The organism is Ruegeria sp. ABF4_144 (genome assembly GCF_056160045.1).
Genome location: NZ_JBSWWK010000001.1, coordinates 812,869 through 867,855, shown reverse-complemented (window position 1 = coordinate 867,855; position 54,987 = coordinate 812,869). Strand labels below are relative to the sequence as shown.

At 57.7% G+C, this 54,987-nt stretch carries 58 protein-coding genes and 2 tRNA genes (2 of these 60 cut by a window edge); 26 read left to right on the top strand and 34 right to left on the bottom strand.

The window, feature by feature from the left end; all coding sequences use genetic code 11:
• A protein-coding gene (locus tag ACXAGD_RS04495; protein WP_475208756.1) for a cupin domain-containing protein crosses the window boundary here: on the bottom strand, window positions 1-384 show its 5' portion. The gene continues 714 nt to the left of window position 1, outside the view; only the first 384 of its 1,098 coding nucleotides appear in the window; the start codon lies at window positions 382-384; the stop codon falls past the left edge of the window.
• On the bottom strand, window positions 353-1,051 hold the full coding sequence (locus ACXAGD_RS04490) for a hypothetical protein (protein ID WP_475208755.1): 699 nt from the start codon (window positions 1,049-1,051) through the stop codon (window positions 353-355). The genes ACXAGD_RS04495 and ACXAGD_RS04490 overlap by 32 nt, the downstream gene beginning before the upstream one ends.
• A 180-nt stretch (window positions 1,052-1,231) precedes the next feature.
• On the opposite strand from ACXAGD_RS04490, the gene ACXAGD_RS04485 reads away from it, so the two are divergent.
• From ACXAGD_RS04485 to ACXAGD_RS04475, 3 genes are all read left to right on the top strand, one after another.
• Window positions 1,232-3,505 (top strand): NADP-dependent malic enzyme, encoded by a 2,274-nt coding sequence (locus tag ACXAGD_RS04485; RefSeq protein WP_475208753.1) that lies wholly within the window; start codon window positions 1,232-1,234, stop codon window positions 3,503-3,505.
• A gap of 272 nt (window positions 3,506-3,777) precedes the next feature.
• Window positions 3,778-5,667 carry a propionate-CoA ligase PrpE gene (gene prpE / locus ACXAGD_RS04480; protein ID WP_475208752.1) on the top strand — a complete coding sequence of 630 codons (1,890 nt, stop codon included), beginning with the start codon at window positions 3,778-3,780 and terminating at the stop codon, window positions 5,665-5,667.
• A gap of 94 nt (window positions 5,668-5,761) precedes the next feature.
• On the top strand, window positions 5,762-7,201 hold the full coding sequence (locus ACXAGD_RS04475; protein WP_475208750.1) for an amidase family protein: 1,440 nt from the start codon (window positions 5,762-5,764) through the stop codon (window positions 7,199-7,201).
• 255 nt (window positions 7,202-7,456) lie between these two features.
• On the opposite strand, the gene ACXAGD_RS04470 is transcribed toward ACXAGD_RS04475, so the two are convergent.
• Window positions 7,457-8,218 carry an NAD kinase gene (locus ACXAGD_RS04470; RefSeq protein WP_475208749.1) on the bottom strand — a complete coding sequence of 254 codons (762 nt, stop codon included), beginning with the start codon at window positions 8,216-8,218 and terminating at the stop codon, window positions 7,457-7,459.
• Between the two features lie 167 nt (window positions 8,219-8,385).
• On the opposite strand from ACXAGD_RS04470, the gene glyA reads away from it, so the two are divergent.
• Window positions 8,386-9,681 carry a serine hydroxymethyltransferase gene (glyA, locus tag ACXAGD_RS04465; protein ID WP_475208748.1) on the top strand — a complete coding sequence of 432 codons (1,296 nt, stop codon included), beginning with the start codon at window positions 8,386-8,388 and terminating at the stop codon, window positions 9,679-9,681.
• 61 nt (window positions 9,682-9,742) lie between these two features.
• Here the strand turns inward: glyA and ACXAGD_RS04460 are convergent, their stop codons facing one another.
• Complete coding sequence (locus ACXAGD_RS04460) at window positions 9,743-10,117, bottom strand: hypothetical protein (protein WP_475208746.1); 375 nt, start codon at window positions 10,115-10,117, stop codon at window positions 9,743-9,745.
• Between the two features lie 49 nt (window positions 10,118-10,166).
• On the opposite strand from ACXAGD_RS04460, the gene ACXAGD_RS04455 reads away from it, so the two are divergent.
• On the top strand, window positions 10,167-10,967 hold the full coding sequence (locus ACXAGD_RS04455) for an alpha/beta fold hydrolase (RefSeq protein WP_475208745.1): 801 nt from the start codon (window positions 10,167-10,169) through the stop codon (window positions 10,965-10,967).
• A 4-nt stretch (window positions 10,968-10,971) separates the two neighbouring features.
• Here the strand turns inward: ACXAGD_RS04455 and ACXAGD_RS04450 are convergent, their stop codons facing one another.
• The 5 genes from ACXAGD_RS04450 to ACXAGD_RS04430 form a co-directional block, all read right to left on the bottom strand.
• Window positions 10,972-11,346, bottom strand: coding sequence for a rhodanese-like domain-containing protein (locus ACXAGD_RS04450; RefSeq protein ID WP_475208743.1), 375 nt, complete (start codon window positions 11,344-11,346; stop codon window positions 10,972-10,974).
• Window positions 11,347-11,425: 79 nt separating this feature from the next.
• A complete protein-coding gene (locus ACXAGD_RS04445) occupies window positions 11,426-12,778 on the bottom strand; it encodes an HlyD family type I secretion periplasmic adaptor subunit (RefSeq protein ID WP_475208742.1) in 1,353 nt (450 codons plus the stop codon).
• Between the two features lie 11 nt (window positions 12,779-12,789).
• Window positions 12,790-15,024 (bottom strand): type I secretion system permease/ATPase, encoded by a 2,235-nt coding sequence (locus tag ACXAGD_RS04440; protein WP_475208741.1) that lies wholly within the window; start codon window positions 15,022-15,024, stop codon window positions 12,790-12,792.
• Between the two features lie 37 nt (window positions 15,025-15,061).
• Window positions 15,062-16,834, bottom strand: coding sequence for a type I secretion protein (locus ACXAGD_RS04435; RefSeq protein ID WP_475208740.1), 1,773 nt, complete (start codon window positions 16,832-16,834; stop codon window positions 15,062-15,064).
• A gap of 297 nt (window positions 16,835-17,131) precedes the next feature.
• Window positions 17,132-19,486, bottom strand: coding sequence for a hypothetical protein (locus tag ACXAGD_RS04430; protein ID WP_475208739.1), 2,355 nt, complete (start codon window positions 19,484-19,486; stop codon window positions 17,132-17,134).
• 603 nt (window positions 19,487-20,089) lie between these two features.
• Here ACXAGD_RS04430 and ACXAGD_RS04425 point away from each other — a divergent pair.
• On the top strand, window positions 20,090-20,857 hold the full coding sequence (locus ACXAGD_RS04425; RefSeq protein ID WP_475208738.1) for a helix-turn-helix transcriptional regulator: 768 nt from the start codon (window positions 20,090-20,092) through the stop codon (window positions 20,855-20,857).
• Window positions 20,850-21,347: a hypothetical protein gene (locus ACXAGD_RS04420; RefSeq protein WP_475208736.1), complete on the top strand. Its 498-nt coding sequence runs from the start codon at window positions 20,850-20,852 to the stop codon at window positions 21,345-21,347. The genes ACXAGD_RS04425 and ACXAGD_RS04420 overlap by 8 nt, the downstream gene beginning before the upstream one ends.
• 9 nt (window positions 21,348-21,356) lie before the next feature.
• Here ACXAGD_RS04420 and ACXAGD_RS04415 read toward each other — a convergent pair.
• Window positions 21,357-21,441: transfer RNA gene (locus ACXAGD_RS04415), tRNA-Leu, on the bottom strand.
• A 355-nt stretch (window positions 21,442-21,796) separates the two neighbouring features.
• Window positions 21,797-21,872 (bottom strand) — tRNA-Thr (locus tag ACXAGD_RS04410).
• A 183-nt stretch (window positions 21,873-22,055) separates the two neighbouring features.
• On the opposite strand from ACXAGD_RS04410, the gene ACXAGD_RS04405 reads away from it, so the two are divergent.
• Window positions 22,056-22,931, top strand: coding sequence for a hypothetical protein (locus tag ACXAGD_RS04405; RefSeq protein ID WP_475208735.1), 876 nt, complete (start codon window positions 22,056-22,058; stop codon window positions 22,929-22,931).
• Between the two features lie 196 nt (window positions 22,932-23,127).
• Here the strand turns inward: ACXAGD_RS04405 and ACXAGD_RS04400 are convergent, their stop codons facing one another.
• On the bottom strand, window positions 23,128-23,397 hold the full coding sequence (locus ACXAGD_RS04400; RefSeq protein WP_170445087.1) for a DUF2312 domain-containing protein: 270 nt from the start codon (window positions 23,395-23,397) through the stop codon (window positions 23,128-23,130).
• Between the two features lie 162 nt (window positions 23,398-23,559).
• Between ACXAGD_RS04400 and ACXAGD_RS04395 the strand changes: the two genes are divergently transcribed.
• Window positions 23,560-23,778, top strand: a complete 219-nt coding sequence (locus ACXAGD_RS04395) for a hypothetical protein (RefSeq protein ID WP_170445090.1) — start codon at window positions 23,560-23,562, stop codon at window positions 23,776-23,778.
• A gap of 9 nt (window positions 23,779-23,787) precedes the next feature.
• Here the strand turns inward: ACXAGD_RS04395 and ACXAGD_RS04390 are convergent, their stop codons facing one another.
• Window positions 23,788-24,009, bottom strand: a complete 222-nt coding sequence (locus ACXAGD_RS04390; RefSeq protein ID WP_475208734.1) for a hypothetical protein — start codon at window positions 24,007-24,009, stop codon at window positions 23,788-23,790.
• Between the two features lie 237 nt (window positions 24,010-24,246).
• Here ACXAGD_RS04390 and ACXAGD_RS04385 point away from each other — a divergent pair, with 237 nt between their 5' ends.
• From ACXAGD_RS04385 to ACXAGD_RS04370, 4 genes are read left to right on the top strand one after another with little or no spacing between them, the layout of a single operon-like run.
• A complete protein-coding gene (locus ACXAGD_RS04385; protein ID WP_475208733.1) occupies window positions 24,247-25,110 on the top strand; it encodes an MBL fold metallo-hydrolase in 864 nt (287 codons plus the stop codon).
• A gap of 33 nt (window positions 25,111-25,143) precedes the next feature.
• A complete protein-coding gene (locus ACXAGD_RS04380) occupies window positions 25,144-25,566 on the top strand; it encodes a YeeE/YedE family protein (RefSeq protein WP_475208732.1) in 423 nt (140 codons plus the stop codon).
• Entirely contained in the window at window positions 25,566-25,997 is a 432-nt protein-coding gene (locus ACXAGD_RS04375; RefSeq protein ID WP_475208731.1) for a DUF6691 family protein, read from the top strand. Before ACXAGD_RS04380 ends, ACXAGD_RS04375 begins: the two co-directional genes overlap by 1 nt.
• A gap of 9 nt (window positions 25,998-26,006) precedes the next feature.
• Window positions 26,007-26,435 carry a protein tyrosine phosphatase family protein gene (locus ACXAGD_RS04370; protein ID WP_475208729.1) on the top strand — a complete coding sequence of 143 codons (429 nt, stop codon included), beginning with the start codon at window positions 26,007-26,009 and terminating at the stop codon, window positions 26,433-26,435.
• A gap of 1 nt (window position 26,436) precedes the next feature.
• On the opposite strand, the gene ACXAGD_RS04365 is transcribed toward ACXAGD_RS04370, so the two are convergent.
• From ACXAGD_RS04365 to ACXAGD_RS04345, 5 genes are all read right to left on the bottom strand, one after another.
• Window positions 26,437-27,537, bottom strand: coding sequence for a FliM/FliN family flagellar motor C-terminal domain-containing protein (locus tag ACXAGD_RS04365; protein ID WP_475208728.1), 1,101 nt, complete (start codon window positions 27,535-27,537; stop codon window positions 26,437-26,439).
• A gap of 78 nt (window positions 27,538-27,615) precedes the next feature.
• Window positions 27,616-30,294, bottom strand: coding sequence for an ATP-binding protein (locus ACXAGD_RS04360; RefSeq protein WP_475208727.1), 2,679 nt, complete (start codon window positions 30,292-30,294; stop codon window positions 27,616-27,618).
• Window positions 30,282-30,596: a hypothetical protein gene (locus tag ACXAGD_RS04355; protein WP_475208726.1), complete on the bottom strand. Its 315-nt coding sequence runs from the start codon at window positions 30,594-30,596 to the stop codon at window positions 30,282-30,284. The genes ACXAGD_RS04360 and ACXAGD_RS04355 overlap by 13 nt, the downstream gene beginning before the upstream one ends.
• Window positions 30,593-30,973, bottom strand: a complete 381-nt coding sequence (locus ACXAGD_RS04350) for a response regulator transcription factor (protein WP_475208725.1) — start codon at window positions 30,971-30,973, stop codon at window positions 30,593-30,595. Before ACXAGD_RS04350 ends, ACXAGD_RS04355 begins: the two co-directional genes overlap by 4 nt.
• A gap of 78 nt (window positions 30,974-31,051) precedes the next feature.
• Window positions 31,052-32,347 (bottom strand): short-chain fatty acyl-CoA regulator family protein, encoded by a 1,296-nt coding sequence (locus tag ACXAGD_RS04345; protein WP_475208723.1) that lies wholly within the window; start codon window positions 32,345-32,347, stop codon window positions 31,052-31,054.
• Window positions 32,348-32,551: 204 nt separating this feature from the next.
• Between ACXAGD_RS04345 and ACXAGD_RS04340 the strand changes: the two genes are divergently transcribed.
• The 4 genes from ACXAGD_RS04340 to aat all read left to right on the top strand — a co-directional run bounded on the left by ACXAGD_RS04340 (window position 32,552) and on the right by aat (window position 35,777).
• Window positions 32,552-33,088 carry a helix-turn-helix transcriptional regulator gene (locus ACXAGD_RS04340; RefSeq protein WP_475208722.1) on the top strand — a complete coding sequence of 179 codons (537 nt, stop codon included), beginning with the start codon at window positions 32,552-32,554 and terminating at the stop codon, window positions 33,086-33,088.
• Window positions 33,089-33,239: 151 nt separating this feature from the next.
• Window positions 33,240-33,737 carry an acetyl-CoA carboxylase biotin carboxyl carrier protein gene (accB, locus tag ACXAGD_RS04335; protein ID WP_475208721.1) on the top strand — a complete coding sequence of 166 codons (498 nt, stop codon included), beginning with the start codon at window positions 33,240-33,242 and terminating at the stop codon, window positions 33,735-33,737.
• 9 nt (window positions 33,738-33,746) lie between these two features.
• Window positions 33,747-35,096 carry an acetyl-CoA carboxylase biotin carboxylase subunit gene (gene accC, locus ACXAGD_RS04330; protein ID WP_475208718.1) on the top strand — a complete coding sequence of 450 codons (1,350 nt, stop codon included), beginning with the start codon at window positions 33,747-33,749 and terminating at the stop codon, window positions 35,094-35,096.
• 48 nt (window positions 35,097-35,144) lie between these two features.
• Window positions 35,145-35,777, top strand: coding sequence for a leucyl/phenylalanyl-tRNA--protein transferase (aat, locus tag ACXAGD_RS04325; RefSeq protein ID WP_475208716.1), 633 nt, complete (start codon window positions 35,145-35,147; stop codon window positions 35,775-35,777).
• On the opposite strand, the gene ACXAGD_RS04320 is transcribed toward aat, so the two are convergent.
• From ACXAGD_RS04320 to ACXAGD_RS04295, 6 genes are all read right to left on the bottom strand, one after another.
• On the bottom strand, window positions 35,732-36,100 hold the full coding sequence (locus ACXAGD_RS04320) for a DUF2155 domain-containing protein (protein ID WP_475208715.1): 369 nt from the start codon (window positions 36,098-36,100) through the stop codon (window positions 35,732-35,734). The two genes, aat and ACXAGD_RS04320, sit on opposite strands and share 46 nt — an antisense overlap.
• Complete coding sequence (mlaD, locus tag ACXAGD_RS04315; protein WP_475208713.1) at window positions 36,097-36,549, bottom strand: outer membrane lipid asymmetry maintenance protein MlaD; 453 nt, start codon at window positions 36,547-36,549, stop codon at window positions 36,097-36,099. The genes ACXAGD_RS04320 and mlaD overlap by 4 nt, the downstream gene beginning before the upstream one ends.
• 12 nt (window positions 36,550-36,561) lie before the next feature.
• Complete coding sequence (locus ACXAGD_RS04310; RefSeq protein WP_475208712.1) at window positions 36,562-36,945, bottom strand: NADH:ubiquinone oxidoreductase subunit NDUFA12; 384 nt, start codon at window positions 36,943-36,945, stop codon at window positions 36,562-36,564.
• Between the two features lie 79 nt (window positions 36,946-37,024).
• Complete coding sequence (locus tag ACXAGD_RS04305) at window positions 37,025-37,387, bottom strand: RidA family protein (RefSeq protein ID WP_475208711.1); 363 nt, start codon at window positions 37,385-37,387, stop codon at window positions 37,025-37,027.
• A gap of 64 nt (window positions 37,388-37,451) precedes the next feature.
• Window positions 37,452-38,717: an ATP-dependent Clp protease ATP-binding subunit ClpX gene (clpX, locus tag ACXAGD_RS04300; protein ID WP_170332602.1), complete on the bottom strand. Its 1,266-nt coding sequence runs from the start codon at window positions 38,715-38,717 to the stop codon at window positions 37,452-37,454.
• Between the two features lie 131 nt (window positions 38,718-38,848).
• Window positions 38,849-39,481 carry an ATP-dependent Clp protease proteolytic subunit gene (locus tag ACXAGD_RS04295; RefSeq protein WP_170384786.1) on the bottom strand — a complete coding sequence of 211 codons (633 nt, stop codon included), beginning with the start codon at window positions 39,479-39,481 and terminating at the stop codon, window positions 38,849-38,851.
• 308 nt (window positions 39,482-39,789) lie between these two features.
• Here ACXAGD_RS04295 and ACXAGD_RS04290 point away from each other — a divergent pair, with 308 nt between their 5' ends.
• Window positions 39,790-40,131 carry an ArsR/SmtB family transcription factor gene (locus tag ACXAGD_RS04290; RefSeq protein WP_475208710.1) on the top strand — a complete coding sequence of 114 codons (342 nt, stop codon included), beginning with the start codon at window positions 39,790-39,792 and terminating at the stop codon, window positions 40,129-40,131.
• Between the two features lie 122 nt (window positions 40,132-40,253).
• Window positions 40,254-40,391, top strand: coding sequence for an entericidin A/B family lipoprotein (locus tag ACXAGD_RS04285; RefSeq protein ID WP_475208709.1), 138 nt, complete (start codon window positions 40,254-40,256; stop codon window positions 40,389-40,391).
• Window positions 40,392-41,497: 1,106 nt separating this feature from the next.
• Here the strand turns inward: ACXAGD_RS04285 and ACXAGD_RS04280 are convergent.
• The 3 genes from ACXAGD_RS04280 to ACXAGD_RS04270 all read right to left on the bottom strand — a co-directional run bounded on the left by ACXAGD_RS04280 (window position 41,498) and on the right by ACXAGD_RS04270 (window position 42,894).
• Complete coding sequence (locus ACXAGD_RS04280) at window positions 41,498-41,944, bottom strand: hypothetical protein (protein ID WP_475208707.1); 447 nt, start codon at window positions 41,942-41,944, stop codon at window positions 41,498-41,500.
• Between the two features lie 169 nt (window positions 41,945-42,113).
• Complete coding sequence (locus ACXAGD_RS04275; protein WP_475208705.1) at window positions 42,114-42,599, bottom strand: hypothetical protein; 486 nt, start codon at window positions 42,597-42,599, stop codon at window positions 42,114-42,116.
• A 115-nt stretch (window positions 42,600-42,714) separates the two neighbouring features.
• On the bottom strand, window positions 42,715-42,894 hold the full coding sequence (locus ACXAGD_RS04270) for a CTP synthetase (RefSeq protein WP_475208704.1): 180 nt from the start codon (window positions 42,892-42,894) through the stop codon (window positions 42,715-42,717).
• 178 nt (window positions 42,895-43,072) lie between these two features.
• Here ACXAGD_RS04270 and ACXAGD_RS04265 point away from each other — a divergent pair, with 178 nt between their 5' ends.
• Window positions 43,073-44,368 (top strand): tetratricopeptide repeat protein, encoded by a 1,296-nt coding sequence (locus ACXAGD_RS04265; RefSeq protein WP_475208703.1) that lies wholly within the window; start codon window positions 43,073-43,075, stop codon window positions 44,366-44,368.
• A 52-nt stretch (window positions 44,369-44,420) separates the two neighbouring features.
• On the opposite strand, the gene lepA is transcribed toward ACXAGD_RS04265, so the two are convergent.
• A complete protein-coding gene (gene lepA / locus ACXAGD_RS04260) occupies window positions 44,421-46,220 on the bottom strand; it encodes a translation elongation factor 4 (RefSeq protein WP_475208702.1) in 1,800 nt (599 codons plus the stop codon).
• Window positions 46,221-46,382: 162 nt separating this feature from the next.
• Here lepA and ACXAGD_RS04255 point away from each other — a divergent pair, with 162 nt between their 5' ends.
• The 3 genes from ACXAGD_RS04255 to ACXAGD_RS04245 all read left to right on the top strand — a co-directional run bounded on the left by ACXAGD_RS04255 (window position 46,383) and on the right by ACXAGD_RS04245 (window position 48,804).
• Window positions 46,383-47,489, top strand: a complete 1,107-nt coding sequence (locus ACXAGD_RS04255) for a Hint domain-containing protein (protein WP_475208701.1) — start codon at window positions 46,383-46,385, stop codon at window positions 47,487-47,489.
• Window positions 47,486-47,797, top strand: a complete 312-nt coding sequence (locus tag ACXAGD_RS04250) for a hypothetical protein (protein ID WP_475208700.1) — start codon at window positions 47,486-47,488, stop codon at window positions 47,795-47,797. The genes ACXAGD_RS04255 and ACXAGD_RS04250 overlap by 4 nt, the downstream gene beginning before the upstream one ends.
• Before the next feature lie 65 nt (window positions 47,798-47,862).
• Window positions 47,863-48,804, top strand: a complete 942-nt coding sequence (locus tag ACXAGD_RS04245) for a LysR family transcriptional regulator (RefSeq protein WP_475208698.1) — start codon at window positions 47,863-47,865, stop codon at window positions 48,802-48,804.
• Here the strand turns inward: ACXAGD_RS04245 and ACXAGD_RS04240 are convergent.
• Entirely contained in the window at window positions 48,801-49,244 is a 444-nt protein-coding gene (locus tag ACXAGD_RS04240; RefSeq protein ID WP_475208697.1) for a low molecular weight protein-tyrosine-phosphatase, read from the bottom strand. The two genes, ACXAGD_RS04245 and ACXAGD_RS04240, sit on opposite strands and share 4 nt — an antisense overlap.
• Before the next feature lie 27 nt (window positions 49,245-49,271).
• On the opposite strand from ACXAGD_RS04240, the gene ACXAGD_RS04235 reads away from it, so the two are divergent.
• Both ACXAGD_RS04235 and ACXAGD_RS04230 read left to right on the top strand, forming a co-directional pair.
• Window positions 49,272-49,967: an NAD-dependent deacylase gene (locus tag ACXAGD_RS04235; protein WP_475208696.1), complete on the top strand. Its 696-nt coding sequence runs from the start codon at window positions 49,272-49,274 to the stop codon at window positions 49,965-49,967.
• 69 nt (window positions 49,968-50,036) lie between these two features.
• The gene (locus ACXAGD_RS04230; protein ID WP_475208695.1) at window positions 50,037-50,645 is read left to right on the top strand and encodes an HdeD family acid-resistance protein; all 609 of its coding nucleotides are present in this window, start codon (window positions 50,037-50,039) and stop codon (window positions 50,643-50,645) included.
• Between the two features lie 88 nt (window positions 50,646-50,733).
• Here the strand turns inward: ACXAGD_RS04230 and ACXAGD_RS04225 are convergent, their stop codons facing one another.
• The 5 genes from ACXAGD_RS04225 to meaB all read right to left on the bottom strand — a co-directional run bounded on the left by ACXAGD_RS04225 (window position 50,734) and on the right by meaB (window position 54,688).
• A complete protein-coding gene (locus tag ACXAGD_RS04225) occupies window positions 50,734-51,207 on the bottom strand; it encodes a copper chaperone PCu(A)C (RefSeq protein ID WP_475208694.1) in 474 nt (157 codons plus the stop codon).
• 44 nt (window positions 51,208-51,251) lie between these two features.
• Window positions 51,252-51,602, bottom strand: coding sequence for a hypothetical protein (locus ACXAGD_RS04220; RefSeq protein WP_475208692.1), 351 nt, complete (start codon window positions 51,600-51,602; stop codon window positions 51,252-51,254).
• Between the two features lie 404 nt (window positions 51,603-52,006).
• Window positions 52,007-52,294, bottom strand: coding sequence for a 50S ribosomal protein L28 (gene rpmB, locus ACXAGD_RS04215; protein ID WP_085794823.1), 288 nt, complete (start codon window positions 52,292-52,294; stop codon window positions 52,007-52,009).
• Between the two features lie 119 nt (window positions 52,295-52,413).
• Window positions 52,414-53,598 (bottom strand): Hint domain-containing protein, encoded by a 1,185-nt coding sequence (locus ACXAGD_RS04210; protein WP_475208691.1) that lies wholly within the window; start codon window positions 53,596-53,598, stop codon window positions 52,414-52,416.
• A gap of 112 nt (window positions 53,599-53,710) precedes the next feature.
• Entirely contained in the window at window positions 53,711-54,688 is a 978-nt protein-coding gene (gene meaB / locus ACXAGD_RS04205; protein WP_475208689.1) for a methylmalonyl Co-A mutase-associated GTPase MeaB, read from the bottom strand.
• A 129-nt stretch (window positions 54,689-54,817) separates the two neighbouring features.
• Here meaB and hrpB point away from each other — a divergent pair, with 129 nt between their 5' ends.
• Window positions 54,818-54,987 carry the start of an ATP-dependent helicase HrpB gene (hrpB, locus tag ACXAGD_RS04200; RefSeq protein ID WP_475212488.1) on the top strand. The gene runs 2,284 nt beyond the window's last position, so the window shows 170 of its 2,454 coding nt (coding positions 1-170); its start codon is at window positions 54,818-54,820; the stop codon falls past the right edge of the window.

Genomic DNA, 54,987 nt, shown 5'->3' with positions numbered 1-54,987 from the left:
CCCGGCCCGGCCGATAATCCATGGCGCCTGATCCTTGAGCCTGCGCACCACGAAGGAATGCACTGTTTCCGGCATGATCAGAGGCGGATTCAATTCATCAATCTCAACCCGGGTACCATTCGGCGCGACTAGACTGCGCTGACCACCCGCGAATTCATCCGGGCTTTCGATCAGGATGCGTAATGTTCCGGGCGGTTCGGGCGCATCCTTTTCGATCCGCAGGCGCAATCCGTGGCCCGAGAAAACGGCGACACGTGGATCGTCGGCGGGATAGATCATATCCATCCGCATCCCAAGAACCTTGGTGTAAAACGGGATGTCGTCGCGCAATTCCTGCGTAGGCAGGCGAATTTCAGCTTGGGTCTGGGCGGGCAGTTTGCTCATTGGTGATCTCATCGGCCTTGGCTTTCGGCCATCCGATCAGAACAGCGGCCAAAATGCCAATCGAAAAGAACATCTCAAGCGTTTCTTCCAACACGAACAGGCGGGTCGCCATGGCGGTCGTCATCTCGGCATCGATGGCGCTGCTGATCTCTTCCAACCCCTGAGCGATGACAGCACACATACCGGCCAGAAAGAACACCAAAAGAAACGGCGCCCGTACCTTCAGCGCGCGCCAGGCGTTTGGAATCCCGTTCCAGACAAGACCGCCCAGCACGATCACTGCCAGCACCACGCGCACCAGCGTCATATCCAGCAGAACATCCAGACCGTGCAAAACAAAAAAAGGCACGCTGTCCACGGCATAGATGTCAGCCTCAAGCTCTCGCTCCGCCAACAACAGCAGAACCACGCCAATATACAATCGGCTGATCCCGCGATACCGATAAAGCGCCACCAAGCCAGCAACCAGCAATGCCGCAGCCGAGCCGGTTTCGATCAAACCGCCTTCCTGATTGAATACCGCCGCCTGCATCGGCCAGAGCGAAATGGCGCACAGGATCACTATGCCCACAACAATAGACACGCGAAACGCAACACGGTCGGTGCCGAAATTGCGCGCGCCTAACCACAGGTGCGTACCTGCCTCAAAGTCTTCTTTGTAGCTCATGCCGGTCTGCTCGATGTAGAAAGGAGTGAGTTTGAAGGTCGGGGGAACTTAAATATTTTGTGACGAAAATCAACCGCAACAGCAAATCAGCGGCATGTTACCTCCTAAGTGACGCGGCGTAGCCAAGCCGGAAGAATTAGTTTAAGGCTAAATCAAATTTCAGAAGGGAGCTGAATTTCGATGTCGGATACACCCAGTTTGCGGCAGGCCGCGCTTGAATATCATGCCCATCCGAAACCCGGGAAACTGGAGATCAAGGCGACCAAACCGATGGCAAACGGCCGCGATCTTGCCCGCGCCTATTCGCCCGGCGTGGCCGAAGCCAGCCTCGAAATCAAGGCAGATCCATCCAACGCCGAGCTCTACACCGCGCGCGGCAACCTGGTGGCGGTTGTTTCCAATGGGACGGCGGTTTTGGGGCTGGGCAACATCGGCGCACTGGCCTCGAAACCGGTGATGGAGGGTAAGGCGGTTCTATTCAAGAAGTTCGCCGGCATCGACTGTTTCGATATCGAGGTTGACCAGCCAGATCCTGAAAAGCTGGCAGATATTGTCTGCGCGTTGGAACCGACCTTTGGTGCGATCAACCTGGAAGACATCAAGGCACCTGACTGCTTTGTCGTTGAAAAGTTGTGCCGTGAACGGATGAACATTCCGGTCTTTCACGACGATCAGCACGGCACTGCTATCGTGGTTGGCGCGGCCGCAAAAAACGCGCTGCACGTTGCAGGCAAGAAGTTCGAGGATATCAAAGTCGTCTCGACCGGCGGCGGCGCGGCGGGCATTGCCTGCCTGATGATGCTGGTGAAACTGGGCGTTAAACGCGAGAATATCTGGCTGTGCGACATTCACGGGTTGGTCTACGAAGGGCGCGCCGAGGATATGAACCCGCACAAGGACCAGTTCGCGCAGAAGTCCGACCTGCGCACGTTGGATGACGTGATTGGCGATGCCGACCTGTTTCTTGGTCTCAGCGGCCCCAATGTGCTCAAACCCGAGATGGTTGCGAAAATGGCGAAGCGCCCGATCATCTTCGCGCTGGCCAACCCGACGCCCGAGATTCTGCCGCAGGCCGCACGCGAGGTCGCGCCGGATGCGATCATCGCCACAGGTCGCAGCGACTTTCCCAATCAGGTCAATAACGTGCTGTGCTTCCCCTTCATCTTCCGCGGCGCACTGGATGTGGGGGCGACCGAAATCAATGACGAGATGCAGATCGCCTGCGTCGATGGCATCGCCGAGATGGCCCGCGCTACCACCAGCGCCGAAGCCGCCGCAGCTTATAAGGGCGAGCAACTGACCTTTGGGCCGGACTACCTGATTCCGAAACCGTTTGACCCGCGCCTGGTGGGCGTTGTGTCCTCATCCGTGGCTAGAGCGGCAATGGACAGCGGCGTCGCCAAACGCCCGATCGAAGATATTGAGGCATATAAAGAGCGTCTGAATCAGACCGTGTTCAAGTCCGCCCTGCTGATGCGGCCTGTATTTGAGGCCGCGGCCGTTGCCTCGCGCCGGATCGTATTTGCCGAGGGCGAGGATGAGCGCGTACTGCGCGCCGCGCAGGCCATTCTGGAAGAGACAACCGAAACACCCATCCTGATTGGCCGCCCCGACGTTATCAGTGCCCGGTGCGAGAGGCTGGGCCTGACGGTTCGTCCTGGTGAGGATTTCCAGATTGTAAACCCGCAGGATGACCCGCGGTACTATGACTATTGGAACTCGTATCACGCACTCATGCAGCGCCGTGGTGTGACGCCCGATCTGGCCAAGGCGATCATGCGCACGAACAACACCGCGATTGCAGCCATCATGGTGCATCGGGGTGAGGCCGACAGCATGATCTGCGGCACCTTCGGCGAATACCGCTGGCATCTGAACTATGTGCAACAGGTGCTGGCCGATGGTGACCTGCGCCCACATGGCGCGCTGTCCCTGATGATCCTCGAGGATGGCCCCCTGTTCATCGCCGACACACATGTGCGGCAATTGCCGACACCCGAAGAACTGGCCGAGTCCACACTCGGCGCCGCGCGGCACGTGCGCCGGTTCGGAATCGAACCCAAGATCGCCTTCTGTTCGCAATCGCAATTCGGCAACCAGGCCGAGGGGTCGGGCAAACGGCTGCGCGCCGCGCTAGACATCCTGGATACTGAGCCGCGCGACTTTACTTATGAAGGTGAGATGAACCTCGATCTGGCGCTGGATCCGGAACTGCGTTCGCGGATTTTCCCGAACTCGCGCCTGGATGGTACAGCGAATGTTCTTATCTTCGCCCATGCCGATGCGGCCAGCGGCGTGCGCAACATTCTGAAGATGAAAGCTGACGGGCTTGAGGTCGGGCCGATCCTGATGGGAATGGGCAACAAGGCGCATATCGTAACCCCGTCCATTACGGCCCGCGGGCTGCTGAACATGGCCGCCATAGCCGGAACCCCGGTGGCGCACTACGGCTAAAACCCGCAACTGCTGCTTAGGTGCCAGCGCGGCACCTGAGCAGATTCCAAGTTTCAGTGATTCTTTGCATGCTTAACTTTGCAAGTTTGCAAAAACTATCACCTCATGCATTCAACTTTGCCGCCTTAAACCGCTTTGCAAAACTTTGCAGACGAATCTGACGTGTTCTGCAAATCTTTTGCGATAAAGTGACGCCCCGTTATGTCCCTCGCTTGTGCGCAGCCCCCCGCCGCCCTTACACACGTGGCAAGGGATTTAAGGAGGAGACCAACGTGGCTTATCAGGACGTTTACGAAAGCTGGAAATCCGATCCAGAGGCATTCTGGATGGAGGCCGCAAAAGGGATCGATTGGGTTCAACCTCCGACCAAAGCACTGTTTGACGACAACGCCCCACTTTACGAATGGTTCTGTGACGCCAAGGTCAACACCTGCTGGAACGCCGTAGACCGCCACGTCGAGAACGGTCGCGGCGAGCAGACAGCCATCATCTATGACAGCCCGATCACCCACACCAAGCGCGAGATTTCCTATGTCGAACTGCGCAACCGTGTGGCCAATCTGGCCGGAGCACTGCGAGCCAAGGGCGTAGAAAAAGGTGACCGGGTCATCATCTATATGCCGATGATCCCCGAAGCGCTTGAAGCGATGCTGGCATGTGCCCGTCTGGGTGCCGTGCACTCGGTTGTTTTCGGTGGATTTGCCAGCAACGAACTGGCGGTTCGCATTGACGACGCAAAACCCAAGGCGATCATCGCCGCGTCCTGCGGGATGGAGCCGGGCCGCGTTGTCCACTATAAACCGCTACTGGACGGCGCCATCGATATGGCCAGCCACAAACCTGATTTCTGCGTGATCTTCCAACGTGAACAGGAAGTAGCGCAGCTGGTCGAAGGTCGCGACTTTAACTGGCACGGGTTCCAATACGGCGTCGAACCGGCAGATTGTGTGCCGGTGGATGGCAATGATCCGGCCTATATCCTCTATACTTCAGGCACCACGGGTGCGCCCAAGGGCGTCGTGCGCCCGACTGCTGGCCATCTGGTTGCGCTGAACTGGTCGATGAAGAACATTTATAACGTCGATCCCGGTGACGTGTTCTGGGCCGCGTCCGATGTCGGCTGGGTCGTGGGGCACTCGTATATCTGCTACGCGCCGCTGATCCACGGCAACACCACCATCGTCTTCGAAGGCAAGCCGGTCGGCACCCCCGACGCAGGCACCTTTTGGCGGGTGATTTCCGAACACAAGGTGAAAAGCTTCTTTACCGCCCCCACCGCCATCCGCGCCGTGAAACGCGAAGACCCCAAGGGCGAGATGCTGGCAAAATATGACCTGTCCGATCTGCGCGCGCTGTTTCTGGCTGGCGAGCGTGCAGACCCGGACACGATCGAATGGGCACAAAACGCATTGAAAGTTCCGGTAATCGACCACTGGTGGCAGACCGAAACCGGCTGGGCCATCGCAGGCAACCCGTTGGGGATCGAGGAACTGCCGATCAAGCTTGGCTCTCCGGCCAAGCCGATGCCGGGTTATGACGTCCAAATTTTGGACGAAGGCGGCCACCCGATGAAGCCGGGTGAACTGGGTGCGATTGCGGTCAAGCTGCCACTGCCTCCGGGCACCCTGCCGACGTTGTGGAACGCGGAAGATAGGTTCAAAAGCTCGTACCTAAACCACTTCCCCGGCTACTATGAAACCGGCGATGCGGGTATGATTGATGAAGAGGGATACCTTTACATCATGGCGCGCACCGATGACGTGATCAACGTCGCGGGCCACCGACTTTCTACTGGCGGAATGGAAGAGGTTCTGGCCGCCCACCCCGACGTGGCCGAATGCGCCGTGATTGGTGTGACCGATCAGCTTAAGGGTCAGATGCCCGTTGGCTTCCTGTGTCTGAACGCCGGTTGCGATCGCGACCATGGCGAGGTTGTGCAGGATGTGGTCAAGCTGGTCCGTGAAAAGATCGGCCCTGTGGCTGCCTTCAAACAGGCTGTCGTGGTGGATCGCCTGCCCAAAACCCGCTCGGGCAAAATCCTGCGTGGCACGATGGTGTCGATTGCGGACAGTCAGGAGTACAAGATGCCCGCGACCATCGATGATCCAGCCATTCTGGACGAAATCACGGTGGCGCTGAAATCCATCGGCTACGCCCAGTAAACGCCCTGCGGGCGGTTCCCGGCCGCCCGCACTGCGCCTTTCCCTTGCAACCGGGACCAAGGCCCCTACTGTCTGACCAAGACAATGAGGCCGCATGACACATTCCGACATCTGGCGACTGAGCGCCACCGACCTGACCGCCCTCACCCGCAGCGGAGACCTGAGCGCCGAAGACGCGGTGCGCGCATCCCTTGACCGAATGCACCAAGTCAACCCGGACCTGAATGCGGTGGTCGAGGATCTGAGCACCGAAGCGCTGGAACGGGCACGCGGTCTCGATCAGATCCGAGCGAAAGGAATACCAACCGGACCTTTGCACGGTGTACCGGTGACGATCAAAATCAACGTCGATCAAAAGGGCCATGCCACCTCGAACGGCGTTGTGGCTTTGAAAGACGTGATCGCACCCGATGACGCTCCGGTTGTGCGCAACCTACAGGAAGCCGGGGCAGTGGTGATAGGGCGCACCAACACACCCGAGTTCTCGTTCCGGGCCGACACCGACAACCCGCTGCACGGGCGCACGCATAATCCATGGGGGCGCCACATTTCGCCCGGCGGGTCTTCGGGCGGTGCTGGCGCCGCGGTGATGGCCGGGATCGGTGCACTAGCACATGGTAACGACATTGGCGGCAGCCTGCGTTTTCCGGCAGCAGCCAACGGTGCGGTCACAGTAAAACCCGGCCTCGGTCGCGTACCCGCTTGGAACCCCAGCCAACAGGCCGAGCGTGGTCTTCTGGCGCAATCCATGTCGGTGCAGGGGCTGATCACACGCTGCGCTGCCGATCTTCACCAGTCGATGCCCAGCCTGATCGCAGCTGACCCGCGCGACCCGTTCCACGTGCCAATGCCTTGGCGCGTTGAATCGCTGGACGAACCTTTCAAAGTCGCTTTTACCAAAGACACCTTTGGCTATGCTCTGCACCCTGAGGTCGACAAGGCGCTGGACACCGCCCGCGATGCTTTGGTCGATGCGGGCTATCAGGTCGAAGAAGTCAGCCCGCCCGATGTCTTCGACTGCGGACGTACGGGATACCGTACGCTGATGGGCGAGGTTCTGACGCTGCTGAAACGCGATATCGAGGCTGCGGGGTCTGACACCATACGCGATATCTTCGACGTCTATTTTCAGGAGTTCCCCCCCATCGTGGGCACCGATATGGTCCGGATGCTGGGCAAGCGTACCCACTACGCACGGGAATGGTCGCTGTTTATGCAGGATTATCCTCTGATCCTGTCCCCTTTCCTGCCGCAACCGTTTTTCAAACCCGACCGCGACACGGAAGGTGTCGAAGGTGTGCACGAGGTTCTGGGCTGTGCGGTTTACTCCTATGCAATGAACTTTCTGGGCCTGCCCGCGGCCAGCGTTCCAGCGCGTTTGGCCGATCTGCCGCAAGGGCCGCAACCGATCAACATTCAGATCGCCGCCCGGCGCTGGCGCGAGGATATGGCCGTGGACGCTGCAGCAGCCATCGAAGCGCGCGTCGGTCAGATGTGCCTACCGCTATGGGACAAAATGGGCGCGGCCAAATAGGCCGAGCAAACAAAATAGACCCCGGGGTTTTGTGCCCGGGGTCCTGTTGCTTAAATAAACCCGGAAATCGGTCAACGAGCGTAGCACCACCTACCCTCGCCGGCGCGAAAACTGCGCAATCATTCGACAACGCCGCTTGGTGGCCACTCACTCCCACCTAGGCGTGTTCTCCGGGCAAGTTGAGATTAACAAAAGATGAATCAAACGCCTGTGAACTGGGTCACATAAGCTGCAAAAAGCCTTTACCCCAAGGTTTCAGGTGAACTGTTCAGAGATCAGGCGCTCTTCCAGACCATGCCCCGGGTCGAACAGGATGCGGTGTTGGATGGACGGCTCTGAACGGATTTCCACCCAGTCTATATCCGCAAAAGAAACCGAATCCGCATCTGCCATGACGGGGCGCTTTTCGGCGTCCAGCACATCGAATCGGACCTTCGCGGTTTTGGGCAATAGTGCCCCGCGCCAGCGGCGGGGACGGAACGCGGCAATCGCCGTCAGGGCCAGCACATCCGACCCGATGGGCAGAATAGGTCCATGCGCCGAGTAGTTGTATGCTGTCGAACCGGCAGGCGTCGACAACAAGGCGCCGTCACAAACCAACTCAGGCATCCGCACCCGCCCGTCGACACTGATCTTCAACCGAGCCGCCTGTGGACCGGCCCGCAGCAGTGAAACTTCGTTGATGGCCAGCGCCTCATGCAGTTTACCGGATTGATCCATGGCCTGCATTGCCAGAGGGTTAATCACCTCTTCTTCGGCATCGGCCAGACGCTCCATCAGGTCTTCTTCGTGAAATTCATTCATCAGGAACCCGATGGTACCGCGATTCATGCCATAAACAGGTGTGTCCAGATGCTGCATGTTGTGCAGCGTATGCAACATGAACCCGTCCCCGCCCAGCGCGACCACCACATCCGCGTCCCGTGGGGCCGCATTGCCATACAGTTTCACAAGGCTGTCCCGCGCGGTTTGCGCCACTTTGACGTCGCTGGCGAGAAAGGCGATTCTCTTAGTCATCTTATCCGGTTTCCGGTGTTACACATTTGGTTCCGAAACAAACATACCTTTCCCCGATAGACCAGTCTTGACGCCGCAGCGGGCCAAATCGTCGCTTTAAAGCTTTTGCAGATGTGTCGTTTCCGATAGGAAATCCGCAAGATTTACCCCAGCAATCTGGAGCCCCCATGAACGCCAATCTTCGTGATACCGGTTTTTTCACCCAATCCCTTGCCGACCGTGATCCTGAGCTTTTTGGCTCGATCACATCCGAGCTGGGCCGTCAGCGCGACGAGATCGAGCTGATCGCATCCGAGAACATTGTCTCTGCCGCCGTGATGGAGGCGCAGGGCTCGGTGATGACCAACAAATACGCCGAGGGCTATCCCGGTCGTCGTTACTATGGCGGCTGCCAGTTCGTCGACATCGCCGAAAACCTCGCCATCGACCGCGCCAAGCAGCTGTTCGGCTGTGAATTCGCCAACGTGCAGCCGAACTCGGGCTCGCAGGCTAACCAGGGCGTGTTTCAGGCGCTGATCCAGCCCGGCGACACCATCCTGGGGATGAGCCTGGATGCAGGTGGTCACCTGACTCACGGCGCCGCGCCCAACCAGTCGGGCAAGTGGTTCAAGGCTGTCCAGTATGGTGTGCGCAAAGAAGACAACATGCTGGATTACGACCAGGTCGAAGCGCTGGCGAAAGAGCACCAGCCCAAGCTGATCATCGCTGGTGGTTCCGCCATCCCGCGTCAGATCGACTTTGCCCGCATGCGCGAGATCGCCGATATGGTTGGCGCCTATCTGCACGTGGACATGGCGCATTTCGCCGGTCTGGTTGCGGCGGGTGAGCACCCCTCGCCCTTCCCGCACGCCCATGTTGCGACCACCACCACGCACAAGACCCTGCGCGGCCCGCGCGGCGGCATGATCCTGACCAATGACGAGGCGATCGCCAAGAAAGTAAACTCGGCCATCTTCCCCGGCATTCAGGGCGGCCCGCTGATGCACGTCATCGCTGGTAAAGCGGTTGCGTTTGGTGAAGCTCTGCGCCCCGAGTTCAAAAGCTATATCCAGCAGGTTGTGACCAACGCGCAAGCGCTGTCGGATCAGTTGATCAAAGGCGGTCTGGACACGGTGACCCAGGGCACTGACACCCATGTGGTGCTGGTCGACCTGCGCCCCAAAGGCGTCAAAGGCAACGCGACCGAGAAGGCTCTGGGCCGAGCGCATATCACCTGCAACAAGAACGGCGTGCCGTTTGACCCGGAAAAACCGACCATCACGTCGGGCATCCGTCTGGGCTCGCCCGCCGGCACCACCCGTGGGTTTGGTGAGGTTGAATTCCGCCAGATCGCCGACTGGATCATCGAAGTGGTCGACGGTCTGGCCGCCAATGGCGAAGACGGCAACTCCGCCGTCGAAGCCAAGGTCAAAGCCGAGGTCGCAGACCTCTGCGCCAAATTCCCAATCTATCCTAACCTGTAATCAGGTTTACAATCTAAGACCTGAGCGGCGCCCAACGGGCGCCGTTCTTAATTGGGTTCGATCAGATAAACCCCTGCCATCGCAGGAAAATGATAAGCAGCGCCAACAAGGCCAGCAGATTGAACGCCAGCCCACCGAGCATCCCCAGAAACCATCCTAGTCGCCGATCGGCACGGTTGATACCGCTTAGATGGGTTTGAACCTCTTCGGACGCGCGTGCGAGTGTCGGCGCATCCAGCACCAACCGCAACTTCGGATGAGCCGCCATTTGCTCGGCATTCGCCAGCATCAACGCTTGTTTGTATATACGCCGTGGTAGCAGCCGCTTGGCCTTACGGATCGACTCTGCCAGCGTCTTGTCCTTTACGCCCAGTTTCTTGCGCAACAGTTGAACCGTTTGCGCAATTTGGCTTTGGATATCTGTGTTTTCCGACATGACGGGGCCTCCGAAGTTGTCAACTTAACCCCCACGAGCGAAGGCGACAATGGGGCTGGTTGTTTCTGATCGCGACGGGTATCACAGCCAAATGCTGAACACGATCGTACATGGCGAACCGACCGCGAACCCTCCACTGCTGATTGCACATGGGCTATATGGCTCGGCCCGGAACTGGGGTGTGATTGCCCGTCGTCTGGCGGATGAACGTCAGGTTGTGGCCGTCGACATGCGCAACCATGCCTTCAGCATGTGGACCGACCAGCACAGCTATCCCGAATTGGCCAACGATCTGGCCGAGGTGATCGAGCACTTTGGTGGCCAAGCCGACGTTGTGGGCCATTCGATGGGCGGTAAGGCCGCGATGACGCTGGCCCTGCAACATGGGTCTCTGGTACGCAAGTTGGTGGTCGCCGACATCGCGCCGGTGAACTACACGCACAGCCAGATCCAATTCATTGAAGCCATGCGCGCTGTCGATTTCTCAACGATCGAGCGGCGATCAGATGCGGCACAGCAACTGGCCGATCAGGGTGTTGAACCTGCACTTCAGAGCTTTTTCACGCAATCACTTGATATCAAGGGGAAACGCTGGCTGTTGAATCTTGATGTGCTGGCGACTGAGATGCCGAAGATCATGGGTTTCCCTGAATTGGACGGCTCATGGGACGGCCCGACCCTTTTCCTGTCGGGTGGAGAGTCCGAGTATGTCCTGCCAGAGCATCGCGACCTGATCCGCAAACTGTTTCCAGCTGCCAAGTTTGCCAAGATCCCGGGCGCTGGCCATTGGTTGCACGCCGAAAAACCGCGCGAGTTCGAAGCCGCCGTCCGGGCGTTCCTGAACGCCTGATCCTTCAGGCCGTAACCTCGCCCCCGCCATTGACCCAATCGGGCAAACCGCCGAGGTTATAGATCCGCTGATACCCCATGTCTTTCAGCAACTTGCCTGCCAACGCGGCGCGACCACCAGCTGCGCAATACAGGACAATCGGGCGGTCTTTCCGAAGTTCCGGATCATGGGATTTCAGACTTTCATCGGCGCGGAATTCCAACATGCCGCGTGGGATGTGGTGTGCACCGCTGGCCCGCCCAGTCTTCTGCAATTCGACGGCATCCCGCACATCCAGCAGCAAGCCGCCCTGCCCTATCAGTTCTTTCGACTTGCCAGTATCGATACGTTCGACCACGGCATTTGCGGCCTCCATCATGTCTTGAACGGTCAGGGGCATAGGTCATCCTCCGGTGGTTTTCACCGGAGGGTAACACGCAATTCGTGGAAGGGGCAGACCGGCCCTGAGATCAGTCTGCCTATTGTTCGCGGAAAGCGCGCGACATGCTGTCTGTCACAGGTTTCGCAATATAGGCCGCGAATGTGCGCTCTTCCGTTTGGATCATGATCTCGGCAGGCATACCCGGGGTCGGGATAAAGCCCCTCACGCGCTCGATCTCTTCCGGTTCCAGCGAGATGCGTGCCAGATAGACCTCTTGCGGTGCGCCAGTGGAATCTTCAATCACTGAGTCCGCCGACAGATAGAACACCTGGCCTTGCAACACCGGTGTCGTCCGCTGGTTCAGAGCAACCAGACGCACCGTCGCGTCCTGTCCGGTGACCACACTGTCGATCTCGGTACGCGGGATTTGCGCCTCGATGATCAGAGGAGCGTCGGCGGGCAGAATCTCGGCGATGGGTTCACCGGTTTCGATCACGCCGCCCGGCGTGTGATAGTGCAGCCGCACCACCGTACCCGTCACCGGAGCCCGCACGACCGCGCGGTCCAGAACGCTGCGAGCCTGACGGGCTTTTTCGCGGACACTTTCCAGATCAGCTTCGATCACGCCCAGCTCATCCAGCGCCGCCTCTCGGTATGCGGCCCGGGTGCGAGAGATCTGTTCTTCGTATTTCAACAGCATCTGGCTGATTTCAGCCGCTTCGGCTTGCAGCCGTGCCTGCTGGCCTTCGGCTTCGGCCTGAACCCGGCGAATAGTGTTCAGCTCACCTTTGCGCACCAGCCCTTTTTCGAAAAGCGCCTGCTTGGTTTCGAACTCTTCCTGAAGGATTTCCGACCGCCGCACCATGCTGTCCAACTGCGCCTCGAACCCGCTGGAGCGGATGCGCAGCGCTTCCATGTTTCGTTCCAGCAATGCAATATCGTTCAGCAGGGTCTTGCGGGACAGATCAAAGGTGATCTTCTGCCCGTCAAGGATGCTCATCACCTCGGTATCATCCGAAGCTTCGATCAGGTTCGTGGAAAACTCCAGCCGCTGCGCTTCGCCATATTCTGCATTCAGGCGCTCGGACATAGCTTGAAGGCGGATTTTGCGGATGAACAATTCACGTTCGTTCGCTTCGGCCGAGGTTTGGTCCAGCGTCATCATAACCTGGCCCGCTTTGACAGACTGGCCTTCGACCACCTGAATTTCCTGAATGATACCGCCTTCCAGATGCTGCACGATCTTGTTGCGACCAGTGGCAACAAAGCTGCCTTGAGCAATCACAGCGGCCGCCAGAGGCGCACGGAAAGACCAAACACCGAAGCCGCCAAAGCAGGCGACCAGCAGAACAAAGCCGATGACGATCAGACGATTGATCGAGCGGGGAACCTCTGCATACCAGACCGTTGGATCCTTGGGATCATTGTTTACGGGCACCAGTTCATTCATATCGCACCCCCTTACTTCTTCTGAATGCCGGGCGCATTGTTGCGCGGCCCGTTCAATTGTTGCAGAACCTGTTCGCGGTGGCCAAACAGCGCTACCCGGCCATCTGTCAGCAACATGATCTTGTCGACTACATTCAGCAGCGTCGGCTTTTGCGTGATCACCACCACGGTGATCTTGCTTTCTCTGGCCTGTTCGATGGCCCGCGCCAGCGCTTTGTCGCCGGCAACATCCAGGTTCGAGTTCGGCTCGTCCAGCACCACCATACGCGGATTGCCGAAGAAGGCCCGCGCCAGCGCAATGCGCTGTTTCTGGCCACCGGACAAGGGTGAGCCATCCGCCGCCACTACGGTCTCATACCCCTGAGGCAGTGTTGCGATCATGTTGTGCACATCGGCCAGAACGGCCGCGTCGTGGATCTGTTCATCCGTCGCATCCGCGCGCATCCGGCCGATATTGTCTTTGATCGTACCGGGGAACAGCTGCACATCCTGCGGCAGGTATCCGATGCTTTCGCCAAACTGACGCGGATCCCAGTTACGGATATCCATCAGATCAAGACGCACGCTGCCCGATGTGGGCAGGATCGAACCAACCAACGTTTTACCCAACGTGGTTTTACCCGCTCCAGAGTTGCCGATGATGGCCAGCGTCTCGCCCGGGTTCAGCGAGAAACTGATCCCGTTCAGAACAACGCGCTTGGTGCCGCCGGGCACGTATAGCAGGCGTTCCACGTCCAGCCGGCCTTCTGGGCGCGGCAGGCGCAGTTTTTCGAACTGCAGCGCCGAATTGGACAGCAGTTGATTGATGCGGCCATAAGCGGCGCGGGTCAGCAGGAAGCCGTTCCAGCCCTCGATTGACCCTTCGATCGGCGCAAACGCGCGACCCGCGATGATCGAAGCGGCGATAACCATGCCGCCGGTAATCTCACCCTGCAGCGCCAGAAACGCACCCCAGCCCAAAATGGTGACCTGCGTCAGCAGGCGCACCGCGCGGGAAATGGCGGCAAAAATCACATTCCGGTCCTGCGCACGGACCTGCCACGTCAGCGATTGCGCAGTGTCCCGGCCCCAGATGCGTACCGCCTCGGGGATCATTGCCAGGGCGTTGATGATCTGGCTGTTTCGCGCCATCGAGTCCAGATGCATGTTAGCCATGGACTGCGCCTTGTTGGCCTCGGCAAATGGTTTGGCCGTCATGCGCTGGTTGATGAATGCGATCGTCATCAGCAGCAGGGCCGTTACGATCACGATCATCCCAAGCTGCGGATGCACCAGAAAGATCATCAGGATAAACAATGGTGCGAAAGGCACGTCCAGGAACGAAATAAGCGTGCCAGAAACCAAAAAGCTGCGCATTTGCTGCAAATCGCCCAGCGTCTGGTATTCTCGCCCAGAACCATGCAGCGAAGCATGCGCTGCGGCACTGAGGACCGGGGCACCCAAACGAGCCGCCACCTCGACCGCCGTCCGCATCAGCATGAAACGCCGCACCGCGTCAAAGGCTGATTGGAAAATCACCGCCCCGGCGACAATGGCCGTCAGCATGATCAGCGTGTCCAGTGACCTGCTGGTCAGAACCCGGTCACTGATCTGGAACAGATAGATCGGGATCGCCAAAATCAGGATGTTCGTCGCGCAGGTCAGAACCAGCACAAAGGCCAGATTGCGATAGATTGCGCGTAACGAAGTTCGCAGTGTCTTGCGAAAATCCTCTGGCGGGGTACGTTTATGAAATGTCTGGGGTGGCCCTTTTCCATCGCCGCCACCTGAGTTGCTGCGCAGCAATGGTTCGTTCGCCTTGGCCTCGATAGTGGTGCCCATGCGATCACCGCCACTCGAGCGCGACGCGGGGGGTATACGGTCGCTCGTTTTATTGACGGGTTCGGGATCGGGGCTCTCAACGTCGGCCACCCCAGCACCGCTGCCCTGTTGGTCACTGTCTTCGACAGGCTGCGGCTGCTTGCGCCGGGGGGAAGATCCGGCGCGCAATTGCGATTCCTCATTCGCTTGTTGCTGAGTGGGTTTCGCTTTCACGGTATTTTCGGCGCTCGCATCGCTTTCGGCGACTGCCTCCCGTTTACCGTCTTGCGGATCACTGATGCGTAAATCTTCGCTGAGTCGTAATCCGGGGATTTTCTTTGGTTTCTTATCAGACTGGCCCGCGCTTGGCGGTTTAGAAGCGCTGCCGCCGTTACGATCCAATGGGCTGGCGTATCGACTCGGGCGCGACGGAAAAACAATCGACATGTCAAAACTTTCAGGTCACTCGTAACAAACAGGGTTACTACGCTAGCATAGTTTGCAGGCCGTCGTCGATGGCTGCCATTTCAGAAGAAGTAAGAGTGGACGATCCAGCCAGATTTTCGGCGTCGCCTGCTGCATCGACCTCTTCCATCAGAATTGCGATCGCTTCGTTGACCAACTCGGTGTTTTCCTCTTCTACGGAGTCGATCAGGCTTGCCTGATGCAACATCACTTCCGAGTACTCTTCCCCTTGGGCCATAACGACGGAGTCGACGCCAATCTTGTTTACACTGGCCGAGTTCAGGATGGCGTTTCCGGCACCCAGCGCGGTGACTTCCTCGCCGCCGGGCGTTTCGACATAAACGTCGTCGTCGTCCTGCAGCATTGTAATCTGTTCGATCACGTTAACCTGCAACAGATCACCCTCGATCTTGAGAACACGAACAAGTTCGGTTCCGGCGAACAGCGGATCGTTCAGCAGCGCATCTTCCAGCGCGTCGGAATCAACCTCCTGCAATTCGATTGTGCTGGCCAGATTCTGGCTCAGGGCCTCGTGGGTATCTTCACCCTCGGCCGTCAGCGACACCTGGTTCATCACCAGATTGTCTTCTGCTTCGGTCGGCGTGGCACCATGAACCACATCACTGTCCATCAACACGATGGTCTGGTTCACGACATCAATCGACACCATGTCACCACCGATGATGATCATGTCGTAGAACGTGCCAAGCTGAAGGATGTCGGTCACGTTGGTCATGATGTTCTCACCCAACGTGTACGCGGTGGATGTGGCCGCGATTTCAGTTGCTATCTGGTCGATGTCCGTGGCGTCGATAAGTTGCTGGATGAAATTCGTCACCAACAGGTCGCCGCTGATCCAGTCGATTACGACAATCGGATCCTGATCTTCAACGGTGACATTATCGTCCAGCCAATGTGCCTCCTTGGATTCGGAACTGATGTGCGAGGCCTGAACCACATGCGTTTCGCTTTGGACGCCCTCTTCACCTTCGTCGACGTCCACAACAACGGCGACCTGGCTAACGACGCTCAGGTTCACTGAGTTTCCGCCGACCACGATATTGGGCGCGTCTATCCAACCAACTGAGATCGCGACCTCATTAATGGCCAAATTGGCGCCTGCGACGACGGAATGACCGTCTTCGAACACGGAATCTTCGGACTGGTCCCACTCGGCCGGTAAGGCCTCGGCGTGTTCGTCCTCGGTTTCTTCCTCTTCTTCCGTCTGGTGGTTGGCTGGCAACAATTCCATGAAATCGGGCATTTCATCGACATGCTCACCATTCACGATGATGCCCGTGGCACCCTCGCCCAAGAACTGATGCACCGTCACACCGTCAATTTCGACGTTCACGGGGGTATAAATCTGATCCAGCAGAAGCTCGACTGCCTCGCCGGTCTGGTAGTCCAGAATATGGATCGACGGGGGGGTGATCGCGTGCAAGGAAAGCGCCAACTGCAGCGTTCCTTCACCTTGCGCCATCAGCGCCTCGACGTCGCGGAAATCGCCCTCACCAACGGTGTCGTTGTCGTTAAGGCGGATTTTCTGGAACGTATACGTAACCGCCGAGCCGACCAGTTCGAATTCAATGACCGGCTCTATAACGACGTTCAGTTGCGTCATCGCCGAAAACTGCGCGTCGGGGAAATATCCTTCTGGGGCAAATGTGGGGCCAGAGGACACGCTGGAATCTTCGATCGGTCCAGGGATCGCAGCTGGTGGGGGGACGTCGGCTTTCACGCCGGTAAATTTGTAAGGCAGCGGGCCATATTCACCCGGGTCCAATTTCAAATGTGCTTTAACCTGAATTTTTGTCGGATCTTCAAGTTCTTCAAGTTCCGCTTTCCGTCTCAGAGCAATAAATTCTTCATACTGATCACGCCACCGGGCCTGCTCGGTCGTTAACTCAAATGTTCCAACGAAATGTGCAATTTGTTCCGTAATACTGTCGAGCGACATTTTTTTTCCTTTCCCCGCCCCGGCCTAAAATTTCCGGTTTAGGTTCAGTTGGGTCGAGGCCGCCTTATGCGGCCCCGACGTTTTCTTGAAAAAGGGTTCAGAGCCCGCCTAAGCGGGCTCTGTTTCCAGTTATACGTCGGTGTCTTCGCTGGAGTAGCTGGACGACATGTTACCACCAACCATGGTCGTATCGACGTCGTTGCCAAGAACGTTGGCACCCATGACGATCGACTGGTTGAAGGCCGATGTGTCAACTACCGCAGCAGCCGATGCATGCGACTCACCGCTCACGATGCCGTCGCCACCGTTGTTGGAGCCCCAGGTTCCGCCGTTGCCACCGGCACCGCCAGCACCCGAGTTGGAACCCCATGCGTTACCGCCGTCGACAGCGCCACCAAAGGTGTTGCCAGCTTCGGCAAACCCGTGTGCGTTACCGCTGGTTCCGCCGAACGCCTGAGCAGCACCGCCGCCGCCACCGATGCCCGACTCGGACATGCCTTCAGAGTGGCCATATCCAGTCGATGTTGCATCGTTGTCCGCGCTGCCGTCACCGCCGTAGCCCGAAATCGCTTCGGACAGGCTGTCTGCGCTTCCGTCAGTGTCCGCTACCGCGAATACTTCGGAATCTCCGCCGTTACCGGCGTCGTTGTCGGCATCTACAGAACCAGTACCGGTACCGTCGGAACGCGCATCCTGATCGATTGCGCCACCGCCGCCGCCGACGCCATCTGCCGTCGCCGTACCGGTTCCGTCCGCATCAGCGCGTCCGTCGGTAGTCATGGTACCGCCGTCACCAGCGTCGGAGTCTGCATCCTGATCGTTGCGGGCTGTGCCAACAACATCACCAGCAGTCGGGGTTACCATCGGACCTGCGGCATCCTGGTTGCCAACGCCTTGTGCGTCAGAAACAGCATCTGCATCACCGCCGTTGCCGTCACCACCGTTGCCGTCACCACCGGGGCCGTCGCCCGCGATACCAGTGCCACCGCGACCTTCGCCACCGGCACCGCCACCTGCGTTCACGTTGCCACCGTCGTTGGTGTCACCACCACCGTTGCTGGCATCTGCGCCGCCCAGGTTCAGACCACCCAGACCATTCAGCTGGTGGTTCGAAGCCAGAGCACCGTCGACCTGGGCTGCGTCACCGGCTGCACCGCCGCCGCCGTTGGCGTCACCGCCATCGCCCATGGCACCGCTGCCTTCGCCGCCGTCACCATCGCCACCGTCGCCTTTGCCGCCATCGGCATCTGCGTCAGCATTCGCGAGGCTTCCAGCCAGTCCGAGACCGATGTTACCACCCGAGGCAGCATCGCCGGTTTCGTTTTCGCTTTCGGCTTCGTTCTTAGCCAGACCAATGTTGCCAGCGCCGCTGTCGCCGCCGTCTGCGCCGTAAGCCGACGCGTCATTGGCTGCCAGAGCACCGCCTTTGGCCAGCGAAACGCTATCGTTTTCGCCACCGGTCGACTGACCATCGTTGTCAGCATTCGACAGACCCAGACCCAAGCCCAGACCAAGCGAACCGGCGTCTCCGCCTTCGCCACCGTCGCCGTCAGCATCAGATGCGTCGGAAGAACCGTTGTTGTTGGCATTGGATGCGCTTGCTGCGTCACCCGAAGAACCACCGGTACCCGCACCATCGGAATCTGCCGAAGACTTACCAAAGTTCAGACCCAGAGTAGTTGCGTCACCCGAGGCACCACCGTCTCCGGCGGTCGAGTCAGCGTCAGCGTTACCAGTCTCGCCACCGTCGCCATAGGCTTTGCTGCCCATGGTGAACGACATGGCTTTGCCGCCTTCGGTTGAACCGCCGTCACCGGAGTTGCCACCGTCTGCTTGCGATCCGATACCTTCGTCAGCGTAAGCTTCACCACCGTGGGCGTCGCCGGACTGTTCGAAATAACCGTTGTCATTCGAAACGCTGGCTTCGCCCAGGTCATCGTTGTCGTTCAGCTCAGCCAACTGGCTGTTGATCGACAGCATGTCGTTGCCCTGACCGTCCAGCGAGATGTCCAGGTTCATATCGTCGCCCGGATCATAGTCGAAGTCATTGCCTACGGAGATGACGTCTTCGACAGAGCCGACGTTTTGCAGATCTACATCGATCTGATCATCGTCGCGCGGAATCCACTCGCCACCACCGAAGTCGATGTTGACTTGGTTCGAGTTGTCGTTGTCATTGTCGCCGTTTTTCTGGGCTTGCTTCTGACCTTGGTCCTGACCCTGGCCTTGATCCTGGCCTTGGCCCTGATCTTGACCCTGGCCTTGATCCTGGCCCTGACCATTCTGAACGTCGGTGCTTTGCGACTGATCCTGGCCTTGGCCCTGATCGTTGCTGTTGTTGTTGTCTTGGTCGTTGACGTTTGCATCAATTTCGACGTCAGCGTGCCGTACGTTCACCGTTGCATCAATCGGAACTTCTGCATTTTCAACATTAACTTCGCCAACTGCGATGTTGTTCGTGCCATTACGATCTTTCAAACTCATAACTATTTTCCATCTCTGAGCGCCCGACCGTCATTCATCTACAAAACGGCTACTGGCGCAGTTGAAACAAACTTTAAGCACTCAAGCGCGAAACGCGCATGATGCGGTCTTGTTCTGTGAAGTCGTCTCCCACCTCCCTTTCCCGGCTAAGCCGATGTGCGGACCGCTGAATTCAAATTCGCGTAAATGCGCGATTCGCGGACGCGTCAGGAACATCGCTTCCCAAATTGAAGCAGGATCATGGTTGCAGCAGGAGAACGGTCTGAATAGCTGCTCTAAAGCATTAGACAGCTTATCCAATTGTTATTATTTGTAATTTTGGAAAAACTATTCAGAAAGTCAGGGCGCAGGCATGAAAATAAGGCCGAATTTCGGCAAATCGGTTAAAACCATATTTTTGCTCTACTTTTACGAGAATGTTGATGGTGAACCTATACAAAAGTTCTAGACCCAATCAGCAGGACCACACGGAATGTTGATGAAAAATAGACTTTCAGGTATAGTTACTAAGCAATAGCAGTTAATTTACCGTTAATTTACGCTCCGCGTGTTGTTTACGATTTCGCCACAGATATTGGTGGCGTGGGTTTATAGGGGGAAGTAATGAGCAGTCCGTTGCAGGATAGTGTTACCCAAATAAATGTTTGTTCCGAGGACTTTTCGATCAATTTCATCGGCAAGGAACTCTTCTATTCAAATCAAACTCTACGAAGCGTTCAGGCGGAATTCGGCGTGTCCGCGCACCGCTATGAGGACGTGGCCGACCTGAAAGCAACAGGGGATCCGCGGTCGTCAGCTGGAAAGGTCGTAGTCGTTGACCAGATCATGCTGGATGATTTGCTTGCCCGCCCGAAGGCCTATAAAGAAGCAGCCGGGACAGGCTGCCTTGCTTTTGCCTACCGCAAAGAGGACGCCGCACGCGCTTTGTTCGAGACCTGGGATCGGGCTCAGTTCGGAGATATCGGCTATCTTCCCATGAACGTCGCGCCGGATGTGTGGCGCTCGATCCTTCGTCTGTTGATGCATGAAGAGCTTTATCTGCCCAGCTTCTTAGCCGACTGCGTGTCTGCGCCCCGCCCTCAGAGCAAACCCTGTCTGCTGAGTGAAACCAGCGCAGAACCGATGTCGAAGCCAAAAGAACCCCATCCGATCTACTCGCGGCTGACGCGGCGAGAAAAGCAGGTTCTTCAATTGGTCTCGAAAGGCCAAAGCAACAAGATCATCGCAGCCAACCTTGGCATCACCGAACATACGGTGAAGCTGCACATGCATAATGTGGCGGGCAAGATCGGCGTCAGTAACAGAACCGCAGCTGCGCAGTTCTATTTCGAAGTGACTGCAAACGAAACGCACGGTCAGACCGTTGACTGAGACACTCGAAACCCGCTTTGACCGTCTGATCCTTCTGGTCGGCAAATTGAACTACATGTGGACCAACACCGAGAGTCTGTTGATCCACCTGATTGCCGGCCTGAGCGGGACCAACAAGGATGTCGCAGTCATCATCTTCCTGACCCTCAACACCACGCGCGCCCGGATCGATCTGGTCGAGCGGCTTGCCAAGATGGAAGGTCGCCCTGCCGAGATTCGCGATCCGATCCTTGAACACACACAGCGCCTAAGCAAACTGTCGTTCATCCGCAACAGGTACAATCACTGCATTTATTCGTTCGATGCCGACAGCGGAAACCCCAAGACCATCCTGATGCGTATCGCTGATCGTAAGACCGACATCAAACTGGGGCGCGAAGATACCGTCGACGAAAAGGCCATTCAGGAGATTGAAGACATCGTCGCACAGCTCTCGGCCGCGAACCGCGACATCTGGCGCCTGATCTCTAAGTTGGGTTTCCCGGTCTGAAGGAGTGTTTGGTGCGGATGGCGGGGATCGAACCCGCAAGTCCTAGGACGAGGGATTTTAAGTCCCTTGCGTTTACCAGTTTCGCCACATCCGCGCGCCTCCGAGGCCAATGCGCCGGTGACGTTTGAAAACTCTTACTGCCAACCAAACGGATTGAAAAGCCGCTAAGTTGATCGTTGCAAGGGGAACTGGCCAAGTGCCGTATTTCATGCGCACGCGGTCTTCACTAACGCCCCAACCTCCAATCATAGAGAGAGCTGGAAGCCTTTCAGAACTGGTAATGTGAGCTTGATCCCTTATATCGCTGGCGCGCAATAGAATCGACTAGTGAGCTATTTTTCTGCGCGCACGCGGCGCCGCTCAGAGTCTTGAACTTTGTTTGGCTGCTCTTCACAAAAAACTAAAACCCAAACAGAGCCATCCTGCTTTCCCAACATTTGTATGAAGAGTGGTGCCCCCACACGGACTCGAACCGCGGACCTACTGATTACAAATCAGTTGCTCTACCAGCTGAGCTATAGGGGCGCTTGGTGTCGATTACTTTCTCTTGTTGTGGACTGCAAGCACATATTTTTATCTTAAGTTAGGGATTGGCAGTTTTCCTGTGCGCACATAGATAGCTCGGTGTTCAATGGCCCGTGTTTGACTGTTCCGGCCGCGGGCTGTAACCCGACAAGCGGGCTATGAAGCAAAGGACAAGAGCTGAAAATGCAGGTTGCGATCCACGCAGGCGTAGCTTTTACCGACGGAGGTCGGGTGCTGGACTCGTTGACAAAAAACGCTTCTGCCTTGGCGGCAAACGGGGTCGAGTATTTTGGTCCGCGCCGGTACAAACGCGTGTTCAAGCCCGCATTTGACAAATTCGAAGCCATGACGACTGAGGTCCCTGCCGAGCAAAAATTCAATAGTGTCTTGCCAGGGGAAGAGAGCACTCAGCGGGCAATATACTCAAGCGGCAGATTTCCAGGCGAACCGGAAACAGCACTTCGGGACGGCCAATTGTACCCTTTCGCTGGCCGCAGAATGGCCTTGTTGGAACAGGGCTTTCGCGACCACGAGGTTGAGCTGTTCATGGGGCTTAGAAACCCGGGTAGCTTCGTTCCTAAACTGCTGATGTCTCTGCCAGAGGAAGCACGCGCCGAAGCAATTCGGGACACCGATCTAAGCTGCCTGAGCTGGATTGGCATGATCGAGGACATCCGGGATCTTGCGCCCAACGTCCGGATTACCTTGTGGAGCAACGAAGACACCCCCTTTATCTGGGGTGAAATCATTCGTGCTCTGGCAGGACTGAGTGAAGATACACCTCTGGAAGACGAAAACGATCTGCTGCTGTCCTTGCTGGACGAAACCGGCCAAAATGAAGTCCGGGAACTAACAAGCCATGATGCTGCGCAAGGCAAGGCAATCCTGCACGAAAACATGGCTCGTATTTTCGACAATCACGCGCAGCCGGAAGAAATTGAAGAAGAACTGCACCTGCCAGGGTGGAGCACCGAGATCGTGGACGCGTTTTCCGAACTGTATGAACAGGATCTTGAACGGCTTGGCGGCATTCCCGGGGTGCAGGTTCTCAGACCCTGATCTCGTTTTGCGAAAACAGTTTTTTGACACCGCGATTGCGTAGCTGTCCGGTCAGGGGTGTATGCGGTCAGAAACACCCCAGCTTCAGCCTATTTGAAACCTCCCTGCCCTTGGAAGGTCGTGTGCGCCCCGGATCAACACAATCCCTGCGGGGCACACATGTATCGAACATCTTGAGTGTACAGTCAGGCGAGCCTCAGCTCATGCCCAGCGCTTCCTTGTACATCTCCAGTACGGCTTCTTCCTCGGCGATATCGTCTTTGTCGCGTTTGCGCAGAGCGATCACCTTGCGCATGACCTTGGTGTCGTAGCCGCGGGCTTTGGCCTCGGCCATCACCTCTTTTTGCTGTTCCGCCAGATCCTTCTTTTCCGCATCCAGTCGTTCGAACCGCTCGATGAACTGGCGCAGTTCACCGGCGGTTACGCGATAATTGGCAGAGGCCTGATCTTCGGTCATGTCATCCATATACGTCTCTCCCAGAGGGTGATTTCTGTTTCTGTGGCAGCGGGCAATATGCCGGATACATTGCCGCCGCCCGCGCCGCAAGCGCACAATCGCAGGCGGGCTTGTGTGCGCGGGGGTTCTCGGCTAAGCGCAGAGGAACATGACAAGCAAATGTGGGGAACCATGTTCGAATTCATCACCTGGGGCGGGGCCGCCCTGTCGCTTGCCGGGCTTGTGGGCCTGGTCTGGTGCATTGCACATGTGATGAAGGCGCGCAAATCCGGCCTCTCGGATGAAGAGCTGCGCGCCGTTGTTCAGGGTGTTCTGCCGTGGAATCTGGCGTCTTTGTTTCTGTCGGTGATTGGTTTGATGGTGGTAATCTTGGGGATTTCCTTCGGCTAACCTTCCAAACTAAACCGGCAGATTATCAAACCGCGCCTCCATGGCGTCTTCACACAAGGCTGCATCCAATCGCCGCAGACGCGACGGGACGTGCATACCCTCTTGGCGCATCCGTTCGATCACTTTTGTCAGGCTTGGCTGAAGGGCAAGCCGCGTATCCAGACATGCGCCGTTGATCTTTTTTTCTAGTTGTTCGGCTTCTGAATATAAATTGATAGACGACATTTCCATCCTCCCAAATGTCTTCATTCACTCCGATATATGTGACCATTTTAAGACTTGCTTAGATTACCGGAAAAACGGGCGGGTATTCGCCTGTCTGGTCTGCTGTTTCGGCGTTCAAAAGCGATTTGACTAAATATTACTCTTACTGAGGCTACTATGCCTTGACCAGTATCAAATTATGCATGTTGAATATTACACATTCCGTAATTAATATATGAGATGGCGAAACCGGCGGAGGGGCCTATGACACCCAATGTAAAAGCGTTCTTTGACCCCGAAACTTTTACGGTTTCCTATGTGGCGCAGGAGCCCGAAGGCCTTGCCTGCGCCGTCATCGACAGTGTTCTGGATTTCGACCACGCCTCGGGCCGAACCAGCACGCGTTCAGCGGATCACATCATTGATCACGTACGCAAAAAAAACCTGCGGGTTGAATGGATTCTTGAGAGCCACGTCCACGCCGACCACCTGTCAGCTGCCCCCTATTTACAACAGGAATTGGGCGGCAAAATCGGTATCGGTGATCAGATCGTGACCATTCAGGAAACCTTCGGAAAAATCTTCAACGAAGGCACCGAGTTTCAGCGAGATGGCAGCCAGTTCGACGCCCTGTTTCACGAAGGTGACAGCTTCCACGTTGGCCAGATGCGCGGAGACGTGCTGCACACGCCCGGGCATACGCCGGCCTGCCTGACTTATGTGATCGGCGATGCGGCCTTTGTCGGCGACACCTTGTTCATGCCGGACTTCGGCACGGCGCGTTGCGACTTTCCAGGTGGTTCATCCGCAATGCTGTACGACTCGATCCAGAAAATCCTGTCGCTGCCGGATGAGACCCGCGTTTTCGTCGGCCACGACTACAAAGCACCGGGGCGTGATGAATATGCGTGGGAGACGACGGTTGGCGAGCAGAAAGCGCTGAATATTCATATCGGTCGGGGCCGCCCGATCGAGGAATTCGTCGAGATGCGCGACGCCCGGGATGCAACGCTGGGTATGCCGCGCCTGATCCTACCGTCCCTGCAGGTCAACATGCGCGCGGGGCAAATGCCACCGGCGGATGAACATGGTGACGTGTTCCTCAAACTTCCTTTGAACAAACTCTGAATTACTGGCCGCAGCACGGCAAAGGACACAAGAATGTACACAGACTGGATTTGGGGCCTTGGCGGGGGCCTTCTGATTGGGCTCGGCGCCGCCATCTATCTTTTGGGCAACGGACGCATCATGGGGGCCAGTGGTATTCTGGGTGGACTGGTCGACAACAGTGACCGGTCGCTGGAACGGCTGAGCTTTCTGGCAGGCATGATCGGGATGCCACTGTTGCTGCGGCCCCTGCTCTCTCCTGCACCCGAGACACATCTGACCGGCAATTTCGCCGTGGTGATCATCGCTGGTCTGCTTGTGGGGGCCGGAACACGGATCGCCAAGGGGTGCACATCCGGTCACGGTGTCTGTGGGATTTCGCGTTTTTCGATGCGCGGCATCGTCGCCACCCTGATCTATATCGGTGCCGGAGTTGTTACGATCTACCTATTCCGCCATGTCTGGGGAGTGATCTGATGCGTGCACTTGTTTCGCTTTTAGCCGGGTCTTTGTTCGGCGCGGGCCTGCTGTTGTCGGGGATGACCGACACAACCAAAGTACAGGGTTGGCTGGACTTATTCGGGCATTGGGACCCGACGCTTGCCTTCGTGATGGGCGGGGCGATCCTACCAATGCTGATCGCCTGGCGCTTGACCACGCATCGACGCCCCCTGACCGGCGGCCAGTTTCCGCATCCGGTCGCGCAAGAACTGGACCGCCGCCTGATCCTTGGCTCTGTCCTGTTCGGGATGGGCTGGGCTCTGGCTGGGCTGTGCCCCGGGCCTGCCCTTGCCTCGCTCAGCTATGGCGGTGTTGGCGGAGTTGTCTTTCTGCTGGCCATGATCGCTGGGATGTACGCTGCGCCGACTCTGAGCGCGCAACTGGACAGAGTCGCAAACCCGGCCTAATCAATTGCCATGGAGATTCGCACGATTACCCCCCGCTACGCCGTCTCGCCGCAAATCACGGTCGAGGACGTTCCAGCCATTGCCGAAGCCGGCTTTGTCAAAGTGATCTGCAACCGGCCAAACGTTGAGGTTCCGGCCGTCATGCAGTCCGATGTGATCGGTGACGCGGTGCGCGCGGCGGGGCTGGAATACGAGGTTCTGGAACTGACCCACCAGACCATGACGCCCGAGAACGTAGCCCTGCAACGCGAATTGGCCGAAAGCTGCAGCGGACCGGTTCTGGCCTATTGTGCCTCCGGCACCCGTTGCTCCGTGATTTGGGCGCTAGGTCAATGCGACCGGATGAGCACCGACGACATTCTGGATGCCACCACCAAAGCGGGCTACGCACTGGAAAACCTGCGCCCGACCCTTGATCAGATTCGCGGCACCGACTGAGTCAACCAAGGCCGCCAGGGTCTGTGTCTGAGAGTTTCAGCCCAGCGAGTTGCGAAATCTCGGCAACCATCTGATCTGAATCGGTGAAATTCAGGTCAGGTCCAATGTCGCTAGTCACACCGGGATCGAACTGGACAGGCACTTGCGAGATCTCTGTTGGCAAAGGCATATCGGGCTCCGGCGTTGCGGGCGTTCGGGCCTCAAGAAATTCCTCAGCCTCGGACTGGGTCAACCCTGTCAGCGGTGCGTATTCGTTCAGGCGCACAGCGCGCATTCCGCCGCATTGTCCCAACCGGCCAATCGCAGCGCGGTTGCGGTCAATCGTCAGAACCTCGGCCCGGTCGAGCCTTGATCCTGTCAGGGGCAGAACGTCCCCTACCTTGAGTTGCGACAGAGATGCCAGAGGCAGGGACATACGGCAGATCACCGTGTTCAATTCGGCCCGCAGCACCCCTGATGCTTGCTCAAGGTTTGGGCCGATATCCTCTTGCGTGACGTCTTCGGCGTTCTCAGTGGTTCGGTCTGGTAGGATCACGGAAATCTGCCCTTGTCGCAAACCGCCGCCCAGTTCCACAGTCAGGTCAAACACCCGATACGCGTCTTCGGCCATGGCCAGCGACAAAGTACGCAGATCGGCAAGACGAGCGGAATACTCCATCCCGGACAGGCTGGATTGATCGCCCGGTGTCTCAACCAGATCAACCGCCCGCGCGAAGGCGTCTTCGACCAAAGGTGCCACCATTGCTCCGTCAGTATGCGTAAAGGCGCGGGGTGTGGGCTCATCCGCCATTACATGACCAATGGTTTGTACCTGAACAATGGCCGAAACCGCGCCCAAATCCATGCAAATGGCCGACGACATCCCGTCTTCATCGACAAATTGCATCAGCAACCAATCCTCGCCGATCTGCTCCGCCAACACGTCCGGAGTTCGGTGGGATTGCCTGGCCCCAATAACAACCATGGGCAGTTGCAACCGCTCCCCTGCAGCGCGGGCAAAGGCCAGCCGCAGCGCGCGCAGGACCGAACGCGGTTTGTCGCCCTGCTCTTCCTGCCCGACTGAAAGCTTGCGCACCAAAGCTGCGCTGACAGTTTGCGTCATGCCCCAAAACCGTTGTTGTTTGCTGTATCTGACATCCGGTCTAACCCGGTTCAGGTTACGAATACCTTTACATCAGCGTCACTGGGCTGCCTGTTGATATGCCATCGGCAGCCTGACACGGAACGCCGCCCCGTCCTGCCCTGGCAGATAAGTAATCTCTCCACCCAATCGCTGCATGATCTCGCGGCAGATCGCCAGCCCCAACCCGGCCCCACCAGCCTTGTCGACGCCCACGCGGGCAAATTTCTCGAATACCATCGAGCGGGCTTCGGGAGGAATGCCGCTGCCATTGTCTGCGAAATCAATCACCACCTGGCCACCGACATCATGGGCTGAGATCGTAAGCACCGGTTCTTCGGCATCACAGTATTTCTGTGCATTGGAAATCAGGTTGATAAAAACCTGACCCAACCGATCCAGATCAGTGTGCAGCGGAATGCGCTCTGTTGTCTTCGTACGCCGAACCGTGAGGGTCCTGTGCGAACCCGCCAGCGCGCTGGGCACGGCCCGATCCAGCACCGAGCGCAGTGTGTCGTCACCAACATTCAGATGGACCCGTCCACTTTCCAGCACGCTCAGGTCTAGAAGATCGTCCAACAACCGGGTCAGGCGCAACGCTTCGTCATGGATGATCGCGGCATAGCGCGTCTGTTCTTCACCGCTCAGCCCTTCGGTATCGCGCATGATCTCGGAAAACGCGCGGATCGAGGTCATGGGCGTGCGCAGCTCGTGACTGACCTGGCTAAGGAAGCTGTCCTTTTGTTCCGAGATTTGCGTCAGTTTGGTGTTGGCCTCACGCAACTGCCGCGCAGTTCGGGTCAACTCAGCGGATTTCACCTCCAGCTGGCTGGAATATTCCAGCAATTGCGCGGATTCGTCGGCCACAGCCAGCAGGTCTTCGACCGACACGGACGAACCGCCGACGATCTGGCCAATCATAGCGTGGGCGGTGGCGGCGCCAACAGAGCCACTCAGCTCTCGTTCCAGTCGCTCAAGAAATGCGGGGGTAGGCTCGGGCAGGCTGGAGCGTCCACCCTGCAGCTCTACCTCGGCTTGAAAGAACTCCTGCGCGGGGCCGGTGCCCAGTATCCGCTGTGTCATGATCATAAGGTCTTCGCTCTGCGCAACCGACCCGGACCAGCCGCGTGGCGCAACAGAATGATCAAAAACGTTGACGAATTGCGCCCCCTGCAGGCGTTCCAGCGGGCTGGGGAAGCTTAGCAACGAGGCGACACAGAACGCGATGGTGTTCAGGGACAGTGACCACATGACCGTGTGAACCATCGGATCCATGCCCTCGATCCCGAACAGGGCCTGCGGGCGCAGCCAACCCAGGCCGAACGGGCCGTTTTGCAAAACCGCTTGGGACATTAGCGCCCCATCCATACCCGGCAGGAGCAGGGTATAGATCCATAGCAGGAATCCCACTGTCAGCCCAACCAGGGCGCCTGTCCGGGTCGCCCCGCGCCAGAACAGGCCGCCGACCAAAGCAGGCAGAATCTGAGAGATCCCGGCAAAAGCAATCAACCCGATTGAGGCCAGCGCCGCCCCACCCCCGGATAGGCGATAGTAATAGTAGGCCAGCGCCATGATTACCGCGATCGACACCCGGCGGGCTACCAGCACCACGCTCCTAACATCGCCGGATATGGAACCGGACCCTTCCTGAGTGCTCAGCCAGATCGGCATGACCACGTGGTTTGACACCATCGTCGACAGCGCCATAGCCGTCACGATGACCATGGACGTGGCCGAAGAAAACCCGCCGATAAAGGACAGCATCGCCAGCCATTCATTGCCCTGCGACAGCGGTACGGTCAGAACGAACAGGTCGGGGTTCGAGCCTTCGGGCAACAAGTCCAGTCCAACAACGGCGATGGGAACCACAAACAGGCTCATCAACAGCAGATAGAGCGGGAAAGCCCAGGCAGCGGTTCTCAGATGCCCTTCATCCGCGTTCTCGACGACCATGACCTGAAACATTCGTGGCAGGCAGATAAAGGCTGCAGCAGACAGAAAGATGAAGGTGGTCCAGCGCCCTGCGTCCACGTTCCATTGGCCGATCTCAGACGCGTCGATGCGCTCCATCATCGGCCCGACACCGCCCGCGACGCCCCAGACCACAAACGCGCCGACCGCAAGCAGGGCAAACAGTTTGACAACCGACTCCAGCGCAATGGCGGTGACTACACCGTGGTGGCGCTCGTTAACGTCCAGATTTCGCGTACCGAACAGGATAGCAAACACGGCCAACCCCGCCGCCACCCAAAACACGCTGGAGCCTTCGCGATAGAGGCCCGTGGGGTCAGCTTCAGCAAAGATCGAAAACGACAGGGTGATGGATTGCAGTTGCAGCGCGATATAAGGGGTGCCGCCCAACACCGCCAGAATGGTCACGCAGATCGCCAGCGTATTAGATTTGCCGTACCGGGATGAGATCAGGTCGGCGATCGAGGTCACCCGCTGGCTGCGCCCGACCCGTACCAGCTTGCGCAGCCCCCACCACCAGCTGATCATGACCAGCGTTGGACCCAGATAGATCGTCACAAACTCCAGCCCCGAACGTGCGGCATTGCCAACAGCACCGTAAAACGTCCAGGCGGTGCAGTAGATCGACAGCGACAACGTGTAAACCAGTGGCGACCGCAGCCAGGCCCCCCGCCCCGCAGCAGCCATTCTGTCGGCTGCAAAGGCGACGCCAAACAACAGAACCACATAACCCAGGCAGACCAGAATCAAAATGTTCAGCGTTGCCATCGATCCGTCTCGGGTTCGGATTCCTCATGGGTACCCATGCGTCTGGCGGCAAATCCAAATACTAGGCTGGCCAAGATCATCGCTGCCCAGCACGCAAAGATGTAAAAGATCGCGGCAGACAGTGAGACGCCCTCCTGCCCTCCCTGACCATCGGGCCATAACAGCGGTATGGCCAACAGGGCCGCCCCCAGAAAAGGAAGCAGACGCGCGGCATCGGATAATCTGCGGCGACGATAGCTCTGCCGTTCAAGAAACAGCGAAGGCCGAACGCCCGAGGGCTGACGGTCTTCGTCGGAACTCATGACTGGGTGGCCTGCGCGTGCAGGTCTCGCACTGCAGTCAGCATTTCGGTATTGGAAAACGGCTTGGTCATGAAACGACTAACCCCGGCATTTTCGGCCATCTCTCGATCCCGCGACTGCCCCCGTGCGGTCAGCATCAGAACCGGCAGGCCCTGCATACTTTCGACTTCGCGCAGGTCTCGTAAAATCTCCATCCCGCTTTTACCCGGCAACATCACGTCAAGAATCACAAGATCCGGGCTTGCGCCCTGAATGACCTGCAAGGCGTCACTGCCTTCGGCATGCGTCTCGACAAGCCAACCCTCGCGCGTCAGCAGAAACCGAATGGCCTCGGCGATGTTCGGCTCATCCTCAATTAGCAGAACCTTGCGGCTCATGATTATCTGTCCTCCCCGTGACAGGTCATAAACTGAATGACCCATCTCCGCCAGCTTACGCGTTCTGTCAGGAAACTGTCAAAAACCTTCGCTCAGGATTGAGGGTTCGCGACGGGACGCGCAATCACTGCTGGGACATACCCTGCAACTGGGGCCAACCCGGGCAACTGTTTGTTCATCCTGCGCAACATCCTCGACCGAACGCACCAGCATCACCGAGCGATAAACCGGCGCGTCATCAAAAGCGGAAACGTGCTGCGGCCATGCGTAGGCATAGCAATCGAACACCGCCGCCGTCCGCCCAAGCTGTACGATGCGTTTGCGGATGGGCACCAACGGCCGGTTCAGCGCCTGAAACACGGGCCACAGAGGGCAAGCCTCACCGAAACGGGGCATGGCGAAACCGGGAACGGACTTGCTGAACAAAATACTGCCCGAGGCATCGCACACCACCAAGCCCGTCGGTCGCCCCAGATACCCGCCCGGCAAAGCAGCCAATCGCCTCAGCACCGCTGCAACATTAACCGAAAACCGCGCCGCAAGTTGCAACGGGTCCAGCGGGGCCTCGGACAGAGCGGCCTGCAGTTCGTCCAATGGCATCGCCCTGGAGTCCGCGGCATAGACTTTCAGAAATTCACGAGCCACCGTTCTCGCCGCGCTCGAATTCAGATCGCCCAGGTCAATGTCTGCATGCTCTCCGCCCTTTTCGATTTCAGGGAAATGGTGCTCGTGCGCATCGAAAAACGCTTCGACATCTTCCAACGGCACACCGCGGTGATCGCTATCAGAATCGCTTTCATCCAGATAAGCGACCAGCGACTTGGAGCTTTCGGCCAAACGCTCGGCATCCTGATGCAGGTTGGTGTGAAACCGATCCTGCCATTCTGGCTCAATGTCCTGCGTGTCTGCCAGAATTGCAGCGGTTGACCGAATCGCGGCTGCAGTCGACAGAACCTCGTGCATTGAGGCCGCCAGATGCGGATCATGTGTCAGACGGTCGGACAGCGTTTCCACTGTACGCTCCAATGTTACGACGCGGCGATGCATCTGTGCCAGCACACCCGCCCATCCGGGGAACCGTCCGGCGAATTCCTCAAGCGCATCTAATTCCGCCTGCTGACCCACCGCATCGGCGGCGGCCTCGCGCAGGGCCGAGATCAGCGTAGCCTCGATCCCTTGCGTCAGAACTGAGGGCTCCACGGCCAGCGCCGCCGCAATGTCGACCAGCAGCTTGCCGCCAATCCGGCGGCGGTTATGTTCGATAAGATTCAGATAAGATGCTGAAATCTCGACCTGACGCGCAAGTTCCGCCTGCCGCAGGCCAGCAATCTGACGCCTTTCCCGAATGCGGCTGCCTGTCAGCGTGTCGCGCATGTTCTCACCTCGTACAAAACGAAACCACCCGATTTGGTCCCAGACTATTTTCAGAAGTCTTTATGTATTTCTATTGGTTAGAGAAGAATTTTCATAGACCCTTTACAAGATTGACAGAGTTCATTCCTTCCAAGCAGGCGATGTCCGCGTAGAATTTGCGGCGGACCCCTTCTATTTCCGCTGAAATCCCGGCACGATGGCCGTATGAGCGACCCCGCCTTTGAATATGCGCCAGTCGGACTTGTTGAATTGGAGAACCGGATCATCCGGCGCTGCAATCTGCAGTTCGCCCGCACCTTTGGCGGAGAGGCCGCGGATTACCGCAATATGCCCCTGCTGCACCTGTATCCCTCTGTTGCCGACTGGGAGCGCATCGGTGCGCGCAGCCTACAGGTAATGCGCGACACTGGTTATTACACCGATGAACGCGTCATGCGGCGGCGCAACAGCGATCTGTTCTGGTGCCGCGCGCGTGGGCGGTCGCTGACCCCGGATGACCCCTTCCGCCACGGTATCTGGAGCTTTTCGGACATCTCGGAGGAGCGCCCCCTAGTCGAGCTGACCGCTCGTGAACGCGAAGTGGCGATCTTGTCCTGCCGTGGCTTATCTGCCAAGGAAATCGGGGCTGAACTGAACCTCAGCTATCGCACGATCGAGGCCTACCGTGCGCGCCTTTTGGAGAAATTCGGAGCCCGCAAACTGCCCGAACTGGTGGCAAAACTATCGGGAATGCCACTCTAGCCTCTTTCACCACCCAAATTCTTCGTTAAAACCCTCATCTGACAGGCTCAGACGCGCTTTTCATGACCGGGCGCATGGCTTATAACGCTGCGTAATCAGACCAAAGCCCGCATGGAACAGACGGGCCAAAGGGGAACCGTCGAGGACACTCATGACAGACACCAAACACGAAGCGGACGTGGCATTCATCAAGGCACTGGCCGAATTGCTGCGCGAGAACGACCTGACCGAACTGCAGGTGAAACGCGAATATGGCGAGGAAGACAGCCTGAACGTGCGCGTCAGCCGCATGACCCAGGCCGCCGCCGCTCCGGTACAAGTCGCAGTTCCGGCTGCTGCTCCTGCCGCACCGGTTGCTGCTGCGGCCCCTGCCGCCGCCGAAGCACCCGCTGCTCAGGAAGATCCTGCCAGCCACCCCGGCGCCGTGACCTCACCCATGGTCGGCACCGTTTACATGCAGCCCGAGCCGGGTGCGCCTGCGTTCATCTCGGTTGGTGCATCTGTGTCCGAAGGCGACACCCTGCTGATCGTCGAAGCGATGAAAACCATGAACCACATCCACGCGCCCAAGGCAGGCACCATCAAGCGTATTCTGGTCGGCGACGGCGACGCTGTGGAATTCGGCACCCCTCTGGTCATTGTTGAGTAAGGCGGGCCCATGTTCGACAAGATCCTGATTGCCAACCGAGGCGAGATCGCCCTGCGCGTCATCCGCGCCGCGCGCGAGATGGGGATTAAGACGGTTGCCGTCCACTCCACCGCCGACAGCGATGCGATGCATGTGCGCATGGCGGACGAATCGGTATGCATTGGCCCTCCGCCCAGCCCGCAAAGCTATCTGTCGGTACCCGCGATCATCTCGGCCTGTGAAATCACCGGCGCGCAAGCGATCCACCCGGGTTATGGCTTCCTGTCCGAGAACGCTGAATTCGTTCAGATCGTCGAGGACCATGGCATCACGTTCATTGGCCCCACCGCAGAACACATCCGCGTTATGGGCGACAAGATCACCGCCAAAGATACAATGAAGCAACTGGGTGTGCCTTGCGTTCCCGGTTCGGACGGCGGCGTGCCTGACTTGGCAACTGCCAAAAAGATCGGTGAGGAATTCGGTTACCCCGTCATCATCAAAGCCACCGCAGGTGGCGGCGGTCGCGGCATGAAAGTCGCGCAGAATGCGGGTGAGATGGAAAGCGCGTTCATGACCGCTCGGGCCGAGGGAAAAGCCGCCTTTGGCAATGACGAGGTCTATATCGAGAAGTACCTGACCACGCCGCGCCATATCGAAATTCAGGTCTTTGGCGATGGCAAGGGCAAGGCGGTCCATCTGGGTGAGCGCGACTGCTCGCTGCAGCGCCGCCACCAGAAGGTATTCGAAGAGGCCCCCGGCCCCGCGATCAGCCCGGAGGAACGCGCCGAGATCGGTAAGATCTGCGCCGATGCTGTGGCCAAGATCAACTATATCGGCGCGGGCACCATCGAGTTCCTATACGAAAACGGCGAGTTCTATTTCATCGAGATGAACACCCGACTGCAGGTGGAACACCCGGTGACCGAGGGCATCTTTGGGGTCGATCTGGTGCGCGAGCAAATCCTTGTCGCCGCTGGTGAGGACATGTCGTTCGGACAGGATGATCTGGAGATCAATGGTCACGCCATCGAGGTTCGGATCAACGCTGAAAAGCTGCCCAACTTCTCGCCCTGTCCGGGCAAAATCTCGGCCTATCATGCGCCGGGGGGGCTGGGTGTTCGGATGGATTCGGCACTCTATGATGGGTATTCGATCCCGCCCTATTACGACTCACTGATTGCCAAACTGATTGTTCAGGGCCGTGACCGGGCCGAGGCGCTGGCACGTTTGGAACGGGCTTTGGGTGAGCTGATCGTGGACGGTATCGACACCACCGTTCCACTGTTCCACGCGCTACTACAAGAACCCGATATCCACAGCGGCAACTACAACATCCACTGGTTGGAGCACTGGCTTGCGGAGCATATGGCCGATTAAACTAAACAGGCCGAAGGGTGCCTGCCCTTCGGCCTTCGGGCACTCTGCATGAGCCTTTCCCCGGAACTTCTGTTGCACGGCTATTCCATCGGCATTTTTCCGATGGCCGAACACCGTGACGCGCCTGAACTGTTCTGGGTTGATCCCAAATTCCGTGGCGTCTTTCCCCTCGACGGCTTTCACGTCTCGCGCAGCCTTACACGGCGCATCCGCAAATGCGGATTTTCGGTAACAATCAATCAGGACTTTGCGGGGGTTGTCGACGGCTGCGCTGATCGCGCGGACACGTGGATCAACGACGAGCTCCGAGACCTCTATCGTCAAATTCACCACACTGGACACGCGCACTCGCTCGAGGTGTGGGAGGACGATCAGCTGGTTGGAGGAGTCTACGGTGTTACCCTTGGCGCCGCGTTTTTTGGCGAAAGCATGTTTTCGCGCCGGACTGATGCCTCGAAAATCGCGTTGGCCTATCTGGTGGACCGCCTGCGGCAAACCGGGTTTCAGCTGTTCGACACACAGTTTTTGACCGCACATCTGGCATCACTGGGCGCGATTGAAATCCCCCGAACGCAATACCGGCGGGAACTGGAAGAGGCGATCAACGCCAGCGCGGATTTCACCGCGCCGCTGGCTCAATCAGCCGATGGGGTCATACAGCGGATCACCCAAACGTCGTAACGCGAATGATCCAGCGCGTTCAGCGCTGGTGACGTGGCGATCATCCAGCCGTCAAACAATTGATCTGATTTGCCTTTTTCCCAGATCGTCAGATAGGCAAAGGCGTCACCGGTCGGGTTCTCAGCCGGGTAACGGCAATCCCCCAGCGCCACGTCCAGACCAAATACCGCCGTGGTTTCGCCGTTCTGCATTTCCACATCGACGGTCTGGCCACTAACCTTGTCCAAACCCCGAAGGATGGCTCCGGGGCCCGACTGAACCTTTTGCTGGGCCATTGCGCCCGTGGAAGCCAGCAAAGCTACGATCAGGGCAAAACGCCTCATTCGCTGCCGTCTCCGGCCACGAATTTGACCAGCAACGAGATCAGGCTGACCGCGCCCTGCGTGTCTTCAACCTGATCGCCGGGTTCGAAATAAAACGGTGAGCCGCCCGGCATCACCTCAACGAAGTTGCCGCCCAGCAGACCTTCGGACGAAATCACGATAGCGCTGTCGTCAGGTACCAGAATGCCGTCAGCGATCGAGAATGTGGTATCGGCGCGATAGGTGTCCGGGTTCAGGGTGACGCCGGTCACAGTGCCGATCTTGACCCCCGCCAGACGCACATCTGTGCCTACACCGACGCCTTCGAGCGAGCGAAACGACGCCGCAAGCTGATATCCGGCACCACCTTGCGACAGGCCGGTAGACTGGCTTGCATAAACGCCAAAGGCAACGGCACAGGCCAGCACGGCCCCACCGACAAGAACTTCGGTAACGTTGTAACTCGACATTGCTCGCCTCGTTTATTCCGGGCTCCAGGCCTCGTAATCCGTGCGCTCGACCGGGTCGACCCGGCGCAGAGACCCCGCAGGAGTATAGGCCAATGCCGTTCCCGTCAGGTTTTCTTGATGCGGTTTTTCCCAGGACTTGTGCTGCAGCGGTTTGTCGGTCGGCGGCTCATCCCAAGTGCGGTGCAACCAACCGTGCCAGTCTGGGTCGATCCGGCTGGCCTCGGCCTCGCCATTGAAAATCACCCAGCGCTTGCTGTCGTCGGCATTGCGATAGAAGACGTTGCCCTCATTGTCCTCACCGACCTTGACGCCCTTGCGCGCGGTATAGATCTGTGTGTTCAGAGTGGCCCCGTTCCACCAGGTTACGGCCCGCAATAGACTATTCAGGATACCCATCGGTTGCCTCCGACATTTCTGTTCCCGCAGATATGGACCAAAGGATCGCCAAGGTCCAGTGCCACTAGGGCCGCACCTACTATTCCGGCAAATATGCCGTTACTTCGATCTCGATCCGGAATTTCGGATCAATCAAGCCGCACTCAATCATCGTTGTGACCGGTGGATTGTCGCCGAAGTACTCTCGCAGAATTGGCCAACAAGGTTCGAACTCGGACCGGTCCGGCAGCATATAGGTCACGCGCACGACATCGGCAAAATTGGCTCCGGCTTCGGTCAGCGCCTTGCCGATCGTTTCAAGCGCCGAGCGGCACTGCGCGGTCACATCAGCGCCTTGCCCTACCGTTCCGGCGACATGAACCCAGCCGCCTGCAACCACTGCGCGGCAATAGCCGATTTTGGCCTCAAATTCGCCGCCCGAGGAAATGCGTTTGATCGTCATAATGATCCCCAAAAAGAAAACGGCGCGGTGATCACCGCGCCGTGTTTGTTAAACCGTTTTGAGCTTAACCGGCCGAGGCCGATTCCGCCGCATCCGCGTAGATGATCAACGGTTGCTTGTCGGACGAAACCGCCTCTTCGTTGACCACAACCTCGGTCACGTTTTTCATGCCGGGCAGTTCGAACATCGTATCCAGCAGGATATCTTCGAGGATCGACCGCAGACCGCGTGCGCCGGTTTTCCGTTCGATGGCCTTCTTGGCAATCGCCTTCAACGCATCATCGGTAAAGGCCAGCTCAGCATCTTCCAGTTCGAACAGGCGCTGGTATTGTTTGACCAGAGCGTTCTTAGGCTTGGTCAGGATCGTGACCAGCGCGTCCTCATCCAGATCCTCCAGCGTTGCCAGAACTGGCAGACGGCCGACAAATTCCGGGATCAGTCCAAATTTCAGCAGGTCTTCGGGTTCCAGATCTTTGAAAATCTCACCCACGCCACGTTCGTCATTGTCCCGCACGTCTGCGCCAAAGCCCATGGCCGAACCTTTGCCGCGCTGAGCGATGATCTTGTCCAGACCCGCAAACGCACCGCCGCAGATGAACAGGATGTTCGTGGTGTCGACCTGTAGGAACTCCTGCTGCGGATGCTTGCGCCCACCTTGCGGGGGAACGCTCGCCACGGTGCCTTCCATCAGCTTCAGCAGCGCCTGCTGCACGCCCTCGCCCGACACGTCACGGGTGATCGAGGGGTTCTCAGACTTACGGGTGATCTTGTCGACCTCGTCGATATAGACGATGCCGCGCTGCGCGCGCTCAACGTTATATTCGCTGGCTTGCAGCAGTTTCAAAATGATGTTCTCGACATCCTCACCCACATAACCGGCCTCGGTCAGCGTGGTGGCGTCCGCCATGGTAAACGGCACGTCCAGAATACGCGCCAGCGTCTGCGCCAGCAGCGTCTTACCGCAACCGGTCGGGCCGATCAGCAGGATGTTGGACTTTGCCAACTCAATATCGCTGCCCGCTTTCTGAGCGTGGTTCAGGCGCTTGTAGTGGTTGTGTACGGCGACCGACAGAACACGTTTGGCGGTGGCCTGGCCGATCACGTAATCGTCTAGAACTTCGCAGATATCCTTAGGTGTTGGAACACCGTCCGAGGATTTCAGCCCGCTGGCTTTGGTCTCCTCGCGGATGATGTCCATGCACAGTTCGACGCATTCATCGCAGATGAACACGGTCGGGCCCGCGATCAACTTGCGTACCTCATGCTGGCTTTTGCCGCAGAAGCTGCAGTAGAGCGTGTTCTTGCCGTCACCGCCTGAATTCGTCGCCATGTTCTACCTTTCGGACTTCGTCCCTGCGGTCCCCCTTGGACCGCTTGCCGCCTGTTGGTGCAGCTTAGGACAGCACCGAGACGGCTACAATCTCAAAATGCGCCCCGCGCGACCCGCGCGGGGCCTCATACTCAGGCGTCGTCACCGTCCATTTTGGCGCGGTTTTCGACGATTTCGTCGATGTGACCCCAGTCTTTCGCTTCTTCCGGGCTCATGAAATTGTCACGATCCAGCGCCTTTTCAACCGCTTTTTTAGTCTGCCCGGTATGACGTACGTAAATGTCATATAGGCGATCTTTTAGTTTTTGTGTCTCGGCAGCGTGAATCATGATGTCGCTTGCCTGACCCTGATATCCGCCACTGGGCTGGTGAACCATGATGCGGCTGTTAGGCAGCGAGAACCGCATTCCTTTCTCGCCACCGGCCAGCAGAACCGACCCCATCGAGGCGGCCTGACCGATTACCAATGTCGAACATTTCGGCTTGATATACTGCATTGTGTCGTAAATCGACAAACCGCTGGTCACAACGCCGCCAGGCGAATTGATGTAGATCGAGATCTCTTTGCTGGGGTTTTCCGCCTCAAGATGCAGAAGCTGGGCAACGACCAGATGGCTCATCCCGTCATGGATCGGGCCGTTGATGAAGATGATCCGCTCTTTCAGAAGGCGCGAGAAAATGTCGTAGGCGCGTTCGCCCCGGCTGGTCTGTTCGACCACCATCGGAACGAGCGTATTCATATAGGTATCAACTGGATCGAACATTCTGAACCTGCCTGCTTTGCTATGGATCGGGACATTACCCGAATAAACGTTACCTGAGTCTTAGTGTCGCCATCGGGGGGCTGCAAGGGGGACAGATGACTTCGTGACTGTGGCCGTGCCATGTGGGTACGACCGGCTACCTTGGCGTTCAAAGAAAAGGCACTCGCTTGGAAATTCCGTGTCACATCACGTCATTTTGATTCATGCATATGGAAATACATGATCAGAATATGTACCCAAGCTTTTTACTCATGTAGAACCACCCACACCAAACTGCCCCTGTCTGAGGGCAAAAAAGGAAACAAACGATGGCCCTTCCCCAGCTTTCGCAAGATATGCCCCCCGAGTCGTTCGACAAGATGGTCGAAAATGCAACGCGCGCATCCAATTTCCTGAAGGCCATCAGCCACGAAGGTCGGCTGATGATCCTTTGCCACTTGGTGTCGGGCGAAAAATCAGTGACTGAATTGGAAGAGCTGCTGTCCGCCCGCCAAGCGGCCGTGTCCCAGCAACTGTCCCGTTTGCGTCTTGAAGGACTGGTGACGCCCCGACGCGAAGGCAAGGCGATTTATTATCGTTTGGCCGATGACCGCCCACGCCGCATGATCGAACTGGTTTACGACATGTTCTGCGGTGAGGAAAAAGGCTGATTGCTCAATACTGCCGCCGGCCTGGGCTCTTCGGCAGACAAGACCTGCACAGGCGTCAAAGCACTGGTTCCATTCAAGGAAAACTGCTACGCAACACAGGACTGACACGAATGGAGACACTGATGATCCGTGCAATTCTGATTGGGCTAGCCCTGTTCACCCTCACCGCCTGCGAAACCGCAAAAGGCGCCGGCAAAGACATCGAAAACGCTGGTGATGCGATCCAGAACGCAGCCACGGACGTTCAGGAAAACCTCTGACCTCTGGGTGAGCTAAGCTACGTAGCACGCGGCCTGCACACCCTAAGAGCTTCTGCCGAACCACCACAGTTTTCGGTTATGAGCGCGCGGACGCCGTATTACATTTCTGATATGCCAGCGGGGACTTGTGAAGACACAAGGCCCCGCCGTTTTGTCAAACAAGGGTAAAGTGGCAGCCTGTTTCAATCCGCGAATACGGCAAAGGAAAAGGCGTCAGGTGCTTAGACACGGTCTATGCATGTATCCTTGCGGACACCCCTGACGCCTCGCCGGGTCGAAACGTCCGGGGGACGTCCCGAGCCAGTTGCCCTGGACGTGTTGCACACCAAGGCTGCCGTGACGCGCCGAAAAGCGCCTCACCGCACGCGCCGACCTTCTGAGAGGCTGGCCACCTGATCCGGATGCGGCATCCCGATCACACGACCGTCCACCGGTAAGTCTCTGCACAACAAGTCAGATCCTAAAATCTGGCCTTACCGCGCCGACCCCCTGGCCTTTGCGCCCCACCCAAGTTCCGAGGAGCTGTGGTGGTGGGCTCATGGTTGCACCGAGGCCATGATCCGACAAGAAAATAGCACTGCAGCATAAAAATTAGGCGGGGATAACGTGTTGATATCCAGTGGGAGAATTTTGTGGATAACTCCGGAAGTTGCACTGCTCCGCCGACTTGAAGCAGGAAAACTCTGAATCGGGCCAAAACACCCGATCAGGCCGTGTTTCTGCAACTGCGAATGGCGATGGCGGACTTAAGCGCTGGAAATCATGGCGCCGTGCCCTTCGGATTTCGGTTCCGCGATTCGTGTGATCTCTTTTTTATAGAGAGACATGAAAACGGAACCAGAGCCGGACGTGCCCCTAACCCGCCTGCGACGGCGTGCTGAAGGTTCACGAAAGTTGGATCGTCTGTGCCAAGCGATGCCGCATTCCAGCACGTATTGATCCAAACCCTATCGCAGGTGGCGTAATGGCCGCCCGACTCGCCCCCGTCCGTTGGAGGCAATGGTTCCGTTTCCTGAGAAGCGCTCCGGCCCAAACGGGATGACTTATTACACGCCGCAGTAAATCGCAGCCAGTACCCCCTACAGACCGATTGGGCCAGAGACGCTTCAGTTCACCTGACGTTCCAGAACGGTGCTGTAGGTCGTTCCGTTACGCAGGCTACGGAAATCTGCAAAGATCTTTCCGTCTTCGTATTTCGCATCGATCAACGCATTCGCGCCGATGACCAACGGTGAGGTTTCAATGATCCCGATATTGCCGGATCCATCGAGACTGATGGTGCCGGTGGCTTCGTTCTCATTCCATTCGGTGTCGCCATCACGCCGCCACTTGCTGGGGCCCCAGAAGACATTTTCTTCCTGAATCTGGATATCCAACATCCATTCGGCCTGATTGAACCGAGGCTCTTCACCCCGATGGGTATGAGATGGCGAGACGGTCGTATACGACCCCAACCATGTGCCGCGCAGATCCGGCGCGTCGGCCAGAGCGGCCGTTCCAAGGGTGAGGGTCGCGGCCAGAGCGGCTGCTCCGGCAGTCATGTATCTGGTCATTGGCTCTCTCCTCCAAACAGTGGCCGTCCTTGGCCTGCTGAACAGATTGGAAGCGAGTACGCCAGTTACAACTTACCTAAGGGAAACTTCATCTGTGGTTCATCGAACTCTCAGACGTTTCGGGCGGATGGGGGCTTATCCCCCGTCCTAATCCATTGTGTAAGCAGGTTTATTCGACAGTGATATTGCCGGTGATCGTATTGACGAATTTCTTTGTATCGGGGTCTGTCAGAGACGAAAAACTGCCACCTCCGGTTGCACTCGCCCAGTTGCCCGAGCCGCCCGAAACCGTCCAGTCACCGGTCAAAGCGCCATCCGCGCCAATCCCGGTGGCGATCCAGGTCATCACCGCCTTTTCCCCTGACGCAGTGTCAAACACACAATTTCCGGTGCCCGAGACGCCGGCCCCGTTGATCAGTATCGCACCAAAACACGAACCGGACGCCCCTTCCAAGGGGTGCCCGGCGGCGACCTCAAAACTATCGTAGTCGGTCTGCGATTTGATCACCGCATGGCCGTCCGCAATGCCATAGACCTGGTTCGCATTCATCCCCATGCCCTTGCCGGTGGCGTCGTAGGTCTCGGCCATGACCAAGCCGGCGGACAGGCCGAGGGTTAGGGCTGTGGTAGTGGTCGCTGTTAAGAACTTGTGCATAATAACCTCTCATTTCTGAGGGGCTGGCGTTGCAAGCATGTAAAGAAAAACCGCCTGAACGCGGTCCCCCGCGCGGAGGATAACACATTCCGTTCTTTGCGTCTAAACCGGGCGCTCAGCCTTCGAGCTTGCGGGCCACGACAAACGAGACCGGGAACGCCGCGACAAAACCCACAACTGCGGCAATCAGGATGGCCGTCCACGAAGAATAGCCCATGACCAGAACCGCAATCACAGCGGACCCGGCAAGGGTGGAACCAAGGAAGATGTGAAGGATCAGCGTCAGGGGCGACATGGGGGCCTCGTTTTTTCAGTCTGTTTTAGCGGAGACTAGAACCGAGGCTGGGAGAGAGCCTTGATCTGGGTCAGGTTGCATATTCCCAACGACAAGCATTTGAATTACTTGATCAAAAACACCACTTTTGCTAAAATCAGCCAGTTTATTTTAAAGAAACCAATAGATAGGAACCCAAATGCCAGACCCCGAGGTATCAGCAGAATTGCGAATAATTTCCGACAAGCTTGCTGAAATAAAGAACCAATCTGAAAAAATAAAAGACCTTGAAGCAAAAGTGACCTCTCTGAACACAACCTCAAGTGAAGTAAAGCAAGAAGTCAGCGCACTTGAAAAGAAAACGCCCCCTCTGGCAACCTTATTTGCCGCTGGGGCTATTGTTTTAGCGGCTACCGGCGGCTCTCTTTGGAACACAATAAGTATTGGGGGAGAAGTTGAGAACATAAATGGAGACATATCGGAAATCAGAAAAGAAGTTGAAAAGATACCCAGTGAATTTGAAGACAAGATAGAGGATCTTGAGCCAACAATTGTCAAATTTCGGCAAGCAGCTAATGACTTCAATGAAGGGTTCAACAATCTTCAAACGGCACTTAATAAAACCTTGGTTAGGTTAGATGAAAACACCGGAAATTTCACCACGAAACTTGAGCTTCAGCTCTCTCAACTCTCGAAACTTGACACCAGAGTATCCGAACTAATAACCCGTCTGGAGGTAGCTTCGAGGTTGGCCCCAAGCGCTGAGACAGAAATGAGTTCTGCAGATAGCTTGGGCGTACTCGGAATATTGGATGCATTTGGTGATCAACTGCCTCCAGAAATGCGATACATTCGTGATGCAGAAGTGTTGAGTTCACAAGGTAGATATGCGGCGGCGCGCGCCAAGCTGCTTGATGCCAAAGAAATTGATCCAGATGATAACACCGCTTTTTATGACGCAAAAATCGCGGAAACGTATCTGCGTGAAGAAGAGTATTCATTGGCAGAATCTCACTACCTTTCTGCAATAAATAGCGATCCCAACATACCTGCTTTGTATAATAATCTTAGCAGCGTTTATTTTTCCTGGGCTCAGGAAACCGTAGATGAAACGATCCGCGACGAGCGCCATCAAAAAGCAATTGATGTTTTAAAAGAGGGAATAGACTTGCCCGAGGCAAACCAAGACACAATGGCATCTAATATGGCGTTATCATTTACAGAACTATCAAACCCCAATTTCTCAGAGGCCTTAAAAGTGCTAGAAGCATACAGAGGGCAAAGCACTCATGAAATAGATTACTCTCTTGCAAGGGTGTACGCACTTGCCGATCAAAAATCAAATATGATAATTGAACTTGGTAGGTTAATTGAAAAGAATCCGACCAGAGCAATACTTGTTCTAGCTGACGAAGCTTTTGATCAATACTCGAATGACCCAGATTTTCGCGCCCTAGTCCTCACAATCGAAGGTGCCGAGATACTTCTTGAATAGCTTCTCGAATTTAATTCACTAGCCTCTTGGAGTGGAATCTGAAGCATCAGCGTTAACTATCCATCTTCAACGCAGAAATAAACGCCTCCTGCGGGATATCCACTTTCCCGAACTGGCGCATCTTCTTCTTCCCGGCCTTCTGCTTGTCCAGCAGTTTGCGTTTCCGCGTGGCGTCGCCTCCGTAGCATTTGGCGGTCACGTCCTTACGCAGCGCCGAGAGGGTCTCGCGGGCGATCACCTTGCCTCCGATGGCGGCTTGAATCGGGATTTTGAACATGTGGCGCGGGATCAGGTCCTTGAGCTTTTCGCACATCGCCCGGCCCCGCATCTCGGCCCGATCGCGGTGAACCATGGTCGACAGCGCGTCGACGGGTTCGTCATTCACCAGCACCGACATCTTGACCAGATTATCCTCGGTATAGCCGGTCATCTGGTAGTCGAACGAAGCATAGCCCTTGGTCACCGATTTCAGGCGGTCGTAGAAGTCAAACACGACCTCGTTCAGCGGCAGGTCATAGACGACCATGGCGCGACTGCCCGCATAGGTCAGGTCCAGCTGGATGCCGCGGCGGTCCTGACAGAGTTTCAGCACGTCGCCGAGGTATTCGTCGGGCACCAGAATGGTCGCCTTGATGCGCGGTTCTTCGATATGGTCGACCTTTGACGGGTCGGGCATGTCGGCGGGGTTGTGCAGCTCGATCATCTCACCGTCTTTCATGTAGACGTGATAGATCACCGACGGCGCGGTGGTGATGAGCTCGATATCATATTCGCGTTCGATGCGGTCGCGGATGACCTCAAGGTGCAGAAGACCGAGGAAGCCGCAGCGGAAGCCAAAGCCCAGCGCGGCAGAGGTTTCCATTTCAAAGCTGAAGCTGGCGTCGTTCAGCGCCAGCTTGTCGATGGCATCCCGCAGGTCTTCGAATTCGGCGCTGTCCACGGGGAATAGGCCACAGAACACCACCGGCTGCGCGGGTTTGAACCCGTCCAGCGCGTCCTCAGTCCCGTTGCGGTCATTGGTGATGGTGTCACCCACGCGGGTGTCGCGGACCTGTTTGATCGAAGCCGTGAGAAAGCCGATCTCACCGGGGCCGAGGCCGTCGATCATCTCCATCTCAGGGCGGAAGACGCCGACGCGGTCGACATGGTGCAGGGTGTTGTTCGACATGAACTTGACCCGCATGCCCTTTTTCAGCGTGCCGTCCATGATGCGGACCAGAACGATCACGCCGAGATAGGCGTCGTACCACGAATCCACCAGCATCGCCTTGAGCGGCGCATCCAGATTGCCTTGCGGTGCAGGCAGTTGCTGGACGATGGCCTCAAGCGTCTCATGGATACCCTGCCCCGTCTTGGCGCTGACCTGAATGGCGTCGGTCGCGTCGATACCGATCACGTCCTCGATCTGTTCGGCCACGCGGTCGCAGTCCGACGCGGGCAGGTCGATCTTGTTCAGCACGGGCACAATCTCATGATCGGCGTCGATGGCCTGATACACATTCGCCAGCGTCTGCGCCTCAACCCCTTGAGTCGAATCCACGACCAGCAGAGAACCCTCGACCGCGCGCATGGAACGGCTGACCTCATAGGCAAAGTCCACGTGACCGGGCGTGTCGATCAAGTTCAGCACGTATTGCTCGCCATTGTCGGCGGTATAGTCGATGCGTACCGTGTTGGCCTTGATGGTGATGCCACGCTCGCGCTCGATATCCATGCTGTCGAGCAGCTGTTCCTTCATGTCGCGATCCTTGACCGTTCCGGTCTCTTGGATGAGCCGGTCAGCAAGGGTGGATTTGCCATGGTCGATATGCGCGACGATGGAGAAATTGCGGATATGAGCGAGGTCAGTCATGGATCGGGATATGTCCGTAGAATGGCCCCTCGTCAAGCCGGGAAGCGCCCTGACAGGACACTCAGAGCGCGTTATTGACCAGCCGCGTTTACTGTAAATTGAGGTCTGCCGGCGATTTTGCTAACACCCGGTCAAAACGCCGATGAGAGAGCAGTATAGCACATGGCCGACTATTCCATCTTTGTTCTGGGTGAAAGCCAGCTGTCAATCTCGTTGGCGCAGGGGCTGGACGGCCTTAATCAGGGCGACGGTAGCCACCTGATTGGCCAGACTATCACGATCGACTCGCGCGCAGCCACCGAAGTGTTCATCACCGACGGCGGAAGTGATGCCAATTTTGCCGACAATGACGGCAATCAGACACTGGATGGTGATCAGACCATTGACGGCACCTTGTTCACAGGCGGCACACCGGTCGAGGCCGAATACGGCATAACACTGACGGATGGGGTGAACACCTATCAGGCCATTGCCTTCAACGTGAACAATTCGTCCCCGGCCTATGCAACGGTCGAAGGGATTGCCTTTATCGGCGGTCCGGGTGAATTTCCTCCGGCTGGGGTGCAACTACAGGTCGTCGGCGCGCAGGAAGGACCCAGTTTTGCGGCAGTCGATTACGTCACGCCGATCTGTTACCACCGCGGTACGCTGATCCGTACCGATAGCCGGGATATCCCTATCGAGACGATAAAACCTGGCGACGTGGTTTGGACGCAGGACGACGGATTAGCCCCTGTCCGCTGGGTCGGTTCACGGGATGTGATCGCAACCGGGCGGTTCCGGATGGTAGAAATCCCGACAGGTGTGTTGACGAACTTTGCGCCCTTGATGGTGTCGCAACAGCATAGGCTTCTGGTTATCCACCCACTTGCCGAACTGCATTTTGGCGTATCCGAGGTTTTTGTGCCCGCCGTCAGCCTTGTAGACGCCGGGCTTGCCGAAATGTCAGATGAAAAAACGGCCTGCTACCATCACCTTCTGCTGGATCGGCACGCAGTGATCAAAGCCAATGGCGCGGCTTCGGAAAGCCTTCTTGCGGCACCGTCGAGCGCGTCTGATGACCCCGACGCTCTGTTCTTCCCCGATATCGATGCGCAAAGTCACATCGCGATGCAGACTGCAAGATTAGCCCTGAAGCGGCGCGAAGCCATGTTTCTGATACAGAAAATCTTGTCCATTGATCCACAAGGGCGTTTGATTCATACTCCCGACCAGACCGAGAGGGGCGATAGATCTCTCCGGGCAGGCAAAAACGAGGCTCGAGCATGAAACAGTTCCTCTTAATCGCATTTTGTGCCACGTCGATCTCGGCGGCGGCCCCACAGACAGCTGATGCGGCACAGATCAAGCGCGCGTGTCTGGCATCCGACCGGACGGCCGCAACGCGGGACCGGTGCAGCTGTATCCAGCGTGTTGCGGATCAGGCCCTGACACGCAGCGATCAGAAGACAGTCGCCAAGTGGTTCAACGATCCCCATCAGGCGCAAGAGTTGAAGATGTCGAAGACCGCACGCGACGATGCGCTGTGGGATCGTTATCGGAACTTCGGCCAGATGGCGCAGGCGATCTGCAGCTAACTGCCTCTGAAACCTTGACCTGACCCGAACTGCGCCTCAGAAAGGCGCAGCGAAAGGGATATTTTATGGTTATGAAAGGGCTGACCCTGCGCGGGCTCGAAGTGTTCGAGGCGCTGGCGCGGACAGGATCGGTGGCGCAGGCTGCCGAGATCACAGGACTCAGCCAGCCCTCTGTATCGCAGCAATTGCGCAATCTGGAAAACGCCCTGGGGACCAATCTGGTCGATCACGGGCGCCGTCCAATGCGACTGACGCAGGCAGGCCGCAGCTTTCTGGCCCGGGCCGAGTCGGTACTGGCCGAGTTGCAGATGGCTCAAAGCGAGTTGGCTGTGATGGACTTGGGACATTTGACCACCCTGTCCATCGGGTTGATCGACGATTTCGACAATGACCTGACGCCGCGGCTGGCGACCCTGCTGGCCGACAGCCTGACCCGATCGAAATTCAAACTGCTAACCCTGCCCAGCCTGGATCTGTTCGAAGACTTGGAGGCCCAGCGCCTGCATCTGGTTGTGTCGGCCCATTCCGGCGAGGTGTTGGAGGGGGTGGTCGAGTACCCTCTGGTCCAAGACCCGTTCATTCTTGTGACACCCAAAGGGGTCGAAAACGCCGTACAGAAGCTGCCCTTTCTGCGTTATGCACGCGAGCAGCTTATCAGCCGCCAGATTGAGGCGCATCTGGCCAGGCAGCGGCTGGACTATGAAGAACGGTTCGAGATTGGCTCGCATCTGGCAATGATGGCGATGGTCGCGCGCGGGCTGGGATGGGCGATCACCACTCCGCTCGGCTATATGCGGGCTACCCGGTTTCACGACGCGCTCGAGGCGCACCCCGCGCCGTTCGGTGATTTCGCTCGCACGATTTCCCTGTTCACACGTACCGACTGGTCCGATCAGGTTCCTCAAGAGGTCGCGGGCATGATGCGCCGCCTGATGCGCAATCAGATCGTCGATCCGGCGCTCGCGCAATTGCCGTGGCTGACCGACCGCCTAAAAGTGATGGGCTAGACCTGCAGATACGCGTCAAGCCCCGCCACGGCTTCCTCGATCAGGTCCAGCGCCCCGTCAAAATCCCGCGTATAATAAGGATCGGGCACATGATCGGCCCCGGTCTGAGGCGCGAAATCGGTCAGCAGGCGAACCGAGGTCTCGTTCCCAATAGGCCGCAAGGCTTCGATGTTCGAGATGTTCTCGGCGTCCATGCCGATGATCAAGTCGAACCGATCAAAATCCTCAGTAACGAATTGCCGCGCCCGCAGGTCACTCAGATCGATACCCCGCGCCTGCGCGGCCGCCTGCATCGGTCCATAAGGCGGTTCACCGACATGCCAGCCCGAGGTTCCGGCACTGTCGGTCACGTGTTGTGGCGCACGTGCACGAAACGCGCCCTCGGCGGCGGGGGAACGGCAGATATTGCCCAGACAGACAAAGAGGATACGGTGGGTCATGGGCAAGGTGTAGCGCGTGAGGCAAAGATGGAAAAGATCGTGATTCTGACGGGGGCCGGAATATCCGCTGAAAGCGGGCTGGGCACGTTCCGCGACGAAGACGGCCTGTGGGCGCAACATCGGATCGAGGATGTCGCCACGCCCGAGGGCTTTGCCCGTGATCCGGCACTGGTTCATGCATTCTACAACGCCCGCCGGGTACAGGCGGCCAAGGCGCAACCCAACGCGGCGCACACGGCGTTGGCCCGCCTGCAACAGGGCTTTCGCGGTGATGTGGTGATTGTCACCCAAAACGTTGATGACCTACACGAGGCAGGTGGCGCACAAGGCGTAATACACATGCACGGCACGCTGGCTGGGGCACTTTGCGCAGCCTGTGATCACCGTTGGACCGCTCCCCCAGAAATGATGGTCGGCGAATCCTGCCCAGCCTGCAATGCGCCCACGGCGAGACCGGATGTGGTCTGGTTCGGAGAGATGCCGTATGACATGGACACAATCTACGACCATCTGGCCAGCGCGACCCTGTTCGCGGCGATCGGCACCTCAGGTCAGGTCTATCCTGCCGCCGCGTTTGTGCACGAAGCCCGCATGTCCGGCGCGCTAACGGTCGAACTGAACCTTGACCCGTCAGACGGGGCTTCCAGTTTTGTTGAGGTCATCCTCGGTCCCGCATCGGAAACCGTTCCCCGATGGGTCGAGGGACTGCTGACGCAGCCTTGACCGCAATTCCCGCAGACAGCACCGGATTTTCCTGTTTATAATAAAGGCCTAACACGCCGGGAGAGTATCATGACAGACCCCCAACATCCACGCGAAGAAATCCTGGACGACAACAGCCTCGAGGGCCGCGACGCATTGGGGGATCAACTGGCGGATCTGTGGTGGACCTTTCTGCTGCGTGGAATTCTGGCCGGGGCGCTGGGCATTGCAGCGCTGTTCTGGCCGACAGGCAGTATTTCACTGTTGTTGCGACTTCTCGGCCTGTTGCTGGTGCTCGACGGCGGCCTGACGTTGTTGGGCTTCGGTCGACGCGGATTGATCGGTGGCGTTGGCATCGGGGCTCTGCTCATCGGGCTGGTGCTGCTGATCTGGCCAGAGGGCGTAGCCCGGCTGACCTTCTTCCTGCTGGGCGCATGGGCGCTGATCATGGGGGTCGGCTCTCTGATGGCGTGGCGACAGATGTCGGATCAGCACCCAGATGCCGCTTCGGTCCGTAATTCGGGGATCGCGGCGCTAGTGATCGGGCTGGTTCTGATCTTCTGGCCCGGCAGCGGCATGGTGGCCTTGGGATGGGCGATTGCCTTCGGGGCGCTGGCCTTCTCGGCCGTCATGTTCTGGCTGACCGCCCGTTTCAAACGCGCCCATGACCGCGTGGCCATGAAAGTGGTCAACCGCTGAACCACCCTCTCCAACGCAAACAGGCCGGGCAAAGCCCGACCTGACGCATGGATGACGGCCGCAACGCGGCCTGAAGACAAGCGTGTCCTCAGTGCGAATGCGACCCGTGACCGCCCTTGTCCTGACGCTCAAGATCGACGGGAACCTCGATCTCGACCTCGCCCGCGTTTTCAAAGATCAGGGTAACAGGAACCATCGCCCCTTGCTCGAACGGAGCGGTCAGCCCCATGAACATCACATGATCACCACCACGTTTCAGCATATGGGTTTCTCCTGCCGGGATGACAAAGCCTTCCTCGACGTGGACCATCTTGGCCACACCGCTGTCATCGACCTGATGGGTATGCAGCTCGACACGCGCGGCGGCATCCGATTCCACGCCGATCAGACGGTCATCGGCTTCACCGGTGTTTTGGATCATCATGAACGCCGCTCCGGCCTTGGCCGATTTTCCAGACGACCGGGCATAGGCGTCATCAACAGCAATCGTATCTTGCGCAAACGCAGTCGTGGCCAGGGTTACAGCAGCCAATGTGGCGAACAGTTTGGATTTGAGGGACATCGCGCCTCTCCTTACATGGATAATTGATAGGAATGGAAAAGTTCTCAGTTCAGAACCGGAGGCGCGCGTGCCGGCCTGTAAGGCACCGGAAGGGCAATAAGGTTGTCCGCCTTGCGCAGGGGCACAGGTCGTGCCGCCTCTGGTGCCATAGGCAACTCGGGTGCCGGAACGTTAATCGCACCCAAGAGGGTCAACGCGTAGTCAGGACAGAAATGTGGCGGATGAGTCGGCTGGCCTTCGGCGTCCATGTAGACCACCACCGGGCCCGAGCCGGTGCACAACACCATTTGCCCGACCGCTCTGTCCATTCCACGCGACGCAGCTACGCCCTGCCCCGTCAACATGACAAGCAGAGATAGCACCAATGGCAGGAAACTGTTCAGAACGGTCTTCATCCTGCGCCAGATATAAGCCCGGCTCAAAGCGGGCTTCAAGCGCAATCGGATACGCCTGAAGTCCGCCAGGATGGGTACGCTGTCAGCCGTCCACGCCGGGACGTTTGACAGACCCTTTGGTCAGGCTCGTATGCAACCTGTTCACCTGTCGTTGCATCCGAAAGCATGTCCCAAACGTTTTGCCAAAATAGGCAGCCAACAGGGAGAGGTAATCAGATAGCTTGAAAGACATGAGATAGAACTCCGCCAGATGAATATGACTAAACATAAAACAGGCAGAGCCAAGTGTATGTGAACAATGTCACCAACGAAGGATTTTTAATTCCAATCTAGGAACAGACCACGAAAGAAAAGACCCTGCGCCTTGCGGCACAGGGTCGAATTTTTTGCAGATAAAAAAGGGCTTAGGCCGCGGCTTGTGCCTTGGCGATTTCCTTTTTCACTTTCAGAGCGTTTGCCGACAGCTCTTCGTCCTTGGCTTTGGCCAGGAACGCGTCCAGACCACCGCGGTGGTCAACCGAACGCAGAGCAGCAGCCGAGATGCGCAGCTTGACGCCACGGCCCAGAGTTTCGGACTGTAGGGTAACGTCGTTCAGGTTCGGCAGAAAACGACGACGAGTTCTGTTTTTGGCGTGGCTGACATTGTTGCCAGTCATCGGGCCTTTTCCGGTCAGTTCGCAACGGCGCGACATGGTTTCTTCCTTTGTTTCTGGAGGCCGGGCATAACGCCCTCGGCCAAATCACAAGGGGCGCAACCCGAAGTCGCGCCCGAAAACTGGTTGGATGCGTGTAGTGGGAATCGCCGGAAGGGTCAAGACGGATCACGCGAATTCTTTACACCGACGTCACGGACCGGTTTGGTTGGCGCCCATAACAGCGGTTTATTGTTTTTTCGGTGCCGCTCTACAAGGCGCACCTGCTGCCGTCCACGCGGGATAAGGCGCGCAGGCGTTAGTGTAAGGCGCTTTTCGATCAACTCAGGAAAAATCTCAAAAATCTCACGCCTTGCCTCGGCGCCAAGCGATTTCATGGCCTCAGCGCCGGTGAACAGGCTTTCGGTTGGGGCGTTTTCGGCGAAAATCACCTGATGGCGGTCAAACAGTAGGTGAAAATACTCGACCCCTGCCACGGTTTCATCAACGAAAATTCCCGGCAAGGCAGTCAATTTGATCGCTGGTACAAGCACTTCGGACGTGCCGAACATGCGTTCTGCGATCTTTGATTGGACCAGCATCCTGTGCTGATGTGAGACCAGCAGATCCCGCCGGGGCAGCCCGTTGCCCAGCGCACCGGCCAGTATGCGCACCGGCCAAAGGCGCGAATTATCCAGCAACGCTGCCCGATCGAACGATCGATGGCCGATCCATCGGATGGGATTCAGCCCATCCTCTAGGGTAGAGATCATATCCCCGATGCTCAGCGCCTGAATCGGGCGTTGCCCGGTCTGTGTCATAATAACTGTATCGCGTGTAAAACAAGGAACGCCTGAGCCGTTTTCGAACGCCGAATACGTAACCACGATGCCAGACGGCAGGGTAAACGTGCCGCTGGACACCGAATAACCGACGCCGTCCTCGACCGTGATGGTACCGAAGACGTTGTCATTAATCACCGTGCCTACCGGCAGGTTCAGCGTGTCTGTTCCGCCGCCACCGCGAATATCGTCGTCGACGGACGTACTGCTGAAATTCAGGGTATCGTCGCCACCGCCCAGCCGAATGGACCCGACGGTCGAACCACTGACATCAACGGTATCGGCATCCGCCCCGGATGCAATGCGACCACCCACTGTGCTGCTAGTAACGGTTATGCTGTCGCTGCCGCCATTGCCGATCACATTGTCGGCGATGGTGCTGTCCGTGACGGTGATGTCGTCATCGCCACCGCGCCCGCGAATATTGTCAATCGGAGACCCTTGCGGAGCCCCGTTCAGGGTTCCGCTATCACCAGTGACCTCAATATCGTCGTCGTTGTTCGTCCCAAATATTCGGGGCATTAGGGCAGGTCCAATGCTTCAAGGGCATCAGAATACCATGTTTCCCCGCCAACGTCAGCGAATAGCACAATTTTTGGTGGAATTACGCACATCGCCCGGCCCGGCGGAATCCCTAACGGGCGATCAGTGAGGACAGCATAGTCTCTGCCGCGGCCGAGGGGCTGAGACCGCCCGCCCGTACTTGCGCGCCCAGATGCTCCATATCGCTCCGGGCCTGCACGGTGGACAGTTGCGCCAGAAGGGCGGCGCGCACCTCCTGTTCGAACCAGTATTGCGCCTGCGCCGCCCGGTTCGCGTCCCAATGGCCGCTATCCCGGCGTGATTGAGAAAGGGATTGCATCTCGGTCCACGCGCCCTCCAACCCGTGTTCTTCAACCGCCGAAACCGTCATCGCCTTGGGGAACCCTTCCGGATCCTGCGGGCGCTTGCGCAAAAGGCGCAGGGCGCCGGCATAATCGGCGCAGGTTCGGGTGGCGGTGGCCTTCAGGTCTCCGTCCGCCTTGTTGACCAGAATCATGTCGGCCATTTCCATGATGCCGCGTTTGACACCCTGCAGCTCGTCGCCACCCGCCGGGGCCAGTAGCAACAAGAACAGGTCCGACATTTCTGAAACTACGGTTTCAGACTGGCCCACTCCTACGGTTTCAATTAGGACGACATCAAAGGCCGCCGCTTCGCACAAGGCAATTGCTTCGCGTGTGCGGCGCGCAACACCGCCCAGATGCGATTGGCTGGGCGACGGGCGGATAAAGGCGTTTCTCTCACGGCTCAGACGCTCCATCCGGGTTTTGTCGCCCAAAATCGACCCCCCCGACCGGGTCGAGCTGGGGTCAACCGCCAGAACTGCCACCCGCAACCCTTGCCCGATCAGCATCATGCCGAAGCTCTCGATAAAGGTGGATTTACCCACCCCCGGCGTTCCCGACAGACCGATGCGCAAAGATTGCCGCTGGGGCTTTCCGACATGGGCCAGCAACTCGGTCGCCTGCGCTCGGTGATCGTCGCGGCCACTTTCGACCAGAGTAATCGCACGGGCCAGCGCGCGGCGCTCGCCATTCAAAATCCTGTCACCCAGCTCAGCGGTGTTCATGCGTGTCCCCTACCCGATTTTCGCCTTGATGGCGTAGCGGAACGGGGTTTGTCCAGTGCCAAGCACCGTGAGAATTGCCGCAGCGTGTCGGAACTGGACCTTGCCGGGCGGTTGGCTGATAAAGCCCAAATGACACGCCTGCCCATTGACGACGCCATTCCTGACCTGCTTGCCGCCCTCAAAGCCTCGGGCCGGGCCGTTCTGCAAGCGCCTCCAGGTGCTGGCAAGACGACGCGAGTGCCTCTGGCGATGCTTGAGGCGGGTATTTGCGAGGGCAAGATCGTGATGCTGGAACCACG

Bases quoted from the DNA above. Each gene is read 5' to 3' on its own strand.
- ACXAGD_RS04425 (WP_475208738.1), top strand. From the start codon at position 20,090: ATGAGCAGTCCGTTGCAGGATAGTGTTACCCAAATAAATGTTTGTTCC.
- ACXAGD_RS04280 (WP_475208707.1), bottom strand. From the start codon at position 41,944: ATGACCAGATACATGACTGCCGGAGCAGCCGCTCTGGCCGCGACCCTC.
- ACXAGD_RS04250 (WP_475208700.1), top strand. From the start codon at position 47,486: ATGAAACAGTTCCTCTTAATCGCATTTTGTGCCACGTCGATCTCGGCG.
- ACXAGD_RS04400 (WP_170445087.1), bottom strand. From the start codon at position 23,397: ATGGATGACATGACCGAAGATCAGGCCTCTGCCAATTATCGCGTAACC.
- glyA (WP_475208748.1), top strand. From the start codon at position 8,386: ATGAACGCCAATCTTCGTGATACCGGTTTTTTCACCCAATCCCTTGCC.
- ACXAGD_RS04360 (WP_475208727.1), bottom strand. From the start codon at position 30,294: ATGGCAACGCTGAACATTTTGATTCTGGTCTGCCTGGGTTATGTGGTT.
- ACXAGD_RS04285 (WP_475208709.1), top strand. From the start codon at position 40,254: ATGATCCGTGCAATTCTGATTGGGCTAGCCCTGTTCACCCTCACCGCC.
- ACXAGD_RS04405 (WP_475208735.1), top strand. From the start codon at position 22,056: ATGCAGGTTGCGATCCACGCAGGCGTAGCTTTTACCGACGGAGGTCGG.
- ACXAGD_RS04310 (WP_475208712.1), bottom strand. From the start codon at position 36,945: ATGGGTATCCTGAATAGTCTATTGCGGGCCGTAACCTGGTGGAACGGG.
- ACXAGD_RS04395 (WP_170445090.1), top strand. From the start codon at position 23,560: ATGTTCGAATTCATCACCTGGGGCGGGGCCGCCCTGTCGCTTGCCGGG.
- ACXAGD_RS04210 (WP_475208691.1), bottom strand. From the start codon at position 53,598: ATGCCCCGAATATTTGGGACGAACAACGACGACGATATTGAGGTCACT.
- ACXAGD_RS04245 (WP_475208698.1), top strand. From the start codon at position 47,863: ATGGTTATGAAAGGGCTGACCCTGCGCGGGCTCGAAGTGTTCGAGGCG.
- ACXAGD_RS04485 (WP_475208753.1), top strand. From the start codon at position 1,232: ATGTCGGATACACCCAGTTTGCGGCAGGCCGCGCTTGAATATCATGCC.
- accB (WP_475208721.1), top strand. From the start codon at position 33,240: ATGACAGACACCAAACACGAAGCGGACGTGGCATTCATCAAGGCACTG.
- ACXAGD_RS04270 (WP_475208704.1), bottom strand. From the start codon at position 42,894: ATGTCGCCCCTGACGCTGATCCTTCACATCTTCCTTGGTTCCACCCTT.
- ACXAGD_RS04350 (WP_475208725.1), bottom strand. From the start codon at position 30,973: ATGAGCCGCAAGGTTCTGCTAATTGAGGATGAGCCGAACATCGCCGAG.
- ACXAGD_RS04255 (WP_475208701.1), top strand. From the start codon at position 46,383: ATGGCCGACTATTCCATCTTTGTTCTGGGTGAAAGCCAGCTGTCAATC.
- ACXAGD_RS04240 (WP_475208697.1), bottom strand. From the start codon at position 49,244: ATGACCCACCGTATCCTCTTTGTCTGTCTGGGCAATATCTGCCGTTCC.
- ACXAGD_RS04295 (WP_170384786.1), bottom strand. From the start codon at position 39,481: ATGTTCGATCCAGTTGATACCTATATGAATACGCTCGTTCCGATGGTG.
- ACXAGD_RS04430 (WP_475208739.1), bottom strand. From the start codon at position 19,486: ATGAGTTTGAAAGATCGTAATGGCACGAACAACATCGCAGTTGGCGAA.
- mlaD (WP_475208713.1), bottom strand. From the start codon at position 36,549: ATGTCGAGTTACAACGTTACCGAAGTTCTTGTCGGTGGGGCCGTGCTG.
- ACXAGD_RS04455 (WP_475208745.1), top strand. From the start codon at position 10,167: ATGGGGCTGGTTGTTTCTGATCGCGACGGGTATCACAGCCAAATGCTG.
- lepA (WP_475208702.1), bottom strand. From the start codon at position 46,220: ATGACTGACCTCGCTCATATCCGCAATTTCTCCATCGTCGCGCATATC.
- ACXAGD_RS04385 (WP_475208733.1), top strand. From the start codon at position 24,247: ATGACACCCAATGTAAAAGCGTTCTTTGACCCCGAAACTTTTACGGTT.
- accC (WP_475208718.1), top strand. From the start codon at position 33,747: ATGTTCGACAAGATCCTGATTGCCAACCGAGGCGAGATCGCCCTGCGC.
- ACXAGD_RS04235 (WP_475208696.1), top strand. From the start codon at position 49,272: ATGGAAAAGATCGTGATTCTGACGGGGGCCGGAATATCCGCTGAAAGC.
- ACXAGD_RS04365 (WP_475208728.1), bottom strand. From the start codon at position 27,537: ATGACGCAAACTGTCAGCGCAGCTTTGGTGCGCAAGCTTTCAGTCGGG.
- ACXAGD_RS04390 (WP_475208734.1), bottom strand. From the start codon at position 24,009: ATGGAAATGTCGTCTATCAATTTATATTCAGAAGCCGAACAACTAGAA.
- ACXAGD_RS04230 (WP_475208695.1), top strand. From the start codon at position 50,037: ATGACAGACCCCCAACATCCACGCGAAGAAATCCTGGACGACAACAGC.
- ACXAGD_RS04220 (WP_475208692.1), bottom strand. From the start codon at position 51,602: ATGAAGACCGTTCTGAACAGTTTCCTGCCATTGGTGCTATCTCTGCTT.
- ACXAGD_RS04460 (WP_475208746.1), bottom strand. From the start codon at position 10,117: ATGTCGGAAAACACAGATATCCAAAGCCAAATTGCGCAAACGGTTCAA.
- ACXAGD_RS04450 (WP_475208743.1), bottom strand. From the start codon at position 11,346: ATGCCCCTGACCGTTCAAGACATGATGGAGGCCGCAAATGCCGTGGTC.
- ACXAGD_RS04440 (WP_475208741.1), bottom strand. From the start codon at position 15,024: ATGTCGATTGTTTTTCCGTCGCGCCCGAGTCGATACGCCAGCCCATTG.
- ACXAGD_RS04320 (WP_475208715.1), bottom strand. From the start codon at position 36,100: ATGAGGCGTTTTGCCCTGATCGTAGCTTTGCTGGCTTCCACGGGCGCA.
- ACXAGD_RS04445 (WP_475208742.1), bottom strand. From the start codon at position 12,778: ATGAATGAACTGGTGCCCGTAAACAATGATCCCAAGGATCCAACGGTC.
- aat (WP_475208716.1), top strand. From the start codon at position 35,145: ATGAGCCTTTCCCCGGAACTTCTGTTGCACGGCTATTCCATCGGCATT.
- ACXAGD_RS04380 (WP_475208732.1), top strand. From the start codon at position 25,144: ATGTACACAGACTGGATTTGGGGCCTTGGCGGGGGCCTTCTGATTGGG.
- ACXAGD_RS04475 (WP_475208750.1), top strand. From the start codon at position 5,762: ATGACACATTCCGACATCTGGCGACTGAGCGCCACCGACCTGACCGCC.
- ACXAGD_RS04370 (WP_475208729.1), top strand. From the start codon at position 26,007: ATGGAGATTCGCACGATTACCCCCCGCTACGCCGTCTCGCCGCAAATC.
- ACXAGD_RS04470 (WP_475208749.1), bottom strand. From the start codon at position 8,218: ATGACTAAGAGAATCGCCTTTCTCGCCAGCGACGTCAAAGTGGCGCAA.
- ACXAGD_RS04375 (WP_475208731.1), top strand. From the start codon at position 25,566: ATGCGTGCACTTGTTTCGCTTTTAGCCGGGTCTTTGTTCGGCGCGGGC.
- ACXAGD_RS04355 (WP_475208726.1), bottom strand. From the start codon at position 30,596: ATGAGTTCCGACGAAGACCGTCAGCCCTCGGGCGTTCGGCCTTCGCTG.
- ACXAGD_RS04340 (WP_475208722.1), top strand. From the start codon at position 32,552: ATGAGCGACCCCGCCTTTGAATATGCGCCAGTCGGACTTGTTGAATTG.
- ACXAGD_RS04345 (WP_475208723.1), bottom strand. From the start codon at position 32,347: ATGCGCGACACGCTGACAGGCAGCCGCATTCGGGAAAGGCGTCAGATT.
- ACXAGD_RS04225 (WP_475208694.1), bottom strand. From the start codon at position 51,207: ATGTCCCTCAAATCCAAACTGTTCGCCACATTGGCTGCTGTAACCCTG.
- ACXAGD_RS04490 (WP_475208755.1), bottom strand. From the start codon at position 1,051: ATGAGCTACAAAGAAGACTTTGAGGCAGGTACGCACCTGTGGTTAGGC.
- ACXAGD_RS04290 (WP_475208710.1), top strand. From the start codon at position 39,790: ATGGCCCTTCCCCAGCTTTCGCAAGATATGCCCCCCGAGTCGTTCGAC.
- rpmB (WP_085794823.1), bottom strand. From the start codon at position 52,294: ATGTCGCGCCGTTGCGAACTGACCGGAAAAGGCCCGATGACTGGCAAC.
- ACXAGD_RS04275 (WP_475208705.1), bottom strand. From the start codon at position 42,599: ATGCACAAGTTCTTAACAGCGACCACTACCACAGCCCTAACCCTCGGC.
- clpX (WP_170332602.1), bottom strand. From the start codon at position 38,717: ATGGCGACGAATTCAGGCGGTGACGGCAAGAACACGCTCTACTGCAGC.
- ACXAGD_RS04305 (WP_475208711.1), bottom strand. From the start codon at position 37,387: ATGACGATCAAACGCATTTCCTCGGGCGGCGAATTTGAGGCCAAAATC.
- ACXAGD_RS04265 (WP_475208703.1), top strand. From the start codon at position 43,073: ATGCCAGACCCCGAGGTATCAGCAGAATTGCGAATAATTTCCGACAAG.
- meaB (WP_475208689.1), bottom strand. From the start codon at position 54,688: ATGAACACCGCTGAGCTGGGTGACAGGATTTTGAATGGCGAGCGCCGC.